Annotated in this window: 51 protein-coding genes and 1 other RNA gene (2 of these 52 running past the window's edge); 24 read left to right on the top strand and 28 right to left on the bottom strand. The window is 68.8% G+C overall.

Translation table 11 applies throughout. The annotated features are described in order from the left end of the window. Positions 1-1,331, top strand: partial view of an HlyD family type I secretion periplasmic adaptor subunit gene (locus IGS68_RS01865; protein ID WP_201076886.1) — the 3' portion only. 37 nt of this gene lie to the left of the window's left edge; the window shows 1,331 of its 1,368 coding nt (coding positions 38-1,368); its start codon lies off the left edge, out of view; the stop codon is at positions 1,329-1,331. Positions 1,332-1,510: 179 nt separating this feature from the next. Here the strand turns inward: IGS68_RS01865 and IGS68_RS01860 are convergent, their stop codons facing one another. Beyond that, on the bottom strand, positions 1,511-2,086 hold the full coding sequence (locus IGS68_RS01860; RefSeq protein ID WP_201076884.1) for a YqgE/AlgH family protein: 576 nt from the start codon (positions 2,084-2,086) through the stop codon (positions 1,511-1,513). Between the two features lie 138 nt (positions 2,087-2,224). Here IGS68_RS01860 and IGS68_RS01855 point away from each other — a divergent pair, with 138 nt between their 5' ends. Continuing rightward, positions 2,225-4,312 carry a protein-disulfide reductase DsbD family protein gene (locus IGS68_RS01855; RefSeq protein WP_201076882.1) on the top strand — a complete coding sequence of 696 codons (2,088 nt, stop codon included), beginning with the start codon at positions 2,225-2,227 and terminating at the stop codon, positions 4,310-4,312. A gap of 91 nt (positions 4,313-4,403) precedes the next feature. Then, positions 4,404-4,883 (top strand): peroxiredoxin, encoded by a 480-nt coding sequence (locus IGS68_RS01850; RefSeq protein WP_201076880.1) that lies wholly within the window; start codon positions 4,404-4,406, stop codon positions 4,881-4,883. Positions 4,884-4,930: 47 nt separating this feature from the next. On the opposite strand, the gene IGS68_RS01845 is transcribed toward IGS68_RS01850, so the two are convergent. Then, a complete protein-coding gene (locus tag IGS68_RS01845; protein ID WP_201076878.1) occupies positions 4,931-6,469 on the bottom strand; it encodes a malonate--CoA ligase in 1,539 nt (512 codons plus the stop codon). Positions 6,470-6,604: 135 nt separating this feature from the next. Here IGS68_RS01845 and IGS68_RS01840 point away from each other — a divergent pair, with 135 nt between their 5' ends. From IGS68_RS01840 to IGS68_RS01830, 3 genes are all read left to right on the top strand, one after another. Beyond that, complete coding sequence (locus IGS68_RS01840; protein ID WP_201076876.1) at positions 6,605-8,404, top strand: adenylate/guanylate cyclase domain-containing protein; 1,800 nt, start codon at positions 6,605-6,607, stop codon at positions 8,402-8,404. 56 nt (positions 8,405-8,460) lie between these two features. Beyond that, a complete protein-coding gene (locus IGS68_RS01835) occupies positions 8,461-9,774 on the top strand; it encodes an MFS transporter (protein ID WP_201076874.1) in 1,314 nt (437 codons plus the stop codon). Between the two features lie 193 nt (positions 9,775-9,967). After that, on the top strand, positions 9,968-11,140 hold the full coding sequence (locus IGS68_RS01830; RefSeq protein WP_247881128.1) for a TAXI family TRAP transporter solute-binding subunit: 1,173 nt from the start codon (positions 9,968-9,970) through the stop codon (positions 11,138-11,140). Positions 11,141-11,156: 16 nt separating this feature from the next. Here the strand turns inward: IGS68_RS01830 and IGS68_RS01825 are convergent, their stop codons facing one another. Further along, a complete protein-coding gene (locus IGS68_RS01825; RefSeq protein WP_201076872.1) occupies positions 11,157-11,801 on the bottom strand; it encodes a glutathione S-transferase family protein in 645 nt (214 codons plus the stop codon). A gap of 176 nt (positions 11,802-11,977) precedes the next feature. On the opposite strand from IGS68_RS01825, the gene IGS68_RS01820 reads away from it, so the two are divergent. The 3 genes from IGS68_RS01820 (at position 11,978) to IGS68_RS01810 (ending at position 14,692) form a co-directional block, all read left to right on the top strand. Continuing rightward, the gene (locus tag IGS68_RS01820) at positions 11,978-13,366 is read left to right on the top strand and encodes a leucyl aminopeptidase family protein (RefSeq protein WP_371821874.1); all 1,389 of its coding nucleotides are present in this window, start codon (positions 11,978-11,980) and stop codon (positions 13,364-13,366) included. An 80-nt stretch (positions 13,367-13,446) separates the two neighbouring features. Next, a complete protein-coding gene (locus IGS68_RS01815; RefSeq protein ID WP_201076870.1) occupies positions 13,447-13,890 on the top strand; it encodes a MarR family transcriptional regulator in 444 nt (147 codons plus the stop codon). Next, positions 13,859-14,692 (top strand): C40 family peptidase, encoded by an 834-nt coding sequence (locus IGS68_RS01810; RefSeq protein ID WP_201076867.1) that lies wholly within the window; start codon positions 13,859-13,861, stop codon positions 14,690-14,692. The genes IGS68_RS01815 and IGS68_RS01810 overlap by 32 nt, the downstream gene beginning before the upstream one ends. 6 nt (positions 14,693-14,698) lie before the next feature. Here the strand turns inward: IGS68_RS01810 and IGS68_RS01805 are convergent, their stop codons facing one another. After that, positions 14,699-15,625 (bottom strand): 2-hydroxyacid dehydrogenase, encoded by a 927-nt coding sequence (locus tag IGS68_RS01805; RefSeq protein ID WP_201076865.1) that lies wholly within the window; start codon positions 15,623-15,625, stop codon positions 14,699-14,701. 187 nt (positions 15,626-15,812) lie between these two features. Here IGS68_RS01805 and IGS68_RS01800 point away from each other — a divergent pair, with 187 nt between their 5' ends. Continuing rightward, complete coding sequence (locus IGS68_RS01800; RefSeq protein WP_201076863.1) at positions 15,813-16,787, top strand: Rpn family recombination-promoting nuclease/putative transposase; 975 nt, start codon at positions 15,813-15,815, stop codon at positions 16,785-16,787. A gap of 26 nt (positions 16,788-16,813) precedes the next feature. On the opposite strand, the gene IGS68_RS01795 is transcribed toward IGS68_RS01800, so the two are convergent. The 10 genes from IGS68_RS01795 to IGS68_RS01750 all read right to left on the bottom strand — a co-directional run bounded on the left by IGS68_RS01795 (position 16,814) and on the right by IGS68_RS01750 (position 28,829). Further along, entirely contained in the window at positions 16,814-18,013 is a 1,200-nt protein-coding gene (locus IGS68_RS01795) for a pentapeptide repeat-containing protein (RefSeq protein ID WP_201076861.1), read from the bottom strand. 76 nt (positions 18,014-18,089) lie between these two features. Then, entirely contained in the window at positions 18,090-18,524 is a 435-nt protein-coding gene (locus IGS68_RS01790) for an RDD family protein (RefSeq protein WP_201076859.1), read from the bottom strand. After that, a complete protein-coding gene (locus tag IGS68_RS01785; protein WP_201076858.1) occupies positions 18,521-20,146 on the bottom strand; it encodes an ABC transporter ATP-binding protein in 1,626 nt (541 codons plus the stop codon). Before IGS68_RS01785 ends, IGS68_RS01790 begins: the two co-directional genes overlap by 4 nt. 33 nt (positions 20,147-20,179) lie before the next feature. Then, the gene (locus IGS68_RS01780; RefSeq protein WP_247881127.1) at positions 20,180-21,328 is read right to left on the bottom strand and encodes an ABC transporter permease; all 1,149 of its coding nucleotides are present in this window, start codon (positions 21,326-21,328) and stop codon (positions 20,180-20,182) included. After that, entirely contained in the window at positions 21,328-22,437 is a 1,110-nt protein-coding gene (locus tag IGS68_RS01775; RefSeq protein WP_201076857.1) for a microcin C ABC transporter permease YejB, read from the bottom strand. Before IGS68_RS01775 ends, IGS68_RS01780 begins: the two co-directional genes overlap by 1 nt. Positions 22,438-22,474: 37 nt before the next feature. After that, the gene (locus IGS68_RS01770; protein WP_201076856.1) at positions 22,475-24,319 is read right to left on the bottom strand and encodes an extracellular solute-binding protein; all 1,845 of its coding nucleotides are present in this window, start codon (positions 24,317-24,319) and stop codon (positions 22,475-22,477) included. A gap of 129 nt (positions 24,320-24,448) precedes the next feature. Next, positions 24,449-26,257: an extracellular solute-binding protein gene (locus IGS68_RS01765; RefSeq protein WP_201076855.1), complete on the bottom strand. Its 1,809-nt coding sequence runs from the start codon at positions 26,255-26,257 to the stop codon at positions 24,449-24,451. A 383-nt stretch (positions 26,258-26,640) separates the two neighbouring features. After that, positions 26,641-27,303 (bottom strand): hypothetical protein, encoded by a 663-nt coding sequence (locus IGS68_RS01760; RefSeq protein WP_201076854.1) that lies wholly within the window; start codon positions 27,301-27,303, stop codon positions 26,641-26,643. A gap of 129 nt (positions 27,304-27,432) precedes the next feature. Continuing rightward, the gene (hisN, locus tag IGS68_RS01755; protein ID WP_201076853.1) at positions 27,433-28,248 is read right to left on the bottom strand and encodes a histidinol-phosphatase; all 816 of its coding nucleotides are present in this window, start codon (positions 28,246-28,248) and stop codon (positions 27,433-27,435) included. Positions 28,249-28,289: 41 nt separating this feature from the next. Beyond that, entirely contained in the window at positions 28,290-28,829 is a 540-nt protein-coding gene (locus IGS68_RS01750; protein ID WP_201076851.1) for a c-type cytochrome, read from the bottom strand. A gap of 193 nt (positions 28,830-29,022) precedes the next feature. Here IGS68_RS01750 and IGS68_RS01745 point away from each other — a divergent pair, with 193 nt between their 5' ends. Continuing rightward, positions 29,023-29,835, top strand: a complete 813-nt coding sequence (locus tag IGS68_RS01745; RefSeq protein ID WP_201076849.1) for a 3-deoxy-manno-octulosonate cytidylyltransferase — start codon at positions 29,023-29,025, stop codon at positions 29,833-29,835. A 39-nt stretch (positions 29,836-29,874) separates the two neighbouring features. Continuing rightward, complete coding sequence (locus tag IGS68_RS01740; protein WP_201076847.1) at positions 29,875-30,741, top strand: prephenate dehydratase; 867 nt, start codon at positions 29,875-29,877, stop codon at positions 30,739-30,741. A gap of 15 nt (positions 30,742-30,756) precedes the next feature. Here IGS68_RS01740 and nudC read toward each other — a convergent pair whose 3' ends face one another. After that, a complete protein-coding gene (gene nudC / locus IGS68_RS01735; protein ID WP_201076846.1) occupies positions 30,757-31,665 on the bottom strand; it encodes an NAD(+) diphosphatase in 909 nt (302 codons plus the stop codon). Positions 31,666-31,787: 122 nt separating this feature from the next. Here nudC and ffs point away from each other — a divergent pair. The 9 genes from ffs (at position 31,788) to truA (ending at position 39,717) form a co-directional block, all read left to right on the top strand. Beyond that, an RNA gene (gene ffs / locus IGS68_RS01730) (signal recognition particle sRNA small type) lies at positions 31,788-31,885 on the top strand. A gap of 118 nt (positions 31,886-32,003) precedes the next feature. Continuing rightward, on the top strand, positions 32,004-33,893 hold the full coding sequence (locus IGS68_RS01725) for a DNA polymerase III subunit gamma/tau (RefSeq protein WP_201076845.1): 1,890 nt from the start codon (positions 32,004-32,006) through the stop codon (positions 33,891-33,893). 3 nt (positions 33,894-33,896) lie between these two features. Next, positions 33,897-34,220: a YbaB/EbfC family nucleoid-associated protein gene (locus IGS68_RS01720; protein WP_201076844.1), complete on the top strand. Its 324-nt coding sequence runs from the start codon at positions 33,897-33,899 to the stop codon at positions 34,218-34,220. A 260-nt stretch (positions 34,221-34,480) separates the two neighbouring features. Beyond that, positions 34,481-35,074, top strand: a complete 594-nt coding sequence (recR, locus tag IGS68_RS01715; protein ID WP_201076843.1) for a recombination mediator RecR — start codon at positions 34,481-34,483, stop codon at positions 35,072-35,074. Between the two features lie 84 nt (positions 35,075-35,158). After that, on the top strand, positions 35,159-36,562 hold the full coding sequence (locus IGS68_RS01710; protein ID WP_201076842.1) for a DNA recombination protein RmuC: 1,404 nt from the start codon (positions 35,159-35,161) through the stop codon (positions 36,560-36,562). A gap of 88 nt (positions 36,563-36,650) precedes the next feature. Further along, positions 36,651-37,169 carry a peptide deformylase gene (gene def / locus IGS68_RS01705; RefSeq protein ID WP_201076841.1) on the top strand — a complete coding sequence of 173 codons (519 nt, stop codon included), beginning with the start codon at positions 36,651-36,653 and terminating at the stop codon, positions 37,167-37,169. A 2-nt stretch (positions 37,170-37,171) separates the two neighbouring features. After that, positions 37,172-37,999, top strand: coding sequence for a class I SAM-dependent methyltransferase (locus tag IGS68_RS01700; protein ID WP_201076840.1), 828 nt, complete (start codon positions 37,172-37,174; stop codon positions 37,997-37,999). A gap of 21 nt (positions 38,000-38,020) precedes the next feature. After that, on the top strand, positions 38,021-38,956 hold the full coding sequence (gene fmt, locus IGS68_RS01695; RefSeq protein ID WP_201076838.1) for a methionyl-tRNA formyltransferase: 936 nt from the start codon (positions 38,021-38,023) through the stop codon (positions 38,954-38,956). After that, entirely contained in the window at positions 38,953-39,717 is a 765-nt protein-coding gene (gene truA / locus IGS68_RS01690; protein ID WP_201076837.1) for a tRNA pseudouridine(38-40) synthase TruA, read from the top strand. The genes fmt and truA overlap by 4 nt, the downstream gene beginning before the upstream one ends. A gap of 695 nt (positions 39,718-40,412) precedes the next feature. Here truA and IGS68_RS01685 read toward each other — a convergent pair. The 3 genes from IGS68_RS01685 to thrC are packed head-to-tail and all read right to left on the bottom strand — an operon-like array spanning position 40,413 to position 43,738. Next, complete coding sequence (locus tag IGS68_RS01685) at positions 40,413-41,003, bottom strand: GNAT family N-acetyltransferase (RefSeq protein WP_201080992.1); 591 nt, start codon at positions 41,001-41,003, stop codon at positions 40,413-40,415. A 48-nt stretch (positions 41,004-41,051) separates the two neighbouring features. Further along, positions 41,052-42,314, bottom strand: a complete 1,263-nt coding sequence (locus tag IGS68_RS01680) for a M16 family metallopeptidase (RefSeq protein ID WP_201076836.1) — start codon at positions 42,312-42,314, stop codon at positions 41,052-41,054. Then, complete coding sequence (gene thrC, locus IGS68_RS01675) at positions 42,311-43,738, bottom strand: threonine synthase (RefSeq protein ID WP_201076835.1); 1,428 nt, start codon at positions 43,736-43,738, stop codon at positions 42,311-42,313. Before thrC ends, IGS68_RS01680 begins: the two co-directional genes overlap by 4 nt. A gap of 175 nt (positions 43,739-43,913) precedes the next feature. Between thrC and IGS68_RS01670 the strand changes: the two genes are divergently transcribed. After that, positions 43,914-44,513 (top strand): hypothetical protein, encoded by a 600-nt coding sequence (locus IGS68_RS01670; RefSeq protein ID WP_201076833.1) that lies wholly within the window; start codon positions 43,914-43,916, stop codon positions 44,511-44,513. Positions 44,514-44,617: 104 nt separating this feature from the next. Here the strand turns inward: IGS68_RS01670 and IGS68_RS01665 are convergent, their stop codons facing one another. From IGS68_RS01665 to IGS68_RS01645, 5 genes are read right to left on the bottom strand one after another with little or no spacing between them, the layout of a single operon-like run. After that, a complete protein-coding gene (locus IGS68_RS01665; RefSeq protein ID WP_201076832.1) occupies positions 44,618-45,640 on the bottom strand; it encodes a 5-oxoprolinase subunit C family protein in 1,023 nt (340 codons plus the stop codon). 4 nt (positions 45,641-45,644) lie between these two features. Then, positions 45,645-46,418, bottom strand: coding sequence for a 5-oxoprolinase subunit PxpB (gene pxpB / locus IGS68_RS01660; RefSeq protein ID WP_201076831.1), 774 nt, complete (start codon positions 46,416-46,418; stop codon positions 45,645-45,647). Positions 46,419-46,421: 3 nt separating this feature from the next. Next, the gene (locus IGS68_RS01655; protein WP_201076830.1) at positions 46,422-47,726 is read right to left on the bottom strand and encodes a TRAP transporter large permease; all 1,305 of its coding nucleotides are present in this window, start codon (positions 47,724-47,726) and stop codon (positions 46,422-46,424) included. Between the two features lie 21 nt (positions 47,727-47,747). Then, positions 47,748-48,293 carry a TRAP transporter small permease gene (locus IGS68_RS01650; RefSeq protein ID WP_201076829.1) on the bottom strand — a complete coding sequence of 182 codons (546 nt, stop codon included), beginning with the start codon at positions 48,291-48,293 and terminating at the stop codon, positions 47,748-47,750. A 6-nt stretch (positions 48,294-48,299) separates the two neighbouring features. After that, complete coding sequence (locus IGS68_RS01645; protein WP_247881126.1) at positions 48,300-49,292, bottom strand: TRAP transporter substrate-binding protein; 993 nt, start codon at positions 49,290-49,292, stop codon at positions 48,300-48,302. Positions 49,293-49,663: 371 nt separating this feature from the next. Here IGS68_RS01645 and IGS68_RS01640 point away from each other — a divergent pair, with 371 nt between their 5' ends. Next, positions 49,664-50,038: a response regulator gene (locus IGS68_RS01640; protein ID WP_201076828.1), complete on the top strand. Its 375-nt coding sequence runs from the start codon at positions 49,664-49,666 to the stop codon at positions 50,036-50,038. Here the strand turns inward: IGS68_RS01640 and mobA are convergent. Both mobA and fdhD read right to left on the bottom strand, forming a co-directional pair. Continuing rightward, the gene (gene mobA / locus IGS68_RS01635; RefSeq protein ID WP_201076826.1) at positions 50,035-50,670 is read right to left on the bottom strand and encodes a molybdenum cofactor guanylyltransferase MobA; all 636 of its coding nucleotides are present in this window, start codon (positions 50,668-50,670) and stop codon (positions 50,035-50,037) included. The two genes, IGS68_RS01640 and mobA, sit on opposite strands and share 4 nt — an antisense overlap. Beyond that, positions 50,657-51,553: a formate dehydrogenase accessory sulfurtransferase FdhD gene (gene fdhD, locus IGS68_RS01630; protein ID WP_201076825.1), complete on the bottom strand. Its 897-nt coding sequence runs from the start codon at positions 51,551-51,553 to the stop codon at positions 50,657-50,659. Before fdhD ends, mobA begins: the two co-directional genes overlap by 14 nt. Before the next feature lie 558 nt (positions 51,554-52,111). Here fdhD and IGS68_RS01625 point away from each other — a divergent pair. Then, positions 52,112-53,410 (top strand): lytic murein transglycosylase, encoded by a 1,299-nt coding sequence (locus IGS68_RS01625; protein WP_201076824.1) that lies wholly within the window; start codon positions 52,112-52,114, stop codon positions 53,408-53,410. Positions 53,411-53,431: 21 nt separating this feature from the next. Here IGS68_RS01625 and IGS68_RS01620 read toward each other — a convergent pair whose 3' ends face one another. The 3 genes from IGS68_RS01620 to ltrA form a co-directional block, all read right to left on the bottom strand. Further along, positions 53,432-54,679 carry a S41 family peptidase gene (locus tag IGS68_RS01620; RefSeq protein ID WP_201076823.1) on the bottom strand — a complete coding sequence of 416 codons (1,248 nt, stop codon included), beginning with the start codon at positions 54,677-54,679 and terminating at the stop codon, positions 53,432-53,434. A 104-nt stretch (positions 54,680-54,783) separates the two neighbouring features. After that, entirely contained in the window at positions 54,784-55,650 is an 867-nt protein-coding gene (locus IGS68_RS01615; protein WP_201076822.1) for an RpnC/YadD family protein, read from the bottom strand. Positions 55,651-55,861: 211 nt separating this feature from the next. Then, a protein-coding gene (ltrA, locus tag IGS68_RS01610; RefSeq protein WP_201076821.1) for a group II intron reverse transcriptase/maturase crosses the window boundary here: on the bottom strand, positions 55,862-56,428 show its 3' end. 813 nt of this gene lie beyond the right edge of the window; the window shows 567 of its 1,380 coding nt (coding positions 814-1,380); its start codon lies beyond the right edge, outside the window; the stop codon is at positions 55,862-55,864.

The following is a 56,428-nucleotide window of genomic DNA, read 5'->3' as shown; positions in this document are numbered from 1 at the left end:
CCGCGAAGCCCGCCGGCGACCGCGGCGCCAAGGCCAAGCCCAATTTCCCGACCTCCTACAACGGCACGATCACCGCCGGCTGGCTGGTGATCCTGGCCGGCTTCGGCAGCCTTGCCGCCTGGTCGGCGCTGGCCCCGCTGAGCACCGCCGCGATTGCCAGCGGCACGGTCGTGGTGGACAGCTACCGCAAGTCGGTACAGCACCTGCAGGGCGGAATCATCCAGGACATACTGGTGCGGGACGGCCAGAAGGTCCAGGCCGGCGACGTGCTGGTCCGCCTCGATCCGACCCAGACCCGTTCGCTGGCCCAGATGCTGCGCGCCCAGGTCGACCTGGCGAAGGCCGAGGAGGCCCGGATGCTGGCCGAACGGGACGGTCTGGAAGAGATCCGCTTCCCGGCCGACCTGGTCGAGCGGTCCAGGACCGAACGCGACCTGGCCGAGACCATGGCCGGCCAGAAGCGGATCTTCGAGGCCCGCCGCCAGAGCCTGACCGGCCAGACCTCGATCCTGCGCAACCGCATCGCCCAGTCGCTGGAGCAGATCTCCGGCATGGAGATCCAGGAAAAGGCCAAGCTGCGCCAGAGCGCCCTGCTCGACAAGGAGCTGAACGGCCTGCGCGAACTGGCCGAGCGCGGCAACGCGCCGGCCAACAAGGTCCTGCAGTACGAACGCGAGGTCGAGGCGCTGACCGCCGAGCGCGGCGAGATCCTGTCGCGCATCGCCAGCGTCCGCCAGCAGATCGGCGAGGCCGAGCTTCAGATCACCCAGGCCCAGAAGACCTTCCTGGAACAGGTCGAGACCGACCTGCGCACGACCCAGGCCCGGCTGTTCGAATCGGCCGAGCGCCTGCACGCCACGACGGCCGAGCTGGGCCGCATGGAGGTGCGCGCGCCGGAGAGCGGCGTCGTGGTGGACATGGCGTTCCACACGGTGGACGGCGTCATCGGCCCGGGCGGCCGCATCATGGACATCGTGCCGCAGAACGACCAGCTGGTCGTGGACGCCCAGATCCGTCCGGCCGACATCGACGGACTCCAGGTCGGCATGGAGGCGGAGATCCGCTTCCCGGCCTTCAACCAGCGCACCACGCCGATGATCCACGGCCAGCTCAAGACCGTCTCGGCCGACCGGCTGGTCGATCCGAAGACCAACATGCCGTACTTCAACGTACGCGTGCTGGTGGACGAGAAGAGCAAGGAAAGCATCTCAGGCCTGAACATCATCCCCGGCATGCCGGCCGAGGTGGTGATCAAGAAGGGCGAGCGTACGCTGCTCTCCTACCTGATCCAGCCGATGCGGGACACCTTCGTCCGCGCCATGCGCGAATAACGGGCGACGGGATACGGGAACGAGAAAAGCCGCCCTGCGAGGGGCGGCTTTTTCAGTTTTGTGTCCACAGATGAACGCAGATGGACACAGATAAGAAATGAGTATCTGTGTCCATCTGCGTTCATCTGTGGACAAGTAAAATAGGAAGGCTTTGGCCGGCCTGCGTTTCCGTCGAAATCTCAGGCGTGTCCGGCTTCACCCGACAGCATGGACAGGCTGACGCCCAGCTTGGCGATGGCGCGCTCCCACTTGGTATCCAGGTCGCGGTCGTACAGCAGGCCGTCGTCGGCCGGCGCGTTCAGCCAGCCGTTGGCCTGCATCTCGGCGTCCAGCTGCCCCGGCCCCCAGCCGGCATAGCCCAGCGCCAGCATCGCGTGCTTCGGCCCGCGCCCGTCGGCGATGGCGCGCAGGATGTCCACCGTGGCGGTCAGCGCCACGTCGTCGTCCACCGTCATGGTGCCTTCACGGACGAAATCGGTCGAATGCAGCACGAAGCCGCGGCCCGACTCGACCGGACCTCCGAAATGCACCCGCATGTTGGTCGCATGACCCGGCGTATCTATGCCGAGTTGCTCCAGCAGGTCCGGGAACGTGATCGAGCCGAAGAGCTTGTTTATCACCAAGCCCATGGCGCCGTCCGGATTATGGGCACAGATATAGATGACCGACCGCTGGAACCGCTGGTCCGGCATGGCCGGCATGGCGATCAGCAGCTGACCGGTCAGGTATTGGGGCTTCCGCGTTGCGTCAGTCATTCGTGCCGTTCCGTCTGCCTCAAGCTCCGAATGTGGTGGCTGATCGCACCGGATCAACGGGCCTCATGAAAGTGTGACAGCACCTGCGACCGCTTGCCACCTATAATGCCGACCCATGAGACACAAAATCCAAGCGCCATGATCAGCAGAAGCACCCTCTCCAGCGTCGCCGCCGGATTGCTCGTACTGCTCGCGGCCCTGCTCTCCGCCTGCCTGCCGGCCCTGGGCGCCTCCGGCCCGTGGCAGCAAACCGAAACCGTGGAGGGAAGGCTGGTCGCCGCCGTGGACGGCGCCGGTTCGCTCGACAGCATCCCGCTCGGCCTGCACCTGAAGATGAAGCCGGGCTGGAAGACCTATTGGCGTTCGCCCGGCGATGCCGGCCTGCCGCCGCAGCTCGCCTGGGACGGCAGCGCCAACCTGGCGGGGACGGAGATGCGCTGGCCGGCGCCCCACCGCTTCACCCTGTTCGGGATCGAGACCTTCGGCTACGACGGGGAAGTGGTGTTCCCCATAGCCGCCCGGCCGGCGGCACCCGGGCAAGCGCTGGACCTCCGCGCGTCGGTCGACCTGCTGGTGTGCAGCGACATCTGCGTGCCCCAGCGCCTGGACCTGACCCTGGCGCTCCCGGAGGGGCCGGCAAGCTCGGCCGGTGCCGACGCCAACCTGATCGCCCGCTTCGCCTCCCGGGTACCCGGCGACGGTGCCGCCTCCGGCCTGTCGATCGAGAGCGTGCAGGCGGCGGGCAAGTCGCTGCGCGTCGTGGCGACGGCGCGCGACCCTTTCGTCGACCCGGACCTGTTCGTCGAGGCCGGAGACGGCACGGCCTTCGGCGCCCCGAGGATCGACTTCGCCGACGGCGACCGGCGCATCGCCGTCACGCTGCCGGTCACCGGCGAGCCGTCGGCCCTGGAAGGCATGCCGGTCACCCTGACCCTGGTGGACGGGCTGCGCGCGATGGAGCGTGCGGCGACGGTGGAGGCGCCAGGCGCCGGCCAGACCGGAGACGCCGCGGGGCTCGCCGCCATGCTGGGCTTCGCCCTGGTCGGCGGGCTGCTGCTGAACCTGATGCCCTGCGTGCTGCCGGTCCTGTCGCTCAAGCTGCTGTCGGTGGTCAGCCACGGCGGCAGCGCCCCGCGCGAGATCCGGGCCGGCTTCCTGGCGTCCGCCGCCGGAATCCTGTTCTCCTTCCTGGTGCTGGCCGGCGCCGCCGTCGCGCTGAAGCTGACCGGTTCCGCGGTCGGCTGGGGCATCCAGTTCCAGCAGCCGCTGTTCCTGGTCTTCATGGTGGTGCTGGTCACGGTCTTCGCGGCCAACCTGTGGGGCCTGTTCGAGATCCCGCTGCCGCGCGCCATCGCCGACGCGGCGGTGGGGGGGCACGGCGGGCACGCCCCGAGCTTGCGCGGCCATTTCGCGACGGGGGCGCTCGCCACCTTGCTGGCGACCCCCTGCTCCGCCCCGTTCCTGGGAACCGCGGTGGGGTTCGCCCTGGCCCGCGGGCCGCTGGAGATCGTCGCCGTCTTCCTGGCGCTGGGCCTGGGCCTGGCCCTGCCCTTCCTGGCGGTGGCGGCGTTCCCCCGGCTCGCCGCCCGCCTGCCCCGGCCCGGCCGCTGGATGGTCGCGCTGCGCCGGGTGCTGGGCGGGGCGCTGGCCCTGACCGGCGTCTGGCTGCTGTCGGTCCTGGCGGTCCAGATCGGCCCGGCGGCGGCGCTGGCGGTCGGCGCGCTGATGGTCGCCGTCGTCCTGGCCCTGGCGGTCCGCCGCCGGCTGCCCGGCCGCATCCGGTTCGCCGGCGGCGTGGCCGCGGCGCTGCTGGCGGTGGCCGCCTTCGGGATGCCGATGGCGCTGGACCGTCCGGCCTCGCAGGCGGCTGCGGCGACCGACGCCGAGTGGGTGCCGTTCGACCGTGCCGCCATCGCCGAGCAGGTGGCCGCCGGGCGAACCGTGTTCGTGGACGTCACGGCGACCTGGTGCATCACCTGCCAGGCCAACAAGCGGCTGGTGCTGTCGCGCGACCCCGTCGCCGGGAGGCTTTTCGGCGGGGCCGTGGTGCCGATGCAGGCGGACTGGACCCGGCCGGACGACCGGATCGCGGCCTATCTGGCCGAGCACGGCCGCTACGGCATCCCGTTCAACATGGTCTACGGCCCCGGCGCGCCCGAGGGCATAGCGCTGCCGGAACTGCTGACCGAGGCAGCGGTGCTCGCGGCGCTGGACCGGGCGGGCTGACCGGGAGCGGGCGGACAGGAATGCTCCTTGCGACGCAACGCCGCACCGGTCTACACCTGTGCCGACGATTCACGCTCGGAGGGCCATCAGAATGACGATCAAGGTCGGCGACACGTTTCCGTCCGTCACGCTCAAGCACCTGACATCCAACGGGATGCAGGAAATCAGCACCGACGACCTGTTCAAGGGCAAGAAGGCCGTGCTGTTCGCGGTCCCGGGCGCCTTCACCCCGACCTGCTCGGCCAAGCACCTGCCGGGCTTCGTCAACCGGGCGGACGAGTTCAAGGCCAAGGGCTACGAGATCGTCTGCATGGCGGTGAACGACCCCTTCGTGATGGACGCCTGGGCCAAGTCGTCCGACGTCGGCGACAAGATCACCATGCTGCCCGACGGCAACGGCACCCTGACCAAGGCGCTGGGCCTTGAGATGGACGGCACGGGCTACAGCCTGGGCCATCGCAGCAAGCGCTTCGCCATGGTGATCGAGGACGGCATCGTGAAGTCTGTAAACGTCGAGGAGCCCGGCGCCTTCGCGGTCTCCAGCGCCGACGCGGTGCTCGACTCGATCTGACGGCCGCCTCCACCGGGCCGGGCTCCGCGCCCGGCCCTTCGGCGGACTCAAGCGAACAGAGCCTTGTGCTCGTCGCGCAGCAGGTTCTTCTGGACCTTGCCCATGGCGTTGCGCGGCAGCTCGTCGATGAAGAAGATCCGCTTGGGAACCTTGTAGTTCGCCAGCTCCTCCTTGCACACCGCCGCGACCCGGTCCACCGTCACGTCGTCGCGGCCCGGCCGGCGCATCGCCACCGCGACCACGGCCTCCCCGAAGTCGGGATGGGGCACGCCGACCACGGCGGACTCGACGATGCCGTCGATCGCGTCGATCACGCTCTCGACCTCCTTCGGGTAGACGTTGAACCCGCCGGAGATGATCAGGTCCTTGGCCCGGCCGACGATGTGGACATAGCCGCGGCCGTCGATCTTGCCGACGTCGCCGGTGATGAAGAACCCGTCCGGGCGGAACTCGGATCTCGTCTTCTCCGGCATGCGCCAGTAGCCGCCGAACACGTTCGGCCCCCTCACCTCGATGATGCCGATCCCGTCGGTGCCGAGGGGCTCGCCGGTCTTCTCGTCCACCACGCGCAGTTCGACGCCGGGCAGCGGGAAGCCGACGGTGCCGGGCACCCGGTCGCCGTCCAAGGGGTTCGAGGTCAGCATGCCGGTCTCGGTCATGCCGTAGCGCTCCAGGATCGGATGCCCGGTGCGCTCCTGGAACTCCCGGTGGGTGTCGGCCAGCAGCGGGGCCGAGCCGGAGATGAACAGCCGCATGCTCCGGCACAGGTCGGGCGTCATCCGCGGGTCCGACAGCAGCCGGGTGTAGAAGGTCGGCACGCCCATGAAGACGGTGGCGCGCGGGAGCAGTTCGACCACCCGGTCCAGGTCGAACCTGGGCAGGAACAGCATGCCCGACCCGTTCAGCAGGACGCAGTTGGTCGCGACGAACAGCCCGTGGGTGTGGAAGATCGGCAGGGCGTGGAGCAGCACGTCGCCGGGCTTCCAGCCCCAGATCCGGTGCAGCGCCTGGGCGTTCGAGCCCAGGTTGCGGTGGCTCATCATGGCGCCCTTGGACCGCCCGGTGGTGCCGGAGGTATAGAGGATCGCCGCCAGGTCGCCCGGCTCCGCCGGGACCGTGGCATAGTCTGGATCCAGGCCGCGCGCCCGTTCCGGCAGGGATCCGTCGCCGGACTGCCCGAGCGTCAGGACGTGGCCGACGCCGGCCTTGGCCGCGACCTCGGCGATCACCGGCTCGCTCTCCGGCCGGCAGACCACGACGGCGGGCTCGGCGTCACCGACGAAATAGGCCACTTCCGCCTTGGTGTAGGCGGTATTCAGCGGCAGGTAGGCGGCCCCCGCCCGGAGACAGGCGAGATAGAGGAAGATCGCTTCCGGCGACTTTTCGACCTGGACCGCGACCCGGTCCCCCTTGCGCACCCCCAGGTCGGTCAGCAGGCGTGCGTAGCGGCCGGAGGTTTCGTGCAGGTCGGCATAGCTGTAGATCCGGCCCCGGTCCTTGTTGATGAAGGGATCCGTCTCGATGAAGGGACTTGAGAGATCGGCGGGGAAACGGGACTGGAACAGGTCGTACAGGTTGTCGCTCATTTTTTCTTTGGCTCCGGGGGCTGCTTGGTCGATCCTCCACGCGCACCGACCATAGCCGCAGCATCTTGGGAATTGAAGCGCCCCGGAATAAGTTTGTGGCAGGCGGAAGGGCGCGGGGGCGGGATGATGGCGGACATGGCGCGGCGCACCTGGACATGGTGGTTCGACCAGCCGCCCGAGCGGCTGTGGCCGCTGCTGGCCGACACGCCGCGCTTCAACGAGGCGATGGGCCTGCCCCGTTATCAGGTGGAGGAGATCCCCCGGGAGGACGGCACCCTGCTGCGCCTCGCCCGCGGCACGATCGGCCGCATCGCGCTGGAATGGGAGGAGCAGCCGTTCCAGTGGGTGGCGCCCCAGGGATACACCCAGGTCCGGCTGTTCCGCTCCGGCCCCTTCGCAAGCGTCAGCCCGACGCTGGAGCTGACGCCGGAGCGCGGCGGCTCGCGCGTGTCCTACACCCTGGAGATGCGGCCGGCGAACTGGCTGGGCTGGCTGCTGGTCCGCCTGGGCTTCCTGGAACGGTCCGGCCGGCGTTTCGAGGCGCTGATCCGCGCCGCCGCCGACCATGCCGCGGGATCGCGTCCAGAGCCGTTCGACTATGTCCCGCCCGCCCCGGAAGCGGCCGTCGCGGAACGGGTCGCCGGGATGGTCCGGGCCTTGGAGGAGAGCGGCAACGGCCATGGGCTGTCGCGCCGCCTGGCCGACCATCTGCTGGCCGCGCAGGAGGTGGATTTGACCCGCATCCGGCCCCTGGCCCTCGCGCGGACCTGGGGCGAACCGGCCCGGACAGCGGTCGAGCTGTGCCTGGGAGCCGTCAAGGCCGGCCTGCTGACGCTCCGCTGGGACCTGCTGTGCCCGCGCTGCCGGGGCGCCAAGGCGGTGGCGGCGAGCCTGGACCGGCTGCCGAGCGGCGCCCACTGCCCGTCCTGCAACATCGACTACGGCAGGGACTTCGCGCGGAACGTCGAGCTGACCTTCCAGCCGTCGCCGGCGGTCCGGCAGCTCACCGAGGGCGAATACTGCCTGGCCGGCCCCATGACCACGCCGCATGTCCATGTCCAGCAGACGCTTCGCCCGGGTGAGGAGAGGACGCTGGAAACGGCGCTTCCCGCCGGCCCCTTGCGCCTGCGCACCCTGGAGCCGGGCGGCAGCGCCGACCTGGACTGGCTGCCCGCCCCGGGCCAGGGCTTTCCCCTGGTGGTCGCGGAGGGGGATGCCGTCGTGCCCGGCCGTCCCGCCGCCCCCGGCCTGCTCCGCCTGGAGAACAGGACGGACCGCCCCCTGACGCTGGTGGTGGAGGACCGGGACTGGATCACGGACGCCCTGACCGCCCACCAGGTGACGACCCTCCAGGCCTTCCGCGACATGTTCTCGGACGAGGTGCTGCGCCCCGGCGACGAGGTCGCGATCGGCACCGTCACCCTGATGTTCACCGACCTCAAGGGCTCGACCGCCCTCTACGACCGCATCGGCGACGCCAGCGCCTACCATAGGGTCCGGGAGCATTTCGCGGATCTGGCGAGGGCCGTGCGCGACCATGACGGCGCCGTGGTCAAGACCATCGGCGACGCGGTCATGGCCGCCTTCGCCGACCCGGGCCAGGCGGTCCGCGCGGCGCTCGCCATCCAGACGGCGCCCCGCGACGGATTGGTGATCAAGATGGGCCTTCATGCCGGCGCCTGCGTCGCGGTGACCCTGAACGGCCGCCTGGATTATTTCGGCTCCACCGTCAATCTGGCCGCGCGCCTCGAAGGGCGGAGCCGGGGCGGCGACATCATCCTGTCCGAGAGCCTGGCCGCCGATCCGGCCGTTTCGGCTGTGATAACATCGTTGCATTCCGAGGTGGAGTCGGCCGAGCTGAAGGGATTCTCAGCCCCTGTCACCTTCCGCCGTCTTGTTCCGGCGACCGTTAGTTCCTATACCGCCCTGTCTTGAAGAGGAGCCTTGGGGGAAGCCGGGCTGGCCGGCCGAAACCCCGTCAGGAGGAGTGGATGTCGGATCTGCGGCAGGTTTTCGCCGCCATTCTACCGTTGCTGGTCAGCCTCGGTATCCTGGTCCTGGGCAACGGCCTGTTCTCCACGCTGCTGGCGGTGCGCATGGGGGCGGAGAGCTTCCCGGTCGACCGTATCGGCATCATCATGGCGGCCTACTCGGTCGGTTTCGTTCTCGGAACATTGCGCTGCCCCAGGGTCGTCGAGCGGGTCGGCCATATCCGCGCCTTCGCGGCCTTCGCGGCGCTGGCCGCCATCTCGGCGCTGGTCCACGCGATCGTGGTGGACCAGATCGTCTGGCTGCTGCTGCGCGTCGTGGCGGGCTTCTGCCTGGCGGGGCTGTTCACCATCACCGAGAGCTGGATCAACGCCTCCTCCTCCAACACGGTGCGGGGCCGGGTGCTGTCGGTCTACATGACCGTCAACTATCTCTCCCTGGGCGCGTCGCAGTCGCTGATCACGGTGATCGATCCCAACGGGTTCGAGATCTTCAGCCTGGTCGCGATCCTGGTGGCGCTGTCGCTGGTTCCGCTGGCGCTGAGCCGGGTCCAGAGCCCGGGCACCGTCGGCACCAACCGGCTCCGCGTGATCGAGATCGTCCGGATCTCCCCGCTGGGCGTCGCCGGCTGCATCGGGGCCGGGCTGATCAACGGCGCCTTCGGCAGCATGGGCCCGGTCTATGTCCAGGCGCGCGGCGGCACGGTGGAGGATGTCGGACTGTTCATGATGGTCGCGATCCTCAGCGGCTTCCTGATGCAGTTCCCGATGGGACGCCTGTCCGACAGGTTCGACCGCCGGACCGTCTTCCTGGCGGCCATCGCCGGCGTCTCCGCCGCGGCCGTGGCCCTCGCCTTCGCCGACAACGTCCCGAACCTCGCCTTCGCGGCGATGCTGGGCCTCTACGGCGGCCTCGCCTATTCGATCTATCCGATCGCCCTCGCCCATGCGAACGACTTCATGAGTTCGGACGAGGTCGTGCCGGCCAGCGCCGGGCTGCTGCTGATGTTCGGCGTGGGGTCCGTGGTGGGGCCGGTCCTGGCGTCCCAGGTCATGGGCGTGCTCGGATTCAACGGGCTGTTCTTCTATATCGGGTCGATCGCGGGCGTCCTGGTGCTGTTCACGCTCTACCGCATGACGGCCCGCCAAGCGAAGCCGCTGGAGGAACAGGGCGCCTTCGTGCCGATGCCGCAGACCGCGACCACGCCGATCGCGCTGGAACTGAACCCGCGCGCCGAGGCGGCCGGGCAGGAGGCGGACCAGCTCGCCTTCGACTTCGACCCGCCGGACCGGATGCAGGCCCAGGCGGCGGAGTGACCGGGGGCGGGCGGGCAGCGGCCTTAGCCCGATCGGGCCGGAAATAAACCGGACATGGCGGCGTTATTAAACGCGTAATGCCTTTGCGCCATATTGAGGCCATCTCTTTCGTCTCAAGTTGGTAAAGCGTCATTGCGCGGGACCGGCCGGTTCCGCTTCGGGATGCCGTACCCCCACTGGAAGGCCGTCTGCCGTGTTTCCCGACCTGTCCGCCGCCCGGCGCCGCCGCCCGACCATCGCCGCGCGCGCGGTTGCCGGCATCCTGATGGCCGCCCTGGTCGCGGCGGCGACGGCCGCGATGCTGCTGGTCCCCATGGCCGGCGGGCCGCGCGCGGACGACATCCGGTTCTTCCGGATCGGCACCGGGACCACCGGCGGCACGTATTTTCCCGTCGGCGGCATGCTGGCCAACGCGATCAGCAACCCGCCGGGATCCCGGCCCTGCGATCGCGGCGGAAGCTGCGGCGTACCCGGCGTGATCGCGGTCGCCCAGGCCACCCAGGGCTCCGTGGAGAACCTGAAGGAAATGCGGACCGGGACCCTGGAATCGGCGCTGTCCCAGGCGGACATCGCCTTCTGGGCCCGCAAGGGGACCGGCCCCTACAAGGGCCAGCAGCCGTTCGAGCAGCTCACCACCATCGCCAACCTCTATATCGAGACGGTCCATCTCGTGGTCCGCGCCGAAAGCGACATCCGCAGCGTCGCCGACCTGAAGGGAAAGGTGGTCTCGATCGGCGAGGAGGGGTCCGGCACCCTGGTCGAGGCCCGGGTCATCCTGGAAGCCTACGGCATCGCGGAAACGGAGATCGATCCACGGTACCTGAAGCCGGGTCCGGCCGGCGACCGGCTGGTGGAGGGCGGGATCGACGCCTTCTTCATCGTCGGCGGGCATCCCGTCTCCGCCGTCGCCGAGGCGGCCGCCCGCACGCCGATCCGGCTGCTGTCCTTCGACGACGCGCAGGGCCGAAGCTTGAAGGAGCGGCTGCCCTTCTTCACCGAATCCGTGATCGGCGAGGGCGTCTACGAGGGCGTTTCGGAAACGCGCACCTTGGGCGTCGGCGCCCAGTGGCTGGTCCGCGGCGACGTCCCGGATGACCTGGTCTACGGCATCACCCGCGCGCTGTGGCATCCCAGCACCCGGCGCCTGCTGGACAACGGCCACCCGAAGGGGCCGTCGATCCAGCTCGCCACCGCGACGAGGGGCCTCGCCGCCCCCCTCCATCCCGGCGCCGCCCGCTATTACCGGGAAGCCGGCGTGCTGGAGGACGACGGCGCCGAGCCGAAGGTCGAGCCGCTCCAGGAGCCGGAGCGCCCCGAGGACGACCCCATGCCCGCCCTCCCGGTTCCCGTCCCCCCGGCCCAATAGGCTCGGGAAACCCCTCTCAGAGCAGCGCTCCCCAGGGTTCGGCGGCACCGGCGGCGTACCATTCGCGCATGGCGGGAAGCCCCAGGACCGTGCCGACATAGGCCTGGGCGACCTCGTCCAGTTCCACCCCGTACGTGTCGAAACGGGTGCAGACCGGCGCGTACATGGCGTCGGCGACCGTGAACCGGCCGAACAGGAAGGGGCCGTCCGCGCCGAAACGCGCCCGCGCGTCGCGCCACAGCTCGGTGATCCGGGCGATGTCGGCCAGCACCTCCGGCGTACGCCCCTCCCCCGGATGCTTGTCGGTCACGTCCATCGGCATGTTCCGGCGCAGATCGACGAAGCCGGAATGCATCTCGGCCGAGATCGACCGGGCGGCGGCCCGGGCACCCCGGTCGTCGGGCCACAGGCCGGCCTCAGGATGGCTTTCGGCCAGGTATTCCAGGATCGCCAGCGAGTCATGGACGGTCACGTCGCCGTCGCGCAGCACCGGCACCTTCCCGGCGGGGGAATGCCGGAGGATTTCCGCCTTGGTTTCCGCCTGGCGCAGCGGGACCGTGATCTCGCGGAACGGGACGCCGATCTGCTTCAGGGCCAGCCAGGGACGCAACGACCACGATGACGAGGCCTTGTTGCCGATGACGAGGGTGAGATCGCTCATGAAGAACCGCCGGATCTGCGAAGGGTGAAGGTCGCGCGGGAGACTAGTTGCTATCGCGCGGTTTCGAAAGCGTCCCGATAGGAAACGGCGCGCCGGACGGTTCCATCTTTTCAGCGGCGGCCCGGTGCTCCATGTTCTGGGCACCGCAACCATGATCGCGACGAAGGAACAGCCACTTGCTGACCCACATGCGCCCGAAGGCCGGGACGGACTCGATCCCGCTCACCCCCGTCACGAAGGATGGCCTCGAAGGCTGGCTCGCGGATCAGCCGGCAGGCGTGCGCGCCTGGGTCGCCGGCATCGGCTTCAAGGCCGAGTCCGGCAAGACGGCGCTTCTGCCGGGCGACGGCGGGAACCTTGCCCGCGTGCTGGTCGGCGTCGACGCCGACGCCGACCTCTGGGCCTACGCCTCCCTTCCCGCATCCCTGCCGGCCGGCGCCTACCATATCGACGCGGGCCTGGACGCCGGCACCGCCACCAGGGCGGCCCTCGGTTGGGCGCTCGGCTGCTACGCTTTCACCCGCTACAAGTCGAAGAACGAGCGGAGCTTCGCGACGCTGGTCTGGCCGGACGGCGCAGACCGGGACGCGGTGGAGCGCACCGCGACCGCCACGTATCTCGTGCGCGACCTGATCAACACCCCCGCTTCCGACATGGGTCCCGCCGAACTGGCCGCCGCGGCCGAGGCGCTGGGCGCCGAGTTCAAGGCCAAGGTCAAGGTGACCGTCGGGGAAGACCTGCTGAAGAAGAACTATCCCGCCGTCCACGCCGTCGGCCGGGCCAGCGCCCGGGAACCCCGCCTGATCGACCTGACCTGGGGCGACAAGGCCGCCCCGCGGGTGACGCTGGTCGGCAAGGGCGTCTGCTTCGACACCGGCGGCCTCGACCTGAAGCCGTCCAGCGGCATGCTCCTGATGAAGAAGGACATGGGCGGCGCCGCGCACGTGCTGGGCATCGCCCGCATGATCATGATGGCCGGGCTGCCGGTCCGCCTGCGCGTGCTGATCCCGGCGGTGGAGAACTCCGTCTCCGGCGACGCCTTCCGGCCGCTCGACGTCCTGGCGACCCGCAAGGGCCTGAGCGTCGAGGTCGGCAACACCGACGCGGAGGGGCGGTTGATCCTGTGCGACGCGCTCGCGGAAGCGGCGACCGACAAGCCCGACGTGATCATCGACTTCGCGACCCTGACTGGCGCCGCCCGAGTCGCGCTCGGCACCGAGCTTCCCGCCCTGTTCTGCAACGACGACGCCCTGGCCGACGGGCTGCTGGCGTCGGCCCGGGCCCAGGCCGACCCGATGTGGCGGCTGCCGCTCCACCAGCCCTATGCCAAGATGCTGGAAAGCAAGGTCGCCGACCTGAACAATATCGGAAGCGGCCCCTTCGCCGGGGCGATCCTGGCGGCCCTGTTCCTGGAGCGTTTCGTCGACAAGACGATCCCGTGGGCGCACCTGGACGTGATGGCCTGGAACCCGTCCTCGAAACCCGGCCGGCCGGAGGGCGGCGAAGCCCTGGGCATGCGCGCGGTCTTCGCCTATCTGGAAGGCCGCTATGGCAAAAAGAGTTAAATACTTGCCGATTTCAACTTGTTTCGGCACTCTCTCGGTCGAAACCCGATACGCGCGGGTTCGGTATCGGGAGTCAGCGCATGCCGCAGAAGCTTCAAGCCCTCGATCTCTGGCGCCACGTTCTCGTAACGAACGTGCGGCAGGCGGGGCCGGACCTGTCTTCCCGGCAACTGGCGCTGCTGCTCACCGTCTACCTGACGCCGCCGCCCCACACGGTGCGCGGCTTGGCGGCCACCCTGAACATTTCGAAGCCCGCGATCAGCCGCGCGCTCGACCGGCTGGGCCGCCTGGGATTCATCCGCCGCAAGCGCGACGAGGCCGACCGGCGCAACGTCCTGGTCCAGCGCACGGTCAAGGGATCGGTCTTCCTGACCGAGTTCGCGCATCTGGTGCTGGAGTCGCAGCATCTGGCCCGGGGCGACGGGGTCCTGGGCGACGGGCATGGCGCATCCCCGCCGGACCCGGTGCCGGAACCCGCGATGGAGGCCGTCCATGACCGCGTCCTTGCCGGATCCCCGGATTAACCCCTACCGCCCCGACCTCGCCGCGGCGCACTTGCAAGGCATGGTCCAGGCCGACCGCTTCATCGAGGGAGTGCCCTGCCAGATCAGGGCCGGCTTCGCGACGGTCAAGGGCTCGCCCGACTTCGCGGCCCGCCAGACGACCCAGGCCCTGTTCGGCGAGACGGTGACCATCTACGAGGAACAGGACGGCTGGGTCTGGGGCCAGCTTTCCGGCGACGGTTACGTCGGCTACCTGCGGCTCGACACGCTGTGGGAGGAGACCCCGGAGCCGACCCACCGGGTCGCCGCGCTGCGCAGCTTCCTGTTTCCGGAACCCGACCTGAAGACCCCGCCGCTCGACGTGCTGAGCCTGACCGCCGGGGTGGCGGCGGCCGGGGAGCGGAACGGTTTCGTGGAGCTGGCGCAGGGCGGCTGGGTCTTCGCCGGGCATCTGGCGGAACTGGGCACGCACCAGCCGGACTATGTCGCCACCTCCCGCCGTCTGCTGGGCGTGCCCTACCTGTGGGGCGGCAAGACCAGCCTGGGGCTGGACTGTTCCGGGCTCGTACAGATCGCACTGGCGGCGGCCGGCTTCGCGGCCCCGCGCGACAGCGACCAGCAGGGCGCCTCGCTGGGACGGGCGGTGCCGGAGGGAGAGGCGCTTCGGAGCGGCGACCTCGTGTTCTTCCCTGGCCATGTCGGCATCATGACGGGGCCGGAACGACTGATCCACGCCAACGCCTTCCACATGACGGTGACCGAGGAGCCGCTGGCCGACGTGGTCGGCCGCGGCGCCCGGATCACGGGAGTGCGCCGGCTCTAGGACCCGTCAGTAGCCGCGCGTGCGATCGACCAGGTCCTCGAGCGGCAATCCCGCCTCGAAGCGCCGGATCTGCTCGGCGATGTGGCCGGCCGCCGTGCGGGCATGGGTGACGGCGGCCACGTGGGGCGTCACGAGCACCCGCGGATGGCTCCAGAAGGGGTGGTCGGGGGCCAGCGGCTCCTCGGCGAAGACGTCGAGGCTGGCTCCGGCGATATGGCCGCTGTCCAGCTCCGCCAGCAGGTCCGATTCGTCCACATGCCCGCCTCGGGCGGCATTGATGATGCAGGCCCCCCGCGGCAGGGCGGCCAGCGTCTCCCAGTTCAGGATGCCGGCGGTCTCGGGCGTGAGCGGCAGCAGGCAGACCAGGATCTCGGTCCGGGCCAGGAACTCCGGCAGTCCGGCGGCGCCGTGGAAGCAGGTGACGCCGGGCAGATCCTTGGGCGAACGGCTCCAGCCCGCGACGTCGAAACGCAGTTCCTTCAGGACCCGGGCGGCGTCGGCCCCGAGCACGCCGAGGCCGAGCACTCCGACCCGGCGCTCGCGGGCCAGCTTCTGATCGAGTTGCCGCCACTCCCGCCGCTCCTGCTGCGCCCGGTAGGCTTCCGCTTGGCGATGCCAGTGGAGCACCTGGAGGACGACATATTCGGTCATCCCCTCGGTCAGGCCGGGCTCCACCATGCGGACCAGCGGCTTGTCCGGCAGGTCGGGATCGCTCAGCACCCCGTCCACGCCCGCCCCGAGCGAGAAGATCACCTTCAGGTTCGGCAGCCGGCCGAGCACCCCGGCCGGCGGCCGCCATGCCAGGGCGTAGTCGATCTCCGACAGGTCGCCGGCGTCCGGCCAGACCCTGATCTCCCGCCCCGGGATCTGGCGCGTCAGTTCCGGCAGCCATTCGGCCGGATCATCGGACGGGGACAGGAACAGGATAGTCATCGGCGAGAACCCTTCGAATATGACGGATCATGGATGCGCCAAGTCCTGGCACAGCTCCCGCCGTCCGGCAAGGGCGGGAGACGCGGTCGGTTATGCCGCAGGGACCTCAAGATTATCGGCTCGCCGATGCCGGGCGCGCGTGCGACTACTCCCGCATGAACTTCCTGCGCCGAGCCGCCGCGACATCATGCAATCCCGTCTGATCCAGCGACATGATCAGTTCTTCAAGCACCTGCTGGACCACCCCGGCACCGCCGGCGCGTTGATCCGCGAAAGGCTGCCCAAGGCCGTGACCGAATTGATCTCGCCCGCCGATCCCGTTCTCCTGCCCGGCACCTTCGTGGACAAGGAGCTTCGGGAATACCGGACGGATCGGCTCTACGGCGTCACCACCCGGACCGGCGGTGCCGCCTTCATCTATGTGCTGATGGAGCACAAATCGTCGCCGGACCCGCGCATCGACCTGCAACTGCTCGGCTACGAGACGCGCATCTGGCAGGATTGGGACAGGCGCGAAGGCCGGGACGCGGACGGCAGGGTCAGGAAGCAGCCCCCGATCTTCCCCCTGGTCGTCTATCATGGCGAGGCGGAATGGCGGATCCCGCTGAATTTCGCCGATTGCTTGGATCTCGGCGACGAGGCCATGCGCCCCCATGTTCTGGATTTCCGCTACTCCCTGTTGGACCTGGGGCGGATCGACGACGGGGGATTGTCGAAGGCGGAAAGGCTCCGGGTCGGGCTGCTGATCCTGAAGCATGGCAGCAGGGACGGCGACCTCCACCACACGCTGGTCAGGCTTGGACGGGCCGCTCTCGCCCTCGGCCCTGATGACCTGATCGCCCTGGTGCGCTACATTATGGCGGAACCGAACGCCGTCGAAGCGGCGATACTTCGAAACGCGCTGAGGGAAATCGTTCCAGGCCAGGAGACAAGGCTCATGACCATAGCTGATGAATTCAGGGCGGAAGGCATTCTGATCGGCGAAGCGAGGGGCAAGGCAGAGATTCTGTTGCGCCAGTTGAGGCGGCGCTTCGGCTCCGTACCGGAAGACCGGGCAGAGCGTATTTCCGGCGCCTCCGACGACCAGCTGAACACCTGGGCCGAGATCATCCTCGATGCCGCGACCTTGGACGAGGTGTTCGCCGAGCACAGGGCGAACTGAGACACGGCCCCGCGGCCGCCCTCCCTTCACCCCCGGGTCGTCGGCAACCTGGCCCCGCTGGTGTCGCTGCCCTTCATCAGCGCCATGTTGACCCGGGCCCCCGTCAGGTCGGCATGGCGGAGGATCACGCCGGCCGCGGCGCGGCAGCGCAGGTCGCAGTCGTTCAGCCTGGCATATTGCAGGTTGGTCGGCCAGGGGCGCTCCAGGTCGCCGACCGGGACGCTGAGCAGGACGCTGTCCCGCAGCGACCCGCCGGTCAGGTTGACCCGGCGCATACCGCACCCGGAAAGGTTGGCACCGCTCAGGTCCGCACCGCTCAGGTTGCTGTAGCTGAGGTCGGCCATCATCAGGTTGGAGCCTGTCAGATTGGCATTGCGCAGGTTGCAGCGCTGGATCTTGGCGGCGGACAGGTCGACCTCGCCCAGGGGCGCGTCGCTGAGATCCGCCAGATCCAGTTCCAGCCGCTGGCCGGACCGGCCCTCGCTGTCCAGCCATTCCTGGTGATGGGCGAGCAGCTCGAACAATCGCTCGCCCAGCGACTCCAGATTGCCGTCCGGGTTGATGCCCAGATGGGCCATGCGGGCGACGGCGTCGGCATCCAGCACGGCGCCGGACAGGACGGCGCCGGTCAGCGTCGTGTTCTTCAAAGTGGCGCCGGACAGGTCGGTGGATACAAGGATCGCGCCGGTCAGGTCCGCCCCGGACAGGTCGGCATCGACCAGTTCCGCCCCGGTCAGGTCGCAGTTCCCCAGGTTGGAGCCGACCAGGATCGCGCGGTTCAGGTTGGCGTCCATCAGTTCGGTGCGCCGGCTGACCACCGTGCCGGCGCTGGGCTGCTGCCGGGTGCTGACCGCGCCCAGCGACCCGGTGCGCAGGTCCGCGCCCGCAAGGTTCGCCTCCGCCAGGTTGGCGCCGTTGAAGCAGGCGCCGCGCAGGTCCGCGCCCAGCAGATCGGCCTGGCTGAGATCCGCCCCCTCCAGTTCGGCCATCATCAGCACGGCGGCCTTCAGGTCGGCCCTGGACAGGTTGCTGCGGGCGAACGAGGTGCCGACCAGCTTGGCGTTGCGCAGCACGACGCCGCCCAGCGGCAGCTGCGACATGTCGTAGAAGCTGAGGTCGGCCTGCACGCCGCCGCGCGTGCCGATCACCCACTTTCGGTGGGAGTTCAGCCGCTTCTTCAGCTCGGCGATGTAGGCGGCGCTGTGGCCGGTAGCCGGATGGGACATCGTGAGCTGCTGGCACTCAGCCTGGGGCGGTAGGACGAGGACGACTATCCGCCAAGAATCTTAAGTAGATAATAACTCAGGCCGGCGAGTCGTAGACGACGCGGGTCGAGCAGACCAGGTCGTGGAGCGCCGTCTTGTCCCTCGTCCATCCCGCCATCAGGTAGCCCAGGCCGAAGGGGATCGCCGACAGGATCAGCGCGAAGTACCGCCCGAGCGCCCGCGCCGGGGTCAGCCGGCCGCCGTCGCGGGTCATGACATGGATGCCGAGCACCCGCTTGCCCGGCGTGGCCTGGCGCTCGGAGGAATGGAAGCCGGTATAGTAGGCGATCGCCACGACCGTGCTCAGCACCTGACCGACGCCCTGGGCCGTCCCTTCCCCCACGCCGATCCACAGCATCGCGTAAACGACGACGATGCCGATGAAGGCCGATAGCAGCCCGAGGACGAACCCGTCGACCAGGGCCGCCGCGGCCCGGATCCAGAAGCCGGCGAACCGGAAACCGCCGGTCACATCCGCACGTCGGAGGTCTTGACCGCGACCAGGTTCAGCGCCGCGGCGATCAGGGCCCGGGTATAGTCCTGCCGGGGCGCCTCGAAGATCTGCCGGGTCGGACCCGACTCGACCACCTTGCCGTCCTTCATCACGATCACCTCGTTGGAGAGCGCCCTTACCACTTTCAGGTCGTGGCTGATGAACAGATAGGCCAGGTTGTGCTTCACCTGCAAGTCCCGCAGCAGGTCGACGATCTGAGCCTGGACGGACATGTCCAGGGCCGAGGTCGGCTCGTCCAGCACGACGAAGCGCGGCTTCAGCACCATGGCGCGGGCGATCGCGATCCGCTGGCGCTGACCGCCGGAAAACTCGTGCGGATAGCGGTTGCGGCTGGCCGGATCCAGCCCGACCTCCTCCAGCGACCGGGCGATCATCACCTCCCGCTCTGCCCTGCTGCCGATGCCGTGGATCTTCAGCCCCTCCTCGATGATCTGGGCGACCGACAGGCGGGGGCTCAGGCTGCCGTAGGGATCCTGGAAGACGACCTGCATCTCCCGGCGCAGCGGGCGCATCTGCTTGGCCTGCCAGCCCTGGATGTCCTTGCCGTCATAGCGGATGGCGCCCTGGCTGGCATGCAGGCGCAGCAGCGCCAGCCCCAGGGTCGTCTTGCCCGACCCCGATTCGCCGACCACGCCGACGGTATGCCCCTCGCGGACCGTGACGCTGATGCCGTCCACCGCCCGGACATAATCGACCGTCCGGCGCAACAGCCCCTTCTTGATCGGGAAATGGACCTTGATGTCGCGCGCGGTCATCACGTCGGCGGCGGCGTCGGGCGGCGGCGCCGGGTTGCCCTTCGGCTCCGCCGCCAGCAGCCGCTGGGTATAGGGATGGCGCGGGCCGGCGAACAGCTCCTTGTTGGAGGCCTTCTCGACGATCTCGCCCTGGTTCATGACGCAGACGGTGTCCGCCATCTTGCGCACGATGCCGAGATCGTGGGTGATCAGCAGCAGCGCCATGTTGAAACGGCGCTGGAGGTCCTTCAGCAGCTCCAGGATCTGGGCCTGGATCGTCACGTCCAGCGCGGTGGTCGGCTCGTCCGCGATCAGCAGGTCCGGCTCGTTGGCCAGCGCCATGGCGATCATGACGCGCTGGCGCTGGCCGCCGGACAGCTCGTGGGGATATGCCGCCAGCCGCTTCTCCGCTTCCGGAAGTCCGACTAGGCGCAGCAGTTCCAGCGTCCGTCGCCGGGCGGCCGAGCGGGTCAGCCCCTTGTGCAGGAACAGCGTCTCGTTGATCTGCTTCTCGATGCTGTGGAGCGGGTTCAGGGAGGTCATCGGCTCCTGGAAGATCATGGCGATGCGGTCGCCGCGCACCTCCCGGAGCGTCTTCTCCTCAGCCCCCACCAGCTCGGTCCCCTTGAAGCGGATGCTGCTGCCGGCCGGGTGCGCCGCCATGGGATAGGGCAGGAGCTGCAGGATCGACAGGGCGGTCACCGACTTGCCGGAGCCGGACTCGCCGACCAGCGCCAGGGTCTCGCCCGCCTTGATATCGAAGGAGACGCCCCGGACGGCACGGACCTCGCCGCCCGACAGCCGGAAATCGACCGCCAGGTCGCGGACGGAGAGCAGGTCGGTCATGCTGATGGTTTCCCTCTGTTCATTCCGCGCCGCTCATTCCGCCGCCGCCTTCTTCTCCGGCGCAGCCACGGCCGGCTTGGCCGTCAGGCCCTTGCGGGGCAGCGGGCCGACCGACTTCCGGGGATCGAAGGCGTCGCGCACCGCCTCGCCGATGAAGATCAGCAGGCTCAGCATGATGGCGAGCGTGAAGAAGGCGGTCAGGCCCAGCCAGGGCGCCTGCAGGTTGGCCTTGCCCTGGGCCAGCAACTCGCCCAGCGACGGCGAGCCCGGCGGCAGCCCGAAGCCCAGGAAGTCAAGCGCGGTCAGCGTGGTGATCGAGCCGTTCAGGATGAAGGGCATGAAGGTCAGGGTCGCGACCATGGCGTTGGGCAGCACATGCTTGACCATGATCAGCACGTCGCCGGCGCCCAGCGCGCGGGCCGCCCTGACATAGTCGAAATTGCGGGCGCGCAGGAATTCCGCCCGGACGACGCCGACCAGGCTCATCCAGTTGAACAGCAGCAGCAGGCCCAGCAGCCACCAGAAGTTCGGCTCGACCACGCTGGCCAGGATGATCAGCAGGTAGAGCGTGGGCAGCCCCGACCAGATCTCGATGAAACGCTGGAACAGCAGGTCGGTCGTGCCGCCGAAATAGCCCTGCACCGCGCCCGCGGCGATGCCGATGATCGAGGAGAAGATGGTCAGCGTCAGCCCGAACAGGATCGAGATGCGGAAGCCGTAGATCAGCCGCGCCACCACGTCGCGCCCCTGGTCGTCGGTGCCCAGCCAGTTCTCGGCGGACGGCGGCGCCGGCGCCGGGACGGTCAGGTCGTAATTGATGGTCCGGTAGGAGTAGCGGATCACCGGCCAGATCATCCAGCCTTTCTCGTCGATCAGGTCGCGCACGAACGGGTCGCGGTAATCGGCCTGGGTCTCGAACTCGCCGCCGAAGGTGGTCTCCGGATAGACCGTGAAGATCGGCATGTAGAAGGCGTTGTCGTAGCGGATCAGCAGCGGCTTGTCGTTGGCGATGAACTCGGCGAACAGGCTCAGCACGAAGAGGATCAGGAAGATCCACAGGGACCAGAATCCCCGCCGGTTTGCCTTGAAGTTGTGCAGGCGCCGCCGCGTGATCGGCGTGATGCGCATGCCCAGGAAACGGTCCGCCGGGGCGGCGGGAGGAACGGTTCGGGCATCGTCCATCACGTCCTCCTCGCTTCGAAATCGATGCGGGGATCGACCGCCACATAGGTCAGGTCGCCGATCAGGTTCATCAGCAGTCCCAGCAGCGTGAAGATGTAGAGCGTCGCGAACATCACGGGATAGTCCCGGTTGATCGCCGCCTCGAAGCCCAGCAGCCCCAGCCCGTCCAGCGAGAAGATCACCTCGATCAGCAGCGACCCGGTGAACAGGATGCCGATGAAGGCGCCGGGAAACCCGGCGATCACGATCAGCATGGCATTGCGGAAGATGTGGCCGTACAGCACCCGCCGCTCGTTCAGGCCCTTGGCGCGCGCGGTGATGACGTACTGCTTGTTGACCTCCTCCATGAAGCTGTTCTTGGTCAGCATGGTCAGGCCGGCGAAGCCGCCGATCACCAGCGCCAGCACCGGCAGGGTGATGTGCCAGAAATAATCCAGCACCTGCTGCCACCAGGGCATCAGGTCCCAGCCCTCGCTGGTCAGCCCGCGCAGCGGGAACCAGTCGAGGTAGCGGCCGCCTGCGAACAGGACGATCAGCAGCACGGCGAACAGGAAGCTGGGGATGGCGTAGCCGACGATGACCACGCCGCTGGTCCAGATGTCGAACTTCGACCCGTCGCGCACCGCCTTGCGGACCCCCAGCGGGATCGAGATCAGGTAGGTGATCAGCGTGGTCCACAGCCCCAGCGAGATCGACACCGGCAGCTTGTCGATCACCAGGTCGATCACCCGCTGGTCGCGGAAGTAACTGGTTCCGAAATCGAAGGTCAGGTAGCTGGTCATCATCTGGAAGAAGCGCTCGTGCAGCGGCTTGTCGAAGCCGAACTGCCGCTCCAGCTGCCTGATGAACTCGGGGTCCAGGCCCTGGGCGCCCCGGTAGCGACCGGCGGCCTGCTCGCCGCCCGACTGCTGTGCCTGGGGCGGCAGGTCGCCGCCGCCCGACGTGCCGCCGATCCGCGCCGTGGCATCGACGCCCGTCCCCTGGAGCTGGGCGAGCGTCTGCTCGATCGGGCCGCCGGGAGCCGCCTGCACGATCAGGAAGTTGATCACCATGATCCCGAGCAGGGTCGGGATGATCAGCAGCAGGCGGCGGACGATGTAAGCCAGCATCCTCGTCTCCTCAATCGCTGCTTTCCAACTTGCCGCTTCAGCCGGGCGAGCGGACGGATGCCTGCTTGCCGGTATCGATCCACCAAGTGGTGGGGAAGCCGATCGTGTATCTCGCCATCTTCTCCGGATAGCCGAACTTGTTCCAGTAAACCAGCCAGGACTCGTCGTTGTACCATTGGGGGATCTGGTACCAGCCCCAGGACAGAACCCGGTCCAGCGCCCGGTTGGTCGCGGCCAGCGTTTCCAGGTCCTTGGCGGCGATCAGCTCCTCGATCAGCGCATCCACGACCGGGTCCTTGATGCCGGCCAGGTTGGCCGAACCCCGGGTCGCGGCGGCGGCCGATCCGAAATAGCTGCGCTGCTCGGCGCCCGGCGGCGGGAAGAAGTTCAGCGCGACCGACAGCAGGTCATAGTCGAAGTCGTCGATCCGCACCTGGTACTGGGAGGTGTCCACCACGCGGATCGAGGCGTCGATGCCGGCGCGCCTGGCGTTCTGCACGAACGGCTCGGTCAGGCGGACCAGCGCCGGGCTGACCAGCAGGACCTCGATCCGCATCTGCTCGCCGGCCGGATTGACGAGCCGGTTGTTCTTCAGCTCCCAGCCGGCTTCCCTGAACAGCCGGAGCGCCTCCCGCAGGTTGGCGCGGATGTTGCCGGACCCATCCGTCGCCGGCGGCTCGTAGGCCCTGGTCAGCACCTCCGGCCGGACCCTGTCCCTGTACTTCTCCAGGATCGACAGCTCCTTGGGGTCGGGCGGGCCGTCGGCGCCGAACTCGGAGTTGGGGAACCAGCTCTTCACGCGCCGGTACTCGCCGAACAGCAGCGTCCGCTGGATCGCCTCGAAATCATAGAGATGGGTGATCGCCTCGCGCACCCGGACGTCCTGGAACTGCGGCCGCCGCAGGTTGAAGATATAGCCTTGGGTCCCGCGCGGGGTCTGGTCCGGCACCACCCGCCTGATCATGCTGCCGTTCCTGACGGCGGGCACGTCGTAGCTCTGGTTCCAGCGCTGTGCGCGGTTCTCCTGCCGGAAATCGATCCGGCCCGCCATGAAGGCTTCCGCCAGCACCGTGTCGTCGAGGTAGTAGTCGTACCGGATCTGGTCGATATTGTTCAGCCCGCGGTTCACCGGCAGGTCGGCCGCCCAATAATCTCGCACCCGCTCGTAAGTGATCGAGCGCCCCGCGTCGACCGACCGGATCCGGTAGGCGCCGCTGCCCAGGATCGGCTCCAGCGTGGTCTTGGTGATGTCGCGCCCCTGCGCCGTCCACCAGTGCCGCGGCAAAGGGGAGGCGGACGCCACCGTCAGGAGCGGCTTCATGCTGTCGCGGGTCTTGAAGGTGAACTTCAGGCGTCGCGGGTCCAGCACCTCGATGCCGCTGACATCCTCGTAGAAGCTCTGGAGGAAGGGCCGCCCGTGCTCCCTGATGGTGTCGAAGGCGAACTTGAAATCGTCGGCGGTGATCGGCTGGCCGTCCTGCCAGCGCGCCTCCGGCCGCAGGTTGAAGACGATCCAGCTCTTGTCCTCGGGATACTCCGCTGACTCGGCGATCAGGCCGTAGGCGGAGGACAGTTCGTCTCCCGATCCCGTCATCAGGCTGTCGGAGATCAGCCCGATGCCGGAAGGCCAGCTTCCGCGCAGGATATAGGTGTTGAGACTGTCGAAGCTGCCGAAGGCTCCCAGCACGACCGAGCCGCCCTTGGGCGCGTCGGGGTTGGCATAGGGCCAGTGCTGCATGTCCGGGCCGTAGAGCGGCTCGCCGAACTCGGCCATGGCCCAGGTCCGGGTGATCTTCCCTCCGGCATCCTGGGCCAGGGCGGGGGCGGTCCCGCCCAGCAGCAGGCTTCCCAGGCAAACGGCGGCGGCAAGCAGTCTCTTCATCCGGCCCTCATCTCTCCCGCGGCCTGGCCGCATCGTTGCGTGACAATCGTTCCCGGCGTGACGCTCGTTCCGGCGTTCCCGTCCTTCTGCCTTTTGCAGCCGAATCGGGCTTAATCAAGGCGAAACGCCTCAACGGGCGGCCTCCTTGGACCACCAGGTCGACGGGAAGCCCACCTCGTACCTGGGCTTGCGCTCCGGCCAGCCGAACTTGGTCCAATAGGCGATCCAGGTCTGGTCATTATACCATTGCGGGATCATGGCGTGCTGCCACAGCAGTACCCGGTCGAGCGCCCGCGATGTCGCCTGAAGCGTCTCCAGGTCTTTCGCCGCGACGACCTCCTCGATCAGCGCATCGACCACGGGGTCCTTGATGCCGGCATAGTTGGCCGACCCCTTCACGTCGGCCGCGGCCGACCCAAAATAGCTGCGCTGCTCGGTACCCGGCGGCGGGAAGAAGTTGAAGAAGACCATGACGGCGTCGAAGTCGAAATCGTCCGTCCGGGCCTGGTGCTGGGCGCTGTCGACGATCCGGATCGAAGCGTCGATGCCGACCCGCTGGAGCGCCGTGACATAGGGCTGCATCACCCGGACCATGGACTGGCTGTCGTCCAGGAATTCGATCCGAAGCTGCCGCCCGGTCTTGGCATCGACCAGCTTGTTGTCGCGGGTCTGGAAGCCCGCCTCGCGGAACAGCGCCATGGCCTTGCGGACATTGTCGCGGTTGTTGCCCGATCCGTCGGTGACCGGCGGATCGTAGGCGGTGGTGAAGACCTCTTCCGGGACGCGCCCACGATATTTCTCCAGGATGGCGAGCTCCGCCGGAGTCGGCGGGCCGCCGGCGCCGAAGTCGCTGTTGGGGAAGTTGCTCTTCACCCGGCGGTACTGGCCGTACAGGATGTTCTTCTGGAGCCACTCGAAGTCGTAGAGGTACGAGAGCGCCAGGCGCACCCTCGGGTCGGCGAACTGGGGCCGGCGCATGTTGAACCGGATGCCCTGCGCGCCGAACGGCCGCTCGTTGGCGATCGCCCGCTTCTCGATCCTGCCGTCCTTCACCTGGGGAATATCGTAGCCCGAGGTCCAGCGCTGGGCCCGGTTCTCCTGCCGGAAATCGTAGGCGCCGCCCTTGAACGCCTCGAACATCACGTCGTCGTCGCGGTAGAAGTCGCTGCGGATGGTATCGAAATTGTTCTGGCCGACATTGGGCGGCAGGTCGCGGCCCCAATAGTCGGGCACCCGCTCGTAGGTGATCGACCGGCCGGGATCGACCGCCTTGACCCGGTACGGGCCGCTGGTCAGCGGCGGCTCCAGGGTCGTTTTCGAAATATCGCGGCCCTCCGCCGTCCACCAGTGCTCGGGCACCGGCGCCAGGATGCCGGCGGCGCGGATCAGCGGCTTCATCTCGCCGCTTCCCTTGAAGCTCACCTTCAGGCGATGCTCGTCCAGCGCCTCGACCGCCGCGATATCCTCCAGGAAGCTCTTGAGGAAGGGCCGGCCATGCTGCTCGATGGCCTTCCAGCCGAAAACGAAGTCGGCGGCCGTCACCGGATGGCCGTCGTGGAACCGGGCTTCCGGGCGCAGGGTGAACACCACCCAGCTCTTATCCGCCGGATATTCCGCGCTCTCGGCGAGCAGGCCGTAGACCACGTCCAGCTCGTCCCCGGATCCGGTGAACAGGGTCTCCGAGACGATGTCGAGGCTGCGCGGGACCTGCCCGCGCAGGATGATCGGATTGAGGCTGTCGAAGCTTCCCGGCTCGGCCATGACGACGGCACCGCCCTTCGGGGCGGCCGGATCGACATAGTCGAAACGGGCGAAGCCAGCACCGTGTTTCGGCGTGCTGAACTCCGCCAGCGCATGCGTCCGGGTCACGGCATCCTCGGCATGGCCGGCGGAAGCCAGGACGAACAGCAGCATGGGAACGGCGAAGAGGAGTCTCATCGTTATTCCCCCGTATGGCTTTCCGGAGCGACCGATCGGCGCCCGCACCCTGGCCGGACTCGTTGCGCGACTGCCGGCAAGGCGTCCGCAAGATCAACCAAGGGAAGTTTACAAGGCCCGGTTTTCTTCTTTAAGTCGTCATGCCTGGACTTGATCCGGGCATCTCCGGCCACGGAGCCCCGATGAAACCCGCGACAAGATGGCCGGATCAAGTCCGGCCATGACGGAAAGGGAGTATTTCTGCCTACGGTCAATACTTTTCCTGATGGGGCAATCACCGTGCCGGACAGTCGTGGATCAAGTCCGGTCATGACAATATGGAGCATGATCGCCACCGCGAAACCCTTTCGAACCCACCCGGCGGCACGGGACCGGATGCCCGCTCATTCGTCCTCGTCTTCGTCGGCGTCCTCTTCGCCGTAGCGGTCGTCCATCATCTCCAGGATCGCCTCGTAGTCGGGCGTCTCGTCCACGAACTTCTGGAACCGCTTCATGTTGGCGCCCTTCTCCAGCCAGGATTGCGCCGCTTCCGTATGTTCGGGGTGGCACGACAGCAGGTAGAAGGCGGCCTGCTCCGGACGCTCGATCTTGGTCTCGCCCAGCCGCTCCAGGACGGCGCCGACATAGAAGGGCAGAACGTCGGCGAATTCCTCGACCACGACGGCATCGTCATCCCCGTCGTCGGCCGGAACCACATCGTCGCCGTGCCAGCCGTTCACCTTTCCGTCGGACGCGGCCTGCTCCACATATTCGTCGTCCTCGTCGTCATCGAACTCGACGCCGTCGAACTCATCGTCGTCATCGAGGTCGTCTTCGTCCAGGGCGGCCGTATCCAGCCCGTCGGCCCCGTCGTCGTCATACTCGTCGTCCGCATCCTCGTCGCCTTCGAACGCCAGCTCCAGGGCGTCGATGATCTCGAGGAACTGGGTGCTGCGCTGTTCCCAGGAAGGGGTGGCCTGAAGTTCGGCGATCATCCGGTCGAGCATCTCGCGGATGTCCGTGTCGGCGTTCTCGTAAGCTGACTGGGCTGGTTTCGGGATCAGCATGGCAGACATTCCCTGGTCTCAAGCGCAAGGGTGAGGGAGCGGCGCGGCGCGTCGGTGGCCGCGCGGACTCGACTCTTATCAGATGGCGATGGGCGATGGGCAGGAGAAAGCGAAAAGAATGCCGGGATATCAACCGAACGGCATAACGCCAAGCCGCCGCAACGCTTCCGTATGGCCGGCTATATCGCCGGCGGCCAGCACGCGGCCGTCGGAACCGGGGCCGAGCGGCGCTCCCGTCCAGTCCGTCATGATCCCGCCGGCCCCCTGGACCACGGGGACGAGGGCCGCGAAGTCGTACAGCTTCAGCCCGGCCTCGATCACCAGGTCGACGAATCCGGCGGCCAGCAGCCCGTAGGCGTAGCAGTCGCCGCCGTACATGGTCAGCTTGACCTCGTCCGCGACGCGACGGAAGGCCGTGAAATCATGCTGGCCGAACAGGTCGGGCGACGTCGTGTTCAGGGTGGCCCGCCCCAGCGTCGGGCAGGCCCGAACCCGCGCGGCCTTGCCGTTCAGCGTGGTCGGGCGCCCCTCGACTCCGATCCAGCGGTCGCCGACGATCGGCTGGTCGATCACGCCCAGCACGGGGACGCCCCGGTGGAGCAGGGCCACCAGGGTGCCGAAGGTCGGGCGTCCCGTGATGAAGGACTTCGTGCCGTCGATCGGGTCGATCACCCACAGCCACTCGGCGTCGGGGTTGGTCGTCCCGTGCTCCTCCCCCACGATCCCGTCGTCCGGCCGCTCCGCGGCCAGGATCGAGCGGATCGCCGCCTCGGCCTCGCGGTCGGCGACGGTGACCGGCGAACTGTCCGGCTTGTCGTCCACCGCGAAGGGCGTCCGGAAATACCTGCGGATCACGGTGCCGGCGGCATCGGCGAGGCGGCACGCCAGATCCACCGTCTCGCCCGACGGGGTGACCGGTTGATCGGTGTTGTTCGAATCCGTCATGTCTCTGGTCATCCGGTCGGACGGGAGGGGGGTCGGTAGGGTTACTCGGGCAGCGGCACCGGCTCGTCGGCCTGGGTGCGCAGCCAGGCGATCAGGTTCGCCCGGTCCTCGGCCCGCCTGATGCCGGCGAAGTTCATCTTGGTGCCCGGAGCATAGTCCTTCGGGTTCAGCAGGAAATGGTTGAGCGCCTCGTAGTCCCAGTTGCCGGGCATGTCCGCGATGGCCGAGCTGTAGGCGAAGCCTTCGATGTGGCCGTGCGGACCGCCGACGACGCCCCACAGGTTCGGGCCGACCCTGTTGGCGCCGCCCTTCTCGAAGGTGTGGCACGAGGCGCAGGCCCGCGAGGCGCGCTCGCCGGCGGCCGGGTCGGCGGCCGCGAGCAGCGGGGCGATCGGCTCCGGCTCGGCCGGGCCTTCCTCGGCGGGGGCCGACGTGGTGACCGCGCTGGTGTCCACGACGTAGGCGTTCTGCTCCAGATGCTCCGGCGCGACCAGTACTTCCGCGATGAATCCGGACATCATCGCGATCAGGCCGCCCAGAAGGACGGCGCCGGAAATTTTGTTGAATTCCATGCTCGACATGCCGCGAGTCCCCAATTCCCTTGTAATCACCGCACGATAGCGGCCGGGCCGGCTGCTGTCACGCGCAGCGGCTTGTTGTTTCCTTGTCCGCAACATAGGGTCCCGGGGCGCGGGGGTCAGCCGCTTTGAAGCTTGACCCTCGGGACGAAATGTCGCACGCACAGCTATAACCCAAATGTCGCAGATGGCCACCATGCCAACCGATCCTGCTCAGAACAATCCCGCCCGAAGCGATGGCGGAACCGAAAATCCCGGATCCCGGGGCGAGGCTCCGGTCAACCCGGTCGTCATCGTGCCCGCGCGACTCGCCTCCACGCGGCTGCCGGGCAAGCCGCTGGCCGACATCCACGGCGAGCCAATGATCGTCCATGTCTGGCGCCGCGCCGCCGAAGCCGCCATCGGCCCGGTCCTGGTGGCCTGCGCGGAGGCCGAGATCGCCGACGCCGTCACGAAGGCCGGCGGACAGGCCGTGCTGACCCGGCCGGACCATCCCTCCGGCTCCGACCGGATCTTCGAGGCGCTCCGGTCCTTCGATCCGGAAGGCAGGTTCGACTCGGTGGTCAACGTCCAGGGCGACCTGCCGACGATATCGCCCGAGACGATCCGCGCCGCCTACGCGCTGCTGGACGAGCCCGAGGTCGACATCGGCACGCTGGCGGTGGAGATCGAGGACGCGACGGAGCGCGGCAATCCCAACGTGGTCAAGGCGGTGGTCGAGCGGGCGCCAGGAGCCCGGCGCGGCCGGGCGCTCTATTTCACCCGCGCCACCGCCCCCACCGGGGAGGCGCCGCTGCTGCACCATATCGGCCTCTACGCCTACCGGCGCGCGGCGCTGGCCCGGTTCGTGTCGCTGCCGCCGTCGCACCTGGAACAGCAGGAGCGGCTGGAGCAGTTGCGCGCCTTGGCCGCAGGCATGAGGATCGACGTGGCCGTCGTTGACGCGGTTCCGCTCGGCGTCGATACTCCGGCCGACCTCGCCCGGGCCCGGGTGCTCCTCAAGCGCTGATCCCGGTCCCCTCCCCCGTTCCCGTTTTTCTCCGGTCCCATGTCCAGATCCAGCCTGATCGCCTTCCAGGGTTCGCCCGGCGCCTACTCCGACCTGTCCTGCCGCAACGTCTTTCCCGACCGCAAGACGCTGCCCTGCGCCACGTTCGAGGACGTCTTCGCCGCCGTGCATGGGGGAGAGGCGGAGCTGGGCATGATCCCGGTCGAGAACTCGGTCGCCGGCCGGGTCGCCGACAATCATTACCTGCTTCCCCAGGGCGGGCTGCACATCATCGGCGAGCATTTCCAGCGGGTGAACCATCACCTGCTGGCGCCGCCCGGCGCCACGCTCGACACCATCAAGGTCGTGCGCAGCCACATCCAGGCCCTGTCCCAGTGCCGCAAGGTGACGCGGGCGCTGGGCCTGCGCGAGATCACCCATGCCGACACCGCGGGCGCCGCGGCCGAGATCGCCCAGCGCGGCGACGTCACGGAAGCCGCCATCGCGTCGGAGCTGGCCGGGGAGATCTACGGGCTGAAGTCCCTGCAGCAGGGGATCGAGGACGCCCAGCACAACACCACGCGCTTCCTGATCATGGCGCGGGAGCCGGTCCACCCGGCGCCCAATTCAGGCCCGGTGGTGACCACCTTCGTATTCCGGGTCCGCAGCGTGCCGGCGGCGCTCTACAAGGCGATGGGCGGGTTCGCGACCAACGGCGTCAACATGACCAAGCTGGAAAGCTACATGGTCGAGGGCCGTTTCACCGCCGCCCAGTTCTACGCGGACGTCGAGGGCCATCCGGAGGAGCGCCCCCTGCGCCTTGCCCTGGAGGAGCTGGAGTTCTTCGCCCGCGAGGTGAAGATCCTGGGCGTCTACCCCGCCCATCCCTTCCGCCGCGAGCAGAGCCAGGCCCACGGCGACGATTGAGGAACCCCGGCGGCCTCAGCCGTGCAGCCAGTCCTCGATCAGCCGGCGCGAGATCGAGTCGGTCCGCGGCAGGCGGTGGGTCCCGCCCTCGCCCCAGGTGGTCAGGATCTCCTCGCGGCTGAACCAGCCGGCATCCTCCAGCTCGTCCTGCTCGATGCTGATGTCCCGGCTCACCGCCTCGGCATGGAAGCCCAGCATCAGCGACGAGGGGAACGGCCAGGGCTGGGACGAGTGGTAGGTCACCTCGCCCACCCGGATGCCGGTCTCCTCCAGCACCTCGCGGGCGACCGCCTCCTCCAGGCTCTCGCCCGGCTCGACGAACCCGGCCAGGGTCGAATACATCCCCGGCGGAAAACGCGACTGGCGGCCCAGCAGGCAACGGTCGCCGTCATGGACCAGCATGATCACCGCGGGATCGGTCCGGGGGAAGTGCGGCGTGGCGCAGTCGGGATTGGTGCAGCGCCGGACATGGCCGCCTTCCGCGCTGACCGTGGGATGGCCGCAGACGCCGCAGAAGCGGTGGCGAGCATGCCACCAGGTCAGGCCGCGGGCATAGGCCAGGATATTGCCCTCCTCCGGCGCCATGAGCGGGCCGAAGCTGCGCAGGTCGGCGAAGCTGCCCCGTGCGGAAAGTCCGGGATGGACCGCCGGGTCCTCGACATGGGACAGGTCGGCGGCGAAATAGGCCGTGCCGTCGCGCAGGCCCAGCAGCACGTATTCCGTTCCCTCGGGAAGATCCGCCACCGAGAGCAGCCCCGCCCGAGGCAGGTCGGCTCCTCCGGCCACGAAGTTCTGGGCGCGCCAGATCGGCACGATCCTGGTCTCGGCCGCCGCGAACACGGCGTCGATCCAGCTCTGGTCCTTGCGCTGCGCCGATACCCTGTCGAGAACGCCGCCGGCGTAGAAGTTTGGCTTGTTTGGCATGGCGATATAGGTGGCACACCGGACCGGTTTCGGGAAGGGAGTTCATCCCGGATCGCCGCCCCGCGCGCGGGGCGGCGCGTTTCCCCTTGCTCCGCGCGCCGCCGCGCGCCATATAGGCGTCGGGAGGTTGGCGGCGGACGAGTCCCTCGCCAACCCGGTCAGGTCCGGAAGGAAGCAGCCGTAACGAGTTTCGGCTCGGGTCGTTCGTCCAGCCTCCCACCCCAGGTTTTTCCCCAGCATCATCCGACACTCCGCGCCGGTTCGTCTTTCCGCTTCGACAAGCCGACGTCGGGGATTAGACTGGCCGCAACGCCGTTGCCCGACGCCAGAGTATCGTGTTGACCGATCAGACCCTCCCTCCCCTGACCTCCGCGCCTGCCGACGGCGCGTCCGAAGCCGGCGGCAAGGCCTATCGGGTGCTGGCGCGCAAGTACCGTCCGCGCGACTTCTCCGAACTGGTGGGCCAGGAGGCGCTGGTCCGGACGCTGACCAACGCGATCCGCTCGGGCCGGCTGGCCCATGCCTTCATGCTGACCGGCGTCCGCGGGGTGGGCAAGACCACGACCGCCCGGATCATCGCCCGCGCGCTGAACTGCACCGGCCCGGACGGGACCGGCGGGCCGACCATCACGCCCTGCGGCGTCTGCGACAATTGCCGCAGCATCACCGCCGACCGGCACGTGGACGTGATGGAGATGGACGCCGCCAGCCGGACCGGCGTGGACGATATCCGCGAGATCATCGACGGCGTGCGCTACGGTCCGGTGTCGGCGCGCTACAAGGTCTACATCATCGACGAAGTCCACATGCTCACCAAGAACGCCTTCAACGCCCTGTTGAAGACGCTGGAGGAGCCGCCCGAGCATGTGAAGTTCATCTTCGCCACGACCGAGATCCGCAAGGTTCCGGTCACAGTGCTGTCGCGCTGCCAGCGATTCGACCTGCGCCGGATCGACAGCCAGACTCTGGTGAAGCATTTCAACCGCGTCGCCGAGGCGGAAGGCGTGACGGTCGAGCCGGACGCCATGGCGCTGATCGCCCGGGCCGCCGACGGCTCGGCGCGCGACGGGCTGAGCCTGCTCGACCAGGCCATAGCGCTCGGCGGGGAGCGGCTGACGGCGGTCCAGGTGCGCGACATGCTGGGCTTGGCCGACCGCGCCCGCGTGGTCGACCTGTTCGAGTCGGCCATGACCGGGCAGCCGCGGGACGCCCTGGACATCCTGTCCGACCTGCACCGCAGCGGCGCCGACCCGGTGGTGGTGCTCCAGGACCTGCTGGATTTCACCCATTTCCTGACCCGCTTCAAGGTGGTGCCGGAGACGGCGACGGACCCCGGCACGCCGGAGACGGAACGGGTCCGCGGCGGCGAGCTGTCGGGCAGACTGGGCATGCCCGCGCTGACCCGGGCCTGGCAGATCCTGCTGAAGGGCCTGGGCGAGGTGCAGAGCGCGCCGGTGCCCTTCGACGCGGCCGAGATGGTGCTCGTGCGCCTCGCCTATTCCGCCGACCTGCCCAACCCGGCCGACCTGATCCGCCAGCTCCAGGGCGGCGCGGCCTCGGGTGGGCCGGCCGGCGGCAGCGGCGGAGGCGGAGGCGGCGCCCGGGCGAACGGTCCGGCCCTGGCGGTGGCCCATTCCGCCCCGCCCCGGATCCAGGCCGGCTCCGCCCAGCCGGCCGTGGAGACAGCCGTCACGGCGCAAGCCGCCCCCGAGCAGGCCCCTTCGGAACAGGCCCCATCGGAACAGGCCGCGGAAGCGGAGCCGCTGCCCGAGCCGAAGACCTTCCGGGAGGTGGTCGAGCTGTTCGGCGAGATGCGCGAAGGCTCGCTGTACGGCCAGCTCTACAGCAGCGTCCACTGCGTCCGGTGCGAGCCGGGCCGGCTGGAGATCCGCCCGAAGGACCGCGCCGTGGCGGAGCTTTCCGGCCGGGTCGGCAAGCTGCTGACGGAATGGACCGGCCGGCGCTGGATGGTCACGATCTCCGGCGCGCCCGGCGAGCCGACGCTGAGCGAGCAGGACCGCAACGCCAAGACCCAGGCGCGGGAGGAGGCGGCCCGGCATCCGGTGGTGCGCGCGGTGCTCGACATCTTCCCCGGCGCCGAGATATCCGAAGTGCGCGATCTGACGGAACCGGAACCCACCTCCGACGGAGCGCTTGCGGAAGACGCCCTCGAGACCGATTTCTACGAGGAAGCCCCGTCCGACCTGGACGACATAGGAGAGTTTTAAGCCATGAAGAATCTCGGCCAAATGATGAAGCAGGCCCAAGAAATGCAGACCCGCATGCAGCAGATGCAGGAGGCGCTGGCCGAGGTCGAAGTCACCGGCCAGTCCGGCGCCGGGATGGTCAACGTCACGCTCAACGGCAAGGGCGAGATGAAGAAGCTGAAGCTGGACAAGTCCGTGGTCGATCCCGACGACGTCGAGGTGATCGAGGACCTGATCGTCGCCGCCTTCAACGACGCCAAGCTGAAGGTCGAGCAGCACGTCGCCGAGGAGACCCAGAAGCTGATGGGCGGCATGAAGCTTCCCCCGGGCATGAAGCTGCCGTTCTGAGCGGAAGGGCGGCCTTTCCGGTTGCGCGGCCTTCCTTCCCGTCATGACCGGGCGTTCGGACGACGGCACCCATTTCCGTCATGACCGGGCTTGACCCGGTCATCTCCGGGCGGTCGGACGATGCTGTTCCCGGCGGGAGATAGCCGGGTCAAGCCCGGCTATGACGAAAAGCGAAGCCGCTGCGACAAGCGAAGCCGCCGCGACAAACTACACGCCGGCGGCGAAAGCATCTCTCCAGCCGGCAAAGCCAGGGAGCGAATTTGAGCAGTTCCGAGATCGACCGCCTTATCCAGCTCCTGGCCAAGCTGCCCGGGCTGGGGCCGCGATCCGCGCGGCGGGCGGCGCTGCACCTGATCAAGCGGCGCGAAAGCCTTCTGAGCCCATTGGCCGACGCCATGCACGAGGCGGCCGACGCCATCAAGACCTGCTCCGTGTGCGGCAACCTGGACACGCGCGATCCCTGCTCCGTCTGCGCCGATCCGAGGCGGGACGGCGCCCTGGTCTGCGTGGTGGAGGAGGTCGGCGACCTGTGGGCGCTGGAGCGCACCGGCTCCTTCAAGGGCCTCTACCATGTGCTGGGCGGCACCCTGTCGGCGCTGGAAGGCATCGGCCCCGACGACCTCAACGTCTCCGGCCTGATCAACCGCGCCCGCCGGCCCGAGGTGACCGAAGTGATCCTGGCCATGAATGCCACCGTCGAGGGCCAGACCACCGCCCATTACATCACCGACCGGCTGGCCGACTGCGACGTGACGGTCTCGCGGCTGGCCCACGGCGTGCCCGTGGGCGGCGAGCTGGACTATCTGGACGACGGCACCCTGACCGCGGCGCTCCGGTCCAGGCGTCCGTTCTGACGGCCTTCGGCCGAACCGTTCTTCCCCCGTTCTCTTTCCCCGCCCGATCCGGTAGCATCCCGTCATCTGGTGGAAGGAGAACTGATGCCGTTCGCGCTCGACGTGCTGTCGCTGATCCTGGGCTTCGTCTTCGGAGCCGGCATCGTCCTGCTGTTGCGCAGCGGCGGCATCGGCCAGGCGGAAGCCGGCCGGCTGGCGGCGGAGGCGGATTTCGCGCTGCGCCAGAACGACGACCTGCGGGCCGACCTGGCGGAGCGGGACCGGGCGCTCTCCGCGCTTCGCGGTGAACTCGGGCGCGCCCAGACCGGCCACGCGCAGCTCCAGACCCGGCTGGAGCAGGAACGGCTGGCCTCGGCCGAAAAGATCGCCCTGCTGGAGCGGGCCGAATCGAAACTGTCCGACGCCTTCAAGGCCCTGTCGGCGGAAGCGTTGCGCAGCAACAACCAGAGCTTCCTCGATCTCGCCCGCACGACCCTGGAGCGTTTCCAGGAGAGCGCCCGCGGCGACCTGGAGCAGCGTCAGGCGGCGATCTCCGACCTGGTCGCCCCGGTGCGCCACTCGCTGGAGAAGATGGACGGCCAGATCCAGACCCTGGAGAAGGAGCGGATCGGCGCCTACGAGGGGCTGAAGCAGCAGGTGCTCTCCCTGCTGGACAGCCAGCGCGAACTGCGCGGGGAGACGGCCAACCTCGTCCGGGCGCTGCGCTCCCCCGTCGCGCGCGGCCGCTGGGGCGAGATCCAGCTGAAGCGCGTGGTCGAGATGGCCGGCATGGTCGACCATTGCGACTTCTTCGAGCAGCAGACGGTGACCGGCGACCAGGGCAACAAGCTGCGACCCGACATGGTGGTCAAGCTGCCGGGCAACAAGACCATCGTGGTGGATGCCAAGGCCCCGGTGGAAGCCTATCTCGACGCGACCGGCTCGGCCGAGGACGCCGGCCGGCGCGACGCCCTGGTCCGGCATGCCCGCCACGTGCGGGAGCACATGAAGCAGCTGGGCGGCAAGGCCTACTGGGACCAGTTCGCCGCCTCGCCCGAATTCGTCGTGCTGTTCCTGCCCGGCGAGAACTTCTTCAGCGCCGCGCTGGAGCACGACCCCGGCCTGATCGAGGCCGGCATCGACAACGGCGTGATCCTGGCGACGCCGACCACGCTGATAGCGCTGCTGCGGGCCGTCGCCTATGGCTGGCGGCAGGAGCACCTGGCCCGCAACGCGCGAGAGATCAGCGACCTGGGCGCAGAGCTCTACAAGCGGCTGGGCGACCTGGGCGGCCACATGGACCGGCTGGGCAGCCAGCTCGGCAAGGCGGTGGACTGCTACAACGGCGCGGTCGGCACCCTGGAGACCCGCGTGCTGGTCAGCGCCCGGCGGTTCCGCGACCTCCACGTGGCGCCGAACAACGCGGAACTGCCGGAACTCCAGCCGCTCGACCAGGCGCCGCGAAGCCTCCAGGCCCAGGAATGGCGGCTGCCCGCCCCGCTGCCCTGAACTGGCCAGCTTGCGGCTTGACGCACGGCCCCGGAAATCATATTTGCAACAGTCATCCCGCAATAGACCGAATTCGCTACAGGGCTCCATGGCCATCCGCCCCATCATCATCGCGCCCGATCCCGTCCTCAAGACCAAGGCGAAGCCGGTCGAATCCGTCGACGGCTCCATCGCCACCCTGATGGACGACATGCTGGAGACCATGTACAAGGCGCCGGGCATCGGCCTGGCGGCACCCCAGATCGGCATCCTGAAGCGGGTGATCGTCGTGGACGTGGCGGAGAAGGAGGAGAAGCCCCAGCCCTTCGCCATGGCGAACCCGGAGATCCTGTGGCAGTCCGACGAGAAGTCGGTCCATAACGAGGGCTGCCTCTCCCTGCCCGACCATTACGCCGACGTGACGCGGCCGAAGCAGGTGCGCCTGCGCTACCTGGACCGCGACGGCGAGGTGCGGGAGCTGGACGCCGACAACCTGCTGGCGACCTGCATCCAGCACGAGATCGACCACCTGAACGGCGTGCTGTTCATCGATCACCTGTCGCTCCTGAAGCGCAACATGATCCTGCGCAAGCTCCAGAAACAGAAGCGGTCGCAGGAAACGGTCTGATTTTGGCCGATACCTCCGAAACGCCGTCCGGCCAGTCGCAGCACGGCCGCATCTACGGCGCCGCGCGCTACTACGACATCGCCTTCGCCTATCGCGACTTCGCGCAGGAGTGCGATTTCCTGGCCGCCGTCGCGGCCCGGCACTTGGGCCGCGCCCCGGAAAGCGTGCTCGAACTGGCGGCGGGGCCGGCGAACCACGCGATCGAACTGGCGGGCCGCGGCCTGTGGGCGGCGGCGCTCGACCGCGAGCCGGCCATGGTCCGTTACGGCACCGAAAAGGCCGCGGCGGCCGGGGTCGAGATCGCTTACCAGGAGGGCGACATGACCGGCTTCGCGCTGGACCGGCCGGTCGACATGGCGCTGCTCCTGCTGGGCTCGGCCGCGTGCCTGCTGACCAACAGCGCCGTCATCTCTTGCCTGCAACGGGTCTCCGAGGCACTGGCTCCCGGCGGCGTGCTGATCGTCGAGCTGCCCCACCCGCGCGAGCTGTTCAACATCGACGACGCGACCGAGGACGGCTGGGAGGTCACCCGCGATGGCACGCGGGTTCGGGTCCGCTGGGGATCGCCGGGCGACAGCCTCGACCCGGTCAGCCAGGTCGCCCAGGTGACCACGACGCTGACCATCTGGGAGGGCGGGCGCAAGCAGGTGATCCGCGACAAGGCTTTCCAGCGCCGTTTCACGGTGCAGGAACTGGACGCGCTGGCGCGGGCGAGCGGATGCCTGGAGGCGGTCGCCTGGTTCGGCGGGCTCGACCTGGACGTCGCGATCGACGATCCGGAGGAAGCCTGGCGCATGGTCGCCGTGTTCCAGAAGCCGCACCTTCGCTGACCCGAGTTGGAGGACCCGGACATGACCCCTCTTCGCCTCGCCTTCATGGGCACGCCCGAGTTCGCGGCGGTCGGCCTCCGCGCCCTGATCGACGCCGGCCACGAGATCGCCTGCGTCTACAGCCAGCCGCCCCGGCCCGCCGGTCGCGGCCACCAGACTCAGCGCTCGCCCGTCCACGTGCTGGCGGAGGAGCGCGGCATCCCGGTCCGGACGCCCAAGTCGCTGCGCACTGCCGAGGCCCAGGCCGACTTCGACGCCCTCGGCCTGGACTGCGCCGTGGTCGCCGCCTACGGGCTGATCCTGCCGCAGCCGATCCTGGACGCGCCGCGCCTCGGCTGCCTGAACATCCACGCATCCCTGCTGCCGCGCTGGCGCGGAGCCGCCCCGATCCACCGCGCCCTGCTGGCGGGAGATGCCGAGACCGGCGTCACCATCATGCGGATGGATGCCGGCCTGGACACCGGGCCGATGCTGCTGAAGGGCAATGTTCCGATCACGGAACGGACGACCGCCGTCGAGTTGCACGACGCGCTGGCCGTCCTGGGCGCCGACCTGATCGTGAAGGCCCTGGACGGCGTGGCCGCCGGGAGCCTGACGCCGGTCCCGCAGCCGGAGGAAGGCGTCACCTATGCCGCCAAGCTGACCCGCGAGGACGGCAGGCTGGACTGGAACCGTTCCGCCGCCGAGACGGAGCGTCAGGTGCGGGCGCTCAATCCCTGGCCCGGCGTCTGGTTCGACCTGGGCAAGGAGCGGATCAAGGTGCTGGGCGCCGAAGCGGCCGGCAATCCGTCCGGCGCCGCTCCCGGCACCCTGCTGGACGGTCGCCTAACCGTGGCCTGCGTGGAAGGTGCCATCCGCCTGACCCGCGTGCAGCGGCCCGGCAAGGCGGCGGTGGACGGCGACGCCTTCCTGCGCGGTTTCCAGCTGCCGGTCGGGACCGCGCTGACGGCACCATGAGCCGCTGGAAGATCACCGTCGAGTATGACGGCCGCGGATTCGTCGGCTGGCAGCGCCAGGACAACGGTCCGTCGATCCAGCAATGTCTGGAGGAAGCCGTCGAGAAGCTGTCGGGCGAGACCGTACGCGTCCATGGCGCCGGCCGTACGGACGCGGGCGTACACGCGCTGGGGCAGACCGCCCATTTCGACCTGGGGAAGGTCCTGACCCAGCGCGCCATCCGCGACGGGCTGAACTTCCACCTGCGGCCGGCTCCCATCGCGGTGCTCGACGCCGAACCGGTCCCGGACGATTTCCACGCCCGAATGTCCGCCGTCGAGCGTGGCTATGTCTACCGCATCGTCAACCGCCGCGCCCCGCTGGCCCTGGACGACGGCCGCGCCTGGCAGATCGGCCGCCCCCTGGACGCCGAGGCCATGGACGCGGCCGCCAGGATCCTGATCGGCCGCCACGACTTCACGACCTTCCGCGCCAGCCTGTGCCAGGCGAAATCGCCGGTGAAGACCCTCGACGTGCTGACCGTGACCCGCTCCGGCCCCGAGATCCGCATCACCGCCCGCGCCCGCTCCTTCCTGCACCACCAGATCCGCAACATCACCGGTACCCTTGTCCTGGTCGGCGAAGGCCGCTGGCCGGTCGAGCGCGTCCGCACCGCCCTTGAGGCACGCGACCGCTCGAAAGGCGGTCCCACGGCGCCGCCGGACGGGCTCTATTTCACGGACGTGGTGTACGGAACAGCAGATAACAATCAGGGACGTTAGAGCCTCATCGGCTCTGGCAGGCAATCAATCCAAAGATAGCCATCATCCTGGCGGCAATGACCGCAATGCCAAAGAACGACATGATAAGGAGAAATTCTTACTTCGCCTGCTCGTGGGAACACAGTTCTAAATAATTGATACATTACATATACTCCGCCGGAGCGACGAATATGCATATCTCCATAATCAAAACCCCAGATATGAATATCCCCAGAGAAGGATGGCCTTATTCTTAAAGACTCAACGATTTGGTCTATAGTCGCCTTCTCACTGGCGCTCAAATCGGCTCCTGTGAAATGACAGGAGCTCTCTATGGTCGCTTGCGGACCACCGAGGGACCCTCGCCATTCCATATCTCTACTTACAGTCGGCGAAAGGCCTATAGGGCAACCATCCATTTACGTCGGCCTCCTGCTTCACCTTTTGAAGCACGACCAGGAGTGCCGCCCTGTTACGTTCCGACAACACAACTCTAACGCCCGGCTCCATACCATCCAAACCTTTGGGCGCGGCGTGCTGCTCCTCTTGACGTTCTGACGACGATGCATTCTCCGTCTTGCAGTGCCCCATCGCCTTTCCCCGCGTCCCTGTGGATGATCAAGATGCCCTGATCATAAGGGGTATGCGGTCGCTGGATCAACGCCCATTCGACCGCATGCGACATCTTGAGAGGAATACTCAAAGCGTGTCGTTCCTCACCCCCGCCACTCCTCCCGCAGGATCGCGTAGAGCACGTGGTCGCGCCAGGCGCCGTCGATGCGCAGGTAACCCCTTGCATAGCCCTCGTACTGGAAGCCCACCTTCTCCAGCAGGCCGCGGCTCGGCGCGTTGGTCGGCAGGCACGCCGCTTCGATCCGATGAAGTCCCAGCTGGCCGAAGGCGAAGTCCAGGGTCAGGCGGGTCGCCTCGCTCATGTAGCCGCGCCGGGCATAGGTCTCGCCGACCCAGTAGCCCAGCGTGCCCGTCTGGGCCACGCCGCGCCTTATGTTGCTCAGGCCGATCCCGCCGACCACCCGGTCGGTCCGGCGCTCCACGGCCAGGAAGCTGTAGGCCTCGTCGTCGCGCCACTCGATGAGCTGGCGGCGCAGCCGGCGCAGATAGGCGGTGCGGGCCAGCGCATCCGCCGGCCAGGTCGGTTCCCACGGCGTCAGGAAGGCGCGGCTGCGGTCGCGCAGGTCGGACCATTCCTGCCAGTCGCGCGCCAGCGGCGGCCGGATCGAGACCCTTTGGCCGTCGAGCCGTATCGCGGGCGGACTGATCAGGCCATTCCTCAGCAATCCGATCACGGCCCTGCGCCATCCCCCGGATGAATCTTCCATGGCGTGAACACGGCGTCAGGACAGGCGCGCGGCGATCCGCCCATAATCCTCAAGCCCGTCCAGGGGTCCCAGCGCGGTCACGGTCGGCGCCTTGGCGCGCAGCCGGAGGGCGACGCGGCGTACGGCGGCGGCATCGACCGCGTCGATCTTCTCCACCATCTCGGTGACCGGCACGGGACGGTCGAAGATCACCATCTGCTGGCCCAGCTGCTCGCAGCGCGACATGGTGCTTTCCAGCGCCATCAGCATGCCGGCCTTCAGCTGCGCGCGGGCGCGGCGGACTTCCTCGTCGGTGACGTCCAGGGCCACCTTGCACAGCTCGTCGCACATCACCGGCACCAGTTCGCCGACCTTTTCCGGCCCGGTCCCGGCATAGACGCCGAACAGGCCGCCGTCCTCGTAGGCGCCGGAGAAGGTATGGACGCTGTAGGCCAGCCCCCGCTTCTCGCGCACTTCCTGGAACAGCCGGGACGACATGCCGCCGCCCAGCAGGGTCGACAGCACGGAATGGGCGTAATAGTCCGGATCGTGGACGCCGACGCCCTCGAAGCCCAACACGATGTGCAGCTGCTCCAGGTCGCGGTCCTCGCGGAAATCGCCGCCGGCATAGCGCGCCGGGTCGAGCGCCGCCGGATCCACCGGAGCCGGCAGGTCGCGGAAGACCTCCGCCGCCTTCGCGACCAGCCAGCCGTGGTCGATCCGGCCGGACGCCGCCAGCACCATGGTCCGGCCGGAATAATTGCCGCCGATATAGTCCACCAGCGCGTCGCGCGGCAGCGCGCCGATGATCTCCGGCTGTCCCAGCACCGGGCGGCCGAGCGCCTGGTCGGGGAAGGCGCAGGCCTGGAAATGGTCGAAGATGATGTCGTCGGGCGTGTCCTCGGCCTGCCCGATCTCCTGCAGGACCACGTCGCGCTCGCGGACCAGCTCGTCCTCGTCCAGCAGGCTGTGCTGGAGCATGTCGCCGATCACGTCGAGGGCGAGGGCCGCGTCCTCCTTCAGCACCTTGGCGTAATAGGCCGTGTGCTCGCGGGTGGTGTAGGCGTTCATGTGGCCGCCCACCGCCTCGATCTGCTCGGAGATGTCGAAGGCGGTCCGGCTCGGCGTGCCCTTGAACACCATGTGCTCGACCAGATGGGCGACGCCGTTGACCTCGGCCCGCTCGTTGCGGGTGCCGACGCCGACCCAGACGCCGAGCGACGTCGTCTCCACATGGGGCATGCTGTCGGTGGCGACCCGGAGGCCGTTGGGAAGAGTCGTTACCTTGATGGTACTCATGCGCTCCTCTGCCCTGCGGCGGTGCGGCGGGCTCGGGATCGGACGAAGGCCTGGACGGCCCTGAGGTCGTTGGGCAGCACGGTGACGCGCTCCTCGCGTTCATAGAGATCGGCCAGACGGGGCGGCAGCGGCGGACGCACGCCGGTCGCCCGCTCGACCGCATCGGGGAATTTGGCGGGGTGGGCGCAGGCGAGCGCCACCAGGGGAACGGCGGGATCGATATGGGGCTGCTCGGCGCGCGCGGCGGCCAGGCCGACGGCGGTGTGCGGGTCGATCAGCAGGCCGCCGGCCAGCCGGCGGGTCTCCGCCATGGTCGCGCGGGTCAGCTCCTCGTCCACCTTGTGGCCGTTGAACACCAGGCGGGCGCGCTCCAGCTGGGCCGGTGTCACGGCGAAGGATCCGCCCGACCGGAACCGTCCCATGCACTGGTTCAGCGCCGGGCCGTCGCGGTCGTAGAGATCGAACAGCAGCCGCTCGAAATTGCTGGAGATCTGGATGTCCATGCTCGGGCTGATGGTCGGCATGACGGCCTGTGTCTGCATCGTGCCCGTGGCGAAGAAACGCGCCAGGATGTCGTTGGAGTTGGTCCCGACCACCAGCCGCTGGATCGGCAGCCCCATGGCCCGCGCGCCGTAGGCCGCGTAGACATTGCCGAAATTGCCGGTCGGCACGGCGAAGGAGACCTGCCGGTCCGGCGCCCCCAGCTCGATCGCCGCCGCGAAGTAATAGACGATCTGGGCCATGATGCGGGCCCAGTTGATCGAGTTGACCGCCGACAGGTTCTGCTCGTCCCGGAAGGACGTGTCGTTGAACATCGCCTTGACCAGGTCCTGGCAATCGTCGAACGAGCCTTCCAGCGCTATGTTGTGGACATTGTCCGACAGCACCGTCGTCATCTGGCGGCGCTGCACCTCCGACGTGCGGCCCTTGGGGTGCAGGATGAAGATGTCGACCGCCTCGCGGTCGCGGCAGGCCTCGATCGCCGCCGACCCCGTGTCGCCCGAGGTGGCGCCCACGATCGTCACATGCTCGGCCTTCTTGGCCAGCACATGGTCGAACAGGCGGCCGAGCAGCTGGAGCGCCACGTCCTTGAAGGCCAGGGTCGGGCCGTGGAACAGCTCCATCACCCAGGTGCTCTGGTCGAGCTGGACCAGCGGAGTCACGGCGGCATGGTCGAAGCCGGCATAGGCGTCGCGCACCAGCCCGGCGAACTCCGCCTCGGTCACCCGGCCGCCCAGGAAGGGCGCCATGACCCGGACCGCGAGTTCGGCATAGGGAAGCCCGCGCATCGCGCGGATCTCGTCGGGCGTGAAGGTCGGCCAAGTCTCAGGCACGTACAGACCGCCGTCGCGCGCAAGCCCGGCGAGCAGAACTTCGTCGAAGGCGAGTGTCGGGGCCGCGCCCCGCGTGCTGATGTAGCGCAAGCTGAATAGTCTCCACGTGCGTGCCCGGTCCGCCGGCCATCGTACACTAGCCAGTGAGCCAGTGCGGGCGCAAGGGCCGGGGACGTCTCCATCGAACAGGGCAGCGAAACAAAAGGCGCATGGATCGGGTTGTTGCGGGCGTACCCTGCCCACCCCAGAAACGGACCCTCCGGCGATGCTCCAGCCCGCTCCCCAGCCTGCGATTTCCCCCGACCTCAGCCTGGATGCCGCCCAGCGGGAAACCGAGGAGTTCCTGACGGTCCAGATGCCGTCCATCCTGTCGTCGGTCGAATACGACATGCCCCGGTTCGGCGAGGAAGCCCGGCCGACGAAGCTGGCCCACGTGACCCGTGCCCGGGTCGAGACCCGGCACGTGACCGGCACCTCGGACGCCGCCTACCTGATCCACGCCTTCGGCGAGGACCTGCTGATGAAGATGCAGCTGAACGTCCGGCGCTTCGTCGTGGTCTACTCCATCCCGGTGGTCAAGCCGATCGGGTCCAGCACGGTCGCCCCCCATTTCGAGCGCTGGGCCACCGGCGCCGGCCATGCCGGCTGGATGATCGGCTGGCGCGACGCGGCGTCCCCCACCGAGCCGGACCAGAACTGGGTCGAGACCTACTGCTACGCAAACCTGGAACCCGACTTCCTGGTCAACGACCTGCACAAGCTGTACTGGCGCACCGACACGCTCCAGATGACCCGCTACTTCATGCTGGAAGCGATCCGCGCCAACGTGCCCCTGTCCCCGCTCCGCGCCGGCTACCGGATCTGAGATTCTCATGCCACGGATGACGGCGATGGGCAGGGATAATCCGGGAAACATCCCTGCCCATCGCCGTCATCTGCGGCCAATTCTTCCTTTTCCAGCCCGGCAACTCAGGCAAGGCCATCCACCACGCCGCCCACCAGGTTGATGCCGAGCAGGCGCTCGCTGTCCAGTTCCCTCCCCGCGCCCGCCGGGGCCAGCCGTTCCCCCATCCGGCCGAGCATCGCCTCCCAGCTCTGGCGGATCGCCACCGCCTCGGCCGGATCGACGGCCTGAAACCGGAAAGTCCCCCCCGGCCGCGCCTGGGCCAGGGACGGCAGGTCGGGCGTTATCACGGTCGCGATCTTGGGATAGCCCCCGGTCGGCTGACGGTCGGCCAGCAGCACGATGGGCTGGCGGGTGCCGGGAACCTGGACGCTGCCGGCCGCGATCCCGTCGGAGATGATGTTGAACCCGCCGGCATGCTCGATCTCCGGCCCGCTCAGCCGATAGCCCATGCGGTCGGCATCGGCCGTCACGGCATAGGTTCCGGTCAGGAAGGTCTCGATCCCGGCAGCCGTGAAATGATCGTCCTGCGGCCCCAGCACCACGCGCAGCACCTCGCGCCGGGGCGGCAGTCCCTGCGGGTCGAGGGCGAGCGGCGGACCCGCGGGCACCGCGCCGGCGGCCAGCGGCAGGCGGTCGCCCGCCCGGAGCGCCCTCCCCTCCAGCCCGCCCAGGCCGGAGCGGACATGGGTGGACAGGCTGCCCAGCTGCGGCGGCAGGGCGAAGCCGCCGCCGACGGCCAGGTATCCGCGCAGCGCGTCGCCGGCGGCGCCGATCCTCAGGCGCCGCCCCGGCTCCAGGTCGAAGCCGGTCCAGGGCGGCACCGGCTCGCCGTCCACGGCGACCTGGAAATCCCCGCCCGCGACGGCCAGGCGCACCGTCGCTCCCTCCGCCTCGTACTCCCCGCCCGCCAGGGTGAACTCGACCGCGGCGGCGCCGGGCGGATTGCCGGCCAGCAGGTTGGCGGCGCGCAACGACGGCGGATCCATGGCTCCGGCCGCGGCGACGCCGAAGCGCTGCCAGCCGACGCGGCCGAGATCCTGGATCGTGGCCTGGGGACCGGGCTGGAGGACGATCAGATCGGCCATCGGCTCAATCCTCCCCTCCGGCGGACCCGCCGGCAGGTCCGTCCGGCTCCGGCAGGTAGCCGCCGGCCTCCGCCAGCGCGTCCAACCGGCCGAACTCTTCCGCGTCGATCCGGACGAAGCGGATCCGGTCCCCGGGCCGGAACAGGAAGGGGTCGGGCCGGCGCAGGTCGAAGCCGCGGACCGGCGTCCGCCCCAGCAGGTGCCATCCCGACGGGATCGGGGTCGAGCAGACCGCGGCCTGCATGCCGCCGATAGAGATGGTCCCGGCCGGCACCCTCATCCGGGGATCGCGCCGGCGCGGCGTATGCAGCGCTTCCGGCAATCCGCCCAGATAGGCGAAACCGGGCGCGAACCCGATCATGTAGACCCGGTAGTCGCCCGAGAGGTGGAGCCGGACGACCTCCTCCGCCGTGATGCCGTGGTGGCGGGCGACCTCCTCCAGGTCGATGCCGTGCTCGCCGCCATAGGCGACCGGGATGGTCCAGCGCCGCGCCTCGGCCTTCCCGCCGTCGGAAGCGGGTCCAAGGGCCGCCAGCGCCTCCGCCAGTTCCCCATGGGTCAGCACGGCCGGATCGAACTGGACGAGCAGCGAGCGATATGTGGGCACCGTCTCGACCACGCCGGGCAGGGCCGCCTCCGCCAGCGCCGCGTCGAGCGCCAGCACGCGCCCGTTGATCTTCCCGTCGATCGCGGCGCCGAACTCGACCGTCAGCGCGGCGTCGCCCGCGGGCAGGAAGCGCGGCCTGTCGCAAGCCCCGCCGGATGCGGTTCCGCCCATGTCTCAGCCGCCGATCATCTGGGCCGGCAGCCAGGTCACGATGCCCGGAAAGACGGTGACCAGCACGATCGCCGTGACCAGGATGAGGAAAAACGGCAGGGCCGCCCGGGCGACATACAGGATGTCCCGCCCGGTCAGCCCCTGCAGCACGAACAGGTTGAACCCCACCGGCGGGGTGATCTGCGCCATCTCGACCACCAGCACGATGTAGATCCCGAACCACAGCGGATCGATCCCGGCGGCCTGGACCATCGGCATGACCACCGACGTGGTCAGCACAACCATGGAAATCCCGTCGAGGAAGCAGCCCAGCAGCACGAAGAACACCGTCAGCGCCGCCAGCAGCGCCAGGGGCGACAGGCCGAGCTCGTTGATGAACTGGGCCAGCACGCGGGGGATGCCGGTGAAGCCCATCGCGACCGTCAGGAAGGCGGCCCCGGCCAGGATGAAGGCGATCATGCTGGAGGTGACCATGGCGCCCATCAGGCTTTCCCGGAAGCTGCCCCAGGTCAGCGTCCCCGACGCCGCGGACAGGACTAGGCCCCCGGCGACGCCCAACGCCGCCGCCTCGGTCGCGGTGGCGATCCCGGAGTAGATCGAGCCGATCACGGCGGCGATCAGCACCACCACCGGGATCAGCCGGCGCGAGGCCCGCAGCCGCCCGCCCAGGGTCATCGCCGCGCCGCCCGGCGGCGTGCGCTCCGGGTTCATCAGCGACCAGACCACCACATAGCCCATGAACAGGGCGATCAGCAGGATGCCGGGCAGCACCCCGGCGATGAACAGCCGGCCGATCGACACGTCGGCCGCCACCCCATAGACGATCATGATGATCGACGGCGGGATCAGCAGCCCCAGGGTTCCGGAACCGGCCAGCGTGCCGATGCTCATCCGCTCGTCATAGCCGCGCCGCTTCAGCTCGGGCAGCGACATCCGGCCGATCGTGGCGCAGGTCGCGGCGGAGGAGCCGGACACCGCGGCGAAGATCCCGCAGCCCACGATGTTGACATGCATCAGCCGGCCGGGCAGCCGCGCCATCCAGGGCGCCAGCCCCTGGAACATGTCCTCCGACAGGCGGGTGCGGAACAGGATCTCGCCCATCCAGATGAACAGCGGCAGGGCGGTCAGCGTCCAGCTGGCGCTGGCACCCCACACGGTGGTCGCCATGACCAGCCCCGACGGGGCGGAGGTGAAGAACAGCATGGCGATCAGCCCGACCGCCAGCAGCGACAGCGCCACCCAGATGCCGCTGGCGAGCAGGAGCAGCAGCAGGACGATCAGGACGGCGGAGAGGATCAGGGGGTCCAAGGGCGAGGCCTTTTCCGGCAATCAGAGCTTCGCATCGGGGCCGGCCGCCAGCTTCTCGGACTCGAGCAGGTCACCCCCGGCCCCCTCGTAGCTCGCCGGCCGCCCCTTCGCCACCGCGACGAGGTCGTCGACCAGCGCCACGCAGATCAGTCCGAGGCCCAGGGTCATGGTGCTCTGGGGGATCCACAGCGGGATCGGCAGCAGCCCCGGCGAGACGTCCCCGAAGGCGAAGAATTCCCACGTCATGGCCCCGCTGTACCAGGCGAAGTATCCGGTCAGCAGGCTTCCCGCCGCAAGGCACCACAGCTCCGCCCAGCGGCGCGGGCCGCCGGCCAGCCGCTGCAGGACCAGGCTGACCCGGATGTGCCCGCCGGCCCGGAGCGCGTAGGCCAGTCCCAGGAACGACGAGGCCGCCATGGCGAAGCCGGCCAGGTCGTCGGCCGACGGGATCAGGACCCCGACCAGCCGTCCGCCGACCTGGAGCAGGATCAGCACGGCGATCGCGACCAGGAAGAAGGCCGCGAGCCAGCCGCACAGCCGGTAAAGCCCGTCGAGAACCCTGCGCATCGGCCGTTACTTCAGCGCGTCGGCGATCTTCTGCCCGTCCGCCCCGGCCTTCTTGACCCATTCGTCGATCATGGTGCGGCCGACCGCGCGGACGTCGCCCATCAGGGCCTCCGACGGCGTGACGATGGTCAGCCCGTTCTGGCCCATGGTCTTCTTGGTTTCCTCGGCGATCCGCTCGCTCTCGGCCCAGCCGCGCTCTTCCGCCTTGGCGGCGATTTCCAGGACGCTGGTCCGCACCTCCTCGGGCAGGCGCCGCCAGGCGCGCTCGCCGATCATCACGATGTTGCGCGGATGCATGGCCGAGGTGTCGTAGTAGAACTTGGAGAATTCCCACGCCTTGGTGTCCACGCCGGTGGCGCCCGACGTGATCATCGCGTCGACCACGCCGGTCGCGAAGGCCTGCGGCACCTCGGCCTGCTGCACGGTGGTCGGAGCGGCGCCCAGCAGCTCGGCCAGCCGGGCGGTGGCGGCGTTGTAAGCGCGGAACTTGATGCCGCGGAAATCGTCGACCTTGGCGATCTCCCGCTTGGTGTAGATGCCCTGCCCCGGCCAGGCGACCGAGTAGAGCAGCCGGATGCCCTGGTCGGCCAGGCGCTTCTCCAGCAGCGGCTTCTGCACCTCGTACAGCTTGCGCGCCGCCGGATAGCCCGCCGCCAGGAACGGGATGGCGTCGGCCTCGAACAGCGGGTCCTCGTTGCCGTAGGCGGACAGCAGGATCTCGCCGGCCGGCACCTGGCCCGTCTGGACCGCCCGCTTGATCTCCGGCATCTTGAACAGCGAGGCGTTGCTGTGCAGCGTGATGTCGAGCTGCCCGTCGGTGGCGCGACGCACCTCGTCGGCGAACCAGCGCAGTGTCTGCGTGTGGAAGTTGCTGTCGGGATAGGCCGTGGGCAGGTCCCACCGGGTCTGGGCCCAGGCCGCCGTGGACATCGCCCCGGATACCATGAAGCTCGCCGCCAAGCTTGCTGCAGCCACGGCAGCGGTCATCAAACGTCGCATCGACACGTCCCCTGTCTGTAACCGTGAAGCCTCGGGCTTTTGGCCCCAGGTCCGCCATTTTTGTCGCGCCAGGCGGTGTGGAACGATGCTCGCCTGTCGGGGAGGGACGGTCAAGCGTCCAGACAGGGCTGTCGGCACGAACGGCGAAACCGGGAATTGCCCGAAATGAATCGCATATACCGGGTTTTGCCAAGGGCGTCGGCGCGTGGTAGTTCCTCCGCGCGGCCCGTGGACGGCTTTCGAGGTGCCGGGGCAAAAATCCGGATGCCCGACGCGACAAACCACACCGTATATCGTTGAGACTAATTGCAGCACCCAAGATATAGGGATACCCATAAGCCTTGGGTCGGTCGCCCCTGTGGAGGCAAGATATGGACCATAAAACCCGCCTGATCGTTGCGGAAAATGATCCCCTGATCGCCTGGGCCGTGCGATTCGGATTGATGGACCTCGGTTACGAAGTCTGCGCCTGGGCCGACACCGCCCCGGACGCCGTGCGTCTGGCCGAGCTGCATCGCCCGGACGTGGCCGTCGTGGACGGCGGCCTCTCCGACCTGAACGAGGGCATCGACGCCGCCCGCGAGATCTCCGGCCGGCTCGGGATTCCCGTGGTGATCTGCCGCGGCAGCGCGATCGACGAGGTGATCGGGTCCTCCCGCGGCGAGTCGCCTGCGGCGGGCTGGGTCTCCAAGCCCTACCGGATCAGCGACCTGGACCGGCTCATCGCGGCCGCCGCCCGGCATTAATCGACCAGACGACCCCCCACCAGCCGCTCCGCTTCCGCGAGGTCGTCGGGGCGGTTGGTGTTGAAAAAGGGGTCGACCGGGTCGGCTTCGAAATCGGCGATCGCCAGCCGGTACCGCCCCGTCCAGACATCGACCTTGCGGATCCCTTCCTCGACCATGGCCCGGCGCAGGTCGTGGCGCAGATGGACCGGCCACAGGCCGAACACGGGGTGCTCGCGCCCGCCGGACCGGGCGCAGGCCATGTCGGCGCCTTCCCGCTCCGCGGCGGCGCGCAGCCGCTCCACCAGGTCGGCCGGCAGGAACGGCGCGTCGGTCGCGAAGCTCGCCACCCAACGGGCGCCGGGGACGTTATCCGCCGCCCAGTCCAGCCCGCTCAGCACGCCGGCCAGCGGCCCGGCATAGTCCGGCACCACGTCGGGGACGATCTCCATCCCGGTCATGGCGAATCGCGCCGGGTCGCCGTTGGCGTTCAGCACGAGCCGGCCCACCTGGGGCCGGACCCGGTCGATGATCCGGTCCAGGATCGACCGGCCTGCCAGCAGCCGCAGCGTCTTGTCGCCGCCGCCCATGCGGCGCGACAGCCCGCCGGCCAGCAGCACGCCGACGACGTCCTCCCCCTTATTCCCCGTCATCGCCCCGGCTCCCCTTCCTGCGGTGCGCGGCGGGCTCGTCGTCGCCCTCGCCCGAGGCGAGGTCGAACTCGATCCGCTCCTCCCCCGCCAGCGCCACGAAGCGGCGCCCCCGGGCGCGGCCGATCAGCGTCAGCCCGGCCTCGCGCGCCAGTTCCACGCCCCAGGCGGTGAAGCCGCTGCGCGATACCAGGATGGGGATGCCCATCTGAACCGTCTTGATCACCATCTCCGAGGTCAGGCGTCCGGTCGTGTAGAAGATCTTGTCCTCGGGCCCCAGGCCGTGCCGCCACATGTATCCCGCCACCTTGTCCACGGCGTTGTGGCGGCCGACATCCTCCATATAGACCAGCGGCCTGTCTTCCCGGCACAGGACGCAGCCATGAATCGCGCCGGCCTCCAGGTAGAGGCTGGGCGCCGTGTTGATCTTGCGGGTCAGCGCCGCCAGCCAGGAGGTCTTCAGCCGCGCGGTGGAGGACAGCCGGATGTCGCCGAACTTCTCCATCAGGTCGCCGAACACCGTGCCCTGGGCGCAGCCGGAGGTCAGCGTCTTCTTCTTCAGCTTCTGCTCGAAGTCGGTGGGGCGCTCGGTTCGAACCACCACCGTCTCGATCTCGTCGTCATAGACGATGTCGGTGACGCGGTCGTCGGTGCGCAGCATGTTCTGGTTCAGCAGGTATCCCAGCGCCAGATATTCGGGATAATCGCAGATCGTCATCATGGTGACGATCTCCTGGCCGTTCAGGAACAGGGTCAGGGGGCGCTCTACGGTGACCGAGGTTTCGATCGGGGCGCCGGTCTGGTCGATGCCGGCGACCCGCTTCGTCAGGCGCGGGTCTGCGGGATCCGGGCGGACGACGAATTCTGCCTTGGGGAGCTCTTCCATGGGGGCGAGCGTAATTCGACCGCCCCGGTCAGGCAAGCGCGGCGCGCGGCAACGCGCCCGAAGCCGGACCCGCCGATCAGATCACGTCAAGCAGGAGATGGGTCGCCACGCCGATCAGCGAGGCCGCGACGACGCCGATCGCGGTATAGCGCTCGGCGACCGACCATCGCGCCCAGTCCTTGACGAAACTGTCCATCCTGGAGCCTCCGTTACTCCGATGCCTGTGCTCTGCCATGACCGTGCCCAAGAAAAAAGCCTCACGTCATGAGATACATCAAATTCACCGAAAGGTAGCCTTAATCAAAAGGCGGGTTTTACACTTTGTCGCAAGCTGATGCCGCATTGCAACATAGACCGTTCGGCCGAGCCGCTGCGGATCGGAGGATCGGCCATCCACCGGGCGGTCTCAGTGACCCTCATCACGGATTTATACGAAAAAGGCACGGAATCCCCCTAAAGTGAGAGCTCCCGGGACGCCGCCGCCTTGCCGGCTGCCGCTTGTGCCCGGAACTCAACACCTCTATTGAGAGAGTTACGGGTGCAACAGCGGGTCGGCGCATGGGACTGAAGACTTCACACATCATCTTTCTGGCCGCCGCGGTCGTGGCGTCGGCGGGCTGCTCCTCGGCGGGGGGCGAACCCCTGCCCGTTCCGGGCATCAAGCCGCCGCCGGGCGTCGCCGACCAGGCGGCTCCCCTGACGGCGGACCCCGCGGCGCAGGAGACCGACTTCCAGGCATGGCTGGCCGGCTTCCGGGCCGATGCGCGCGCCGCCGGGGTCGGCCCGGCGACGGTGGACCGCAGCCTGTCCGGACTGCGCGTGCTGCCCGAAGTGCTGGCCTCGGACAGCAGCCAGCCGGAATTCGTCCGTCCGGTCTGGACCTATCTCGATGGCGCCGTCAGCGAGACCCGGATCACCCGCGGCCGCGAACAGCTCTCCGTGCAGCGCGGCCTGCTCTCGGGCGTCGAGCGCGACTACGGCGTCCCGCCCGAGATCGTCGTCGCGATCTGGGCGATGGAGAGCAATTTCGGCTCCAACATGGGCAGCTACAACGTGGTGGAGGCGTTGGCCACGCTCGCCTGGCACGGCCGGCGGGCCGAATTCTGGCGCGAGCAGCTGCTGGAGGCGCTCCGCATCATCGACCGGGGCGACGCGCCTCAGGGGCGGCTGGTCGGCTCCTGGGCCGGCGCCATGGGCCATACCCAGTTCATCCCGACGACCTTCGCCGGCCACGCGGTGGACCGCGACGGCGACGGGCGGCGCGACCTGTGGAACAGCCTGCCCGACGTGTTCGGCTCGACCGCGGGATATCTGCGCGACGTCGGCTGGCGCGCGGGCGAGCCCTGGGGCGCCGAAGCCGTGCTGCCCGCCGGCTTCGACTATGAGCTGGCCGACATGTCCGTGCGCAAGCCGGTCGCGGAGTGGCGCCGACTCGGCGTCCGGCAGGCGGCCGGCACCCGCGCCCTGCCCGACCAGTCCGAGGCGGCGATCCTGCTGCCCGCCGGCCACCGGGGCGCCGCGTTCCTGGTGATGAACAATTTCCGCTCGATCCTGCGCTACAACAATTCCAGCAGCTACGCGCTGGCGGTCTCCTACCTGAGCGACCGGATGGCGGGGCGGCCGGGGGTCCAGGGCAGCTGGCCGCGCGACGAGCGACCGCTCAGCCGCGACGAGCGGTTCGAGCTGCAGCGCCTGCTGGGCGCGCGCGGCCTGCCGGTCGGCAATCCCGACGGCATCATCGGCGCCAACACCCGGGGGGCGATCCGGGCCTTCCAGAAATCGCAGAACCTTCCCGCCGACGGCTTCGCGTCGAGCACGCTGCTGGACCGGCTGAGGACGACGGCCTCGGCGTCCTGAGGGAGCGGGCGGGGCCGGTGCCTAGCGCACCAGCTCCGCCTGCTGGGAAGCGGCCTGCGGCGGCGCCGAGAACATCGCGGCCCCGCGCACGATGTCGAGCGCGCGGGTGAGCTGGTAATCCTCGGGCTTGGCACCGGCCTGGATGCCCGGTTCCTGCCGGGCGCCCACCGGCGTGATCCTCGCCGCCTCGACGGCGACGTCCGGCGTAATGCCCAGCGCCTGGATCGAGCGGCCCGACGGCGTGTAGTAGCGCGCCGTGGTCATCCGGGTCGCTCCCCGGTTGGACAGCGGCGTGATGGTCTGGACCGATCCCTTGCCGAAGGTCTGGCTGCCCAGGACGACGGCCCGGCGCTGGTCCTGCAGGGCGCCCGCGACGATCTCCGAGGCGGAGGCGCTCCTGCCGTTGACCAGCAGGACGATCGGCTTGCCGCGGGCGAGGTCGCCGGGAGTCGCCCAGTAGCGCCGTTCCGACAGCGCGCCGCGGCCGCGCGTCGAGACGATCTCCCCCTGGTCGAGGAAGCTGTCGCAAACCGAGATCGCCTGCTTGACCAGCCCGCCCGGATTGTCGCGCAGATCGACGACATAGCCGGTCAGCCGGTCGCCCAGCTGCACGTCCAGCGCCGCCAGGGCCTTCTCCAGGCCCGGCTGGGTCTGCTGGGTGAAACCGCTGATCTTGATGTATCCGACGGTGCCCTCCGCCCGCCAGCGCACAGCCGGGCTCTTGACCATCTCGCGCACCAGGGTCAGCTCGAAGGTCTTGCCGTCCGGACCGCGCTGGATCGTCACCGTCAGGGGCGTGCCGACGCTGCCGCGCATGCGGTCCATCGCCTCGTTCAGGGTGACGCCGCGGACCGGCTGGCCGTTGATGTGGGTGAACAGGTCGCCGGCCAGCACGCCGGCCCGGAAGGCCGGCGAATCCTCGATCGGCGCCAGCACCTTCACCAGCCCGTTCTCGACCGCCATCTCGACGCCGACCCCGCCGAACTCGCCGCTGTTCTGCGCCTTGTTCTCCGCGTAGCGGTCGGGGTTGAGGTATTTGGAGTGGGGATCGAGCGATGACAGCAGCCCGCCGACCGCCGCCTCGACCAGCGTGTCGGCATCGACCTGATCGACATACCCGGCCCGCAGAGTGGCGAAAACGCTGTTGAACAGGTTCAGCGCCCTGGTCCTGGACATCTCCTCGGCGGAGGCCGCCTGCGTCTGCCCCCATGCCTGCATCGGGGCGAACAGAAGCAGGGAGGCGACGAGGGCGACGCGGGTCCGGCTCATAGGCGCATTCCTTTTCCACGAGAACGCAAGGGCATACGCCCAGCCTACAGAGCTTAAGGTTAAAATTTGGTGTGAAATTTTGTCCCGATTTGCCCCGCGCAGACTCAGTGGCGCGGCGCCGCCAGGATGGCGTCGAGACTGTCGGCGGTGAGGTCGGTTGCGTCGAGGACGGCGTCGAGCCAGCGGTCGAGATCGGCGACCGTCGCCGCCCGGATGCGGCGCTCGGCCTCCTCCGGCACGATGACGCGGCGGCGCTCGACCAGCCGGAGAAGCGCTTCCGCCCGGCCCTTGGCCTCGCCCTCCTCACGTCCCTTGGCCTCGCCCTCCGCCAGTCCCTGGGCGAAGATCTCGCTGAGGTAGGGGTGTTCCTTGATGTTGAACTGGATCGCCATGGTCTCCAACTCCTCCTTGACGACCGGGGTCGCCCTGCGCAACTGGGACAGGATCAGCAGCTTGGCCGCGGCGTCCGCGCGCTCGCGCCGGGGCAGCGGGGCCAGGCGGGCCAGGATGCGGCGCACGCGCTCCCTAATATCGTCGCATCGGCACAGGATTGCCAGCACCGCGTCCTCCGGCGCCGGGCTGTCGAGCAGCGGCCCGGCATCCAGGTCGGCGATGTAGCGCACCTCGTAGCGGAAGTTCAGGTTGGGGTGGCGGATGCCGGGCGGGCCGTCCTCGCCGCGCTCGCCGAGATGGAGCACCAGCTGGGTCACCGGGACGCCGCCATGGTGCCGGGAGATCAGGGCGTAGTATTCCAACATGCGCCAGGCCATGTCCTCGCGGCCGACCTGGAACTCCATGTGGAACAGGCCGCCGCCGTCCAGCTCGGCGACCATGTCCGGGCGGCGCTGGCGCACGGAGGAGAACTCGGCCGACAGGAAGCCGGCGACCCGGGCGCCGGCCAGCATCCTCAGCAGTGCAGGCGCCCCGGCCCAGACCAGTTCCTTGACCGTCGCGTCGTAACTGTTCGCCATGCCCCGCCCCTTGCCGCATGCCGGGGCATGCCCGGCGGGCAATCCATCGCGGTTCTGCACGCGCCGGTCCATGCGGTGCGGTGACGCGGGGCGGACTTCTCCTTTCCTAGCCGCAGATGCACGCAGATGAACTCAGATAGGAGTCCCGGATCGGCGCCGGTGGCCGGCAAGCGTGTCCGGCATCGGAGCCTAATCGCGGTAGGGGCGCCCGTTACCGGGCGCCCCCCGCACAGAACCGGACGTGCCCGATTAAGGCATCCGGCTCCCACCTTGGGTGTTTGACGCGAAAGCGGTTTCCGGGCCAGGGATGGATGATGCGCGGCCGTGGCAGCCAGTGATCGGCAAGGCGCGTGAGCTTTTCCCACGGTGTCTTGTCCTTCTGGCTGCGCCGGCGCAGCGCCCTCATCCACAGGACGCCGACATGGTAGCGCAGGTTGGCAAGGGCCCGGTAGTTGGTCGGGACGGCGAAGTAGGCGTAGAAGCCGCTCATCACCTGTCCCAGCCACCGGCCTTGCTCCGGGATGCCCTGGTGCCGGCGCCGCCGGAGTTCCTCCTTGATTTCCTTGAGCTTGGCCTGCTTGCGCTGGCGCCGGGTCTGGCGTTTCAGCAGGAAGCCGCCACGCCGGGACCGCCCACAGATGTGGGTGAAGCCCAGGAAGTCGAAGGTCTCCGGTTTGCCCGCGCCGCGCCTGGCCCGGTCGGCAGCTGCCTGCCGGCCGAACTCGATCAGGCGGGTCTTGTCGGCGTTCAGTTCCAGGGCGAACCGCGCCAGGCGCTC

This window comes from Skermanella sp. TT6 (assembly GCF_016653635.2).
GTDB classification, from domain to species: Bacteria; Pseudomonadota; Alphaproteobacteria; order Azospirillales; family Azospirillaceae; genus Skermanella; species Skermanella cutis.
This window is presented reverse-complemented; position numbering and strand designations above follow the sequence as displayed.

Excerpts from the sequence above, each read along its gene's own strand:
- IGS68_RS01860 (WP_201076884.1), bottom strand. The coding sequence starts at position 2,086 with ATGACTGACGCAACGCGGAAGCCCCAATACCTGACCGGTCAGCTGCTG.
- IGS68_RS01855 (WP_201076882.1), top strand. The coding sequence starts at position 2,225 with ATGATCAGCAGAAGCACCCTCTCCAGCGTCGCCGCCGGATTGCTCGTA.
- IGS68_RS01850 (WP_201076880.1), top strand. The coding sequence starts at position 4,404 with ATGACGATCAAGGTCGGCGACACGTTTCCGTCCGTCACGCTCAAGCAC.
- IGS68_RS01845 (WP_201076878.1), bottom strand. The coding sequence starts at position 6,469 with ATGAGCGACAACCTGTACGACCTGTTCCAGTCCCGTTTCCCCGCCGAT.
- IGS68_RS01840 (WP_201076876.1), top strand. The coding sequence starts at position 6,605 with ATGGCGCGGCGCACCTGGACATGGTGGTTCGACCAGCCGCCCGAGCGG.
- IGS68_RS01835 (WP_201076874.1), top strand. The coding sequence starts at position 8,461 with ATGTCGGATCTGCGGCAGGTTTTCGCCGCCATTCTACCGTTGCTGGTC.
- IGS68_RS01825 (WP_201076872.1), bottom strand. The coding sequence starts at position 11,801 with ATGAGCGATCTCACCCTCGTCATCGGCAACAAGGCCTCGTCATCGTGG.
- IGS68_RS01815 (WP_201076870.1), top strand. The coding sequence starts at position 13,447 with ATGCCGCAGAAGCTTCAAGCCCTCGATCTCTGGCGCCACGTTCTCGTA.
- IGS68_RS01810 (WP_201076867.1), top strand. The coding sequence starts at position 13,859 with ATGACCGCGTCCTTGCCGGATCCCCGGATTAACCCCTACCGCCCCGAC.
- IGS68_RS01805 (WP_201076865.1), bottom strand. The coding sequence starts at position 15,625 with ATGACTATCCTGTTCCTGTCCCCGTCCGATGATCCGGCCGAATGGCTG.
- IGS68_RS01800 (WP_201076863.1), top strand. The coding sequence starts at position 15,813 with ATGCAATCCCGTCTGATCCAGCGACATGATCAGTTCTTCAAGCACCTG.
- IGS68_RS01795 (WP_201076861.1), bottom strand. The coding sequence starts at position 18,013 with ATGTCCCATCCGGCTACCGGCCACAGCGCCGCCTACATCGCCGAGCTG.
- IGS68_RS01785 (WP_201076858.1), bottom strand. The coding sequence starts at position 20,146 with ATGACCGACCTGCTCTCCGTCCGCGACCTGGCGGTCGATTTCCGGCTG.
- IGS68_RS01780 (WP_247881127.1), bottom strand. The coding sequence starts at position 21,328 with ATGGACGATGCCCGAACCGTTCCTCCCGCCGCCCCGGCGGACCGTTTC.
- IGS68_RS01775 (WP_201076857.1), bottom strand. The coding sequence starts at position 22,437 with ATGCTGGCTTACATCGTCCGCCGCCTGCTGCTGATCATCCCGACCCTG.
- IGS68_RS01770 (WP_201076856.1), bottom strand. The coding sequence starts at position 24,319 with ATGAAGAGACTGCTTGCCGCCGCCGTTTGCCTGGGAAGCCTGCTGCTG.
- IGS68_RS01765 (WP_201076855.1), bottom strand. The coding sequence starts at position 26,257 with ATGAGACTCCTCTTCGCCGTTCCCATGCTGCTGTTCGTCCTGGCTTCC.
- IGS68_RS01760 (WP_201076854.1), bottom strand. The coding sequence starts at position 27,303 with ATGCTGATCCCGAAACCAGCCCAGTCAGCTTACGAGAACGCCGACACG.
- hisN (WP_201076853.1), bottom strand. The coding sequence starts at position 28,248 with ATGACGGATTCGAACAACACCGATCAACCGGTCACCCCGTCGGGCGAG.
- IGS68_RS01750 (WP_201076851.1), bottom strand. The coding sequence starts at position 28,829 with ATGTCGAGCATGGAATTCAACAAAATTTCCGGCGCCGTCCTTCTGGGC.
- IGS68_RS01745 (WP_201076849.1), top strand. The coding sequence starts at position 29,023 with ATGCCAACCGATCCTGCTCAGAACAATCCCGCCCGAAGCGATGGCGGA.
- IGS68_RS01740 (WP_201076847.1), top strand. The coding sequence starts at position 29,875 with ATGTCCAGATCCAGCCTGATCGCCTTCCAGGGTTCGCCCGGCGCCTAC.
- nudC (WP_201076846.1), bottom strand. The coding sequence starts at position 31,665 with ATGCCAAACAAGCCAAACTTCTACGCCGGCGGCGTTCTCGACAGGGTA.
- IGS68_RS01720 (WP_201076844.1), top strand. The coding sequence starts at position 33,897 with ATGAAGAATCTCGGCCAAATGATGAAGCAGGCCCAAGAAATGCAGACC.
- IGS68_RS01710 (WP_201076842.1), top strand. The coding sequence starts at position 35,159 with ATGCCGTTCGCGCTCGACGTGCTGTCGCTGATCCTGGGCTTCGTCTTC.
- def (WP_201076841.1), top strand. The coding sequence starts at position 36,651 with ATGGCCATCCGCCCCATCATCATCGCGCCCGATCCCGTCCTCAAGACC.
- fmt (WP_201076838.1), top strand. The coding sequence starts at position 38,021 with ATGACCCCTCTTCGCCTCGCCTTCATGGGCACGCCCGAGTTCGCGGCG.
- truA (WP_201076837.1), top strand. The coding sequence starts at position 38,953 with ATGAGCCGCTGGAAGATCACCGTCGAGTATGACGGCCGCGGATTCGTC.
- IGS68_RS01680 (WP_201076836.1), bottom strand. The coding sequence starts at position 42,314 with ATGAGTACCATCAAGGTAACGACTCTTCCCAACGGCCTCCGGGTCGCC.
- IGS68_RS01670 (WP_201076833.1), top strand. The coding sequence starts at position 43,914 with ATGCTCCAGCCCGCTCCCCAGCCTGCGATTTCCCCCGACCTCAGCCTG.
- IGS68_RS01665 (WP_201076832.1), bottom strand. The coding sequence starts at position 45,640 with ATGGCCGATCTGATCGTCCTCCAGCCCGGTCCCCAGGCCACGATCCAG.
- pxpB (WP_201076831.1), bottom strand. The coding sequence starts at position 46,418 with ATGGGCGGAACCGCATCCGGCGGGGCTTGCGACAGGCCGCGCTTCCTG.
- IGS68_RS01650 (WP_201076829.1), bottom strand. The coding sequence starts at position 48,293 with ATGCGCAGGGTTCTCGACGGGCTTTACCGGCTGTGCGGCTGGCTCGCG.
- IGS68_RS01645 (WP_247881126.1), bottom strand. The coding sequence starts at position 49,292 with ATGCGACGTTTGATGACCGCTGCCGTGGCTGCAGCAAGCTTGGCGGCG.
- IGS68_RS01640 (WP_201076828.1), top strand. The coding sequence starts at position 49,664 with ATGGACCATAAAACCCGCCTGATCGTTGCGGAAAATGATCCCCTGATC.
- mobA (WP_201076826.1), bottom strand. The coding sequence starts at position 50,670 with ATGACGGGGAATAAGGGGGAGGACGTCGTCGGCGTGCTGCTGGCCGGC.
- fdhD (WP_201076825.1), bottom strand. The coding sequence starts at position 51,553 with ATGGAAGAGCTCCCCAAGGCAGAATTCGTCGTCCGCCCGGATCCCGCA.
- IGS68_RS01625 (WP_201076824.1), top strand. The coding sequence starts at position 52,112 with ATGGGACTGAAGACTTCACACATCATCTTTCTGGCCGCCGCGGTCGTG.
- IGS68_RS01620 (WP_201076823.1), bottom strand. The coding sequence starts at position 54,679 with ATGAGCCGGACCCGCGTCGCCCTCGTCGCCTCCCTGCTTCTGTTCGCC.
- IGS68_RS01615 (WP_201076822.1), bottom strand. The coding sequence starts at position 55,650 with ATGGCGAACAGTTACGACGCGACGGTCAAGGAACTGGTCTGGGCCGGG.